This is a genomic window from Pseudomonas sp. MWU12-3088, from assembly GCF_023242405.1.
Classification (GTDB): Bacteria; Pseudomonadota; Gammaproteobacteria; order Pseudomonadales; family Pseudomonadaceae; genus Aquipseudomonas; species Aquipseudomonas kribbensis.
Map to the genome: position 1 here is coordinate 57014 of NZ_JALJEA010000006.1, position 57671 is coordinate 114684.

The following is a 57671-nucleotide window of genomic DNA, read 5'->3' on the forward strand; positions in this document are numbered from 1 at the left end:
CATGATGATCAACTGGCCGAAAATTAGCGGTCGCCGCGCCTCTTTCGCCGCCGCAAACACTTCATGGAAACGCTCGGATCGGGTCAACAGACGCCCATGATGCTGCTGCGCATGGGCCAGTCGCCGCAGGGTGTTTTCGACGATCACCACTGCACCGTCGACGATGATCCCGAAGTCCAGCGCACCAAGGCTCATCAGGTTGGCGCTGACCTTGTTGCTGAACATGCCGGTGAAAGTGAACAGCATCGACAGCGGAATCACCATCGCGGTAATCAGCGCGGCGCGGATGTTGCCGAGGAACAAGAAGAGGATCGCGATGACCAGAATCGCGCCTTCGACGAGGTTCTTCTTTACCGTGGCGATGGCCTTGTCGACCAGATGCGTGCGGTCGTACACCGGCACCGCGATCACGCCAGCGGGCAAGGATTTGTTGATCTGTTCGAGCTTGGCGGCGACGGCCTGGGAGACCGTACGGCTGTTCTCGCCGATCAGCATGAACACCGTGCCGAGCACCACTTCACGACCATTTTCCGTGGCGGCGCCAGAGCGCAGTTCGCGGCCAATATCTACGGTGGCGACGTTCTTGATTCGGATCGGCGTGCCGTCGACGTTGGCCATGACGATGTTGGCGATATCCTCGGTGCTCGCCACTTGCCCCGGTGCGCGGATCAGCAATTGCTCGCCGCTGCGTTCTATGTAGCCGGCGCCGACGTTGGCGTTGTTGCGCTCCAGCGCCGTCACCAGATCGGTGAGGGTAAGCTTGTAGGCCGCGAGTTTTTTCGGATCGGGGGCAATCTGGTACTCCTTGGCAAAGCCGCCGATGGTGTTGATCTCGGCCACGCCGGGGACGTTGCGCAATTGCGGCTTGATGATCCAGTCCTGGATCACCCGCAGATCGGTCGGCGTGTAGGGCGTGCCGTCATCTTTCAGCGCGCCCTCCTTGGTCTCGACCGTCCACAAAAAGATCTCGCCGAGCCCGGTGGAGATCGGCCCCATCACCGCCTCAACGCCCTCGGGCAATTGCTCCTTGGCGGACTGCAACCGCTCGTTGACCAATTGCCGGGCAAAGAACAGATCAGTGCCGTCCTTGAAGATCACCGTGACCTGAGACAACCCCGAACGCGACAGCGAACGGGTCTGTTCCAGCGCCGGCAGGCCGGCCATCGCGGTTTCAATCGGGAACGTAATGCGCTGTTCGGTTTCCAGCGGCGAAAAACCGGCCGCGCCGGTGTTGATCTGCACCTGGACGTTGGTGATATCGGGCACGGCGTCGATCGGCAGCTTCTGATAACTGGCGATACCGAGGCCGGCCATGAGCAGAACGGCGAGCAGCACGATGATGCGCTGCTCGATGGCAAACTGGATCAGGCGTTCGAACATGGGAGTCTTCCGCGATTAATGACTGTGCTCGGCCGAGGCTTTGCCCAGCTCCGATTTGAGGACGAAGCTGCCGGCGCTGGCGACTTGCACGCCCGGTTCCAGCCCGGCGATGACTTCCACCTGCCCCGCCGCGCGACTGCCCAGTTCCACCGCTTGCGCCTTGAAGCCGTCGTCGGTGCGCACGAATACCGTGGGTTTGTCCTCGACGGTCTGGATCGCGGTTTCCGGTACGGCGACCTTGGCCTGACGGCTGTCTGTCGCGACCAGCGCGGTGACAAACAGGCCGGGGCGCCATGAGCCTTGCGGGTTTTCCAGGGTGACGCGCACGGTCGCGGTACGGGTCTGTTCGCCGAGCAGGCTGCCGACGTAAGCCACGGTGCCGCTGACTTCAGCATTCAGTTCCGCCGCGCTGACGGTGACGGGTTTGCCGACTTGCACCTTGTTCAAGTCCTTCGGTGACACGCCGAAGGTGACCCACACCCGCGACAAGTCCGAGAGTGTGAAGGCCGCCGTGGTTTCATCAACCACCTCCCCCGGCGTCAGGTGTTTTTCCACCACCACACCGTCAAACGGCGCCCGTAGTTCATAGCGATTGCCGCCAGTGGCGACCACGCTGCCGCTGAGCACGCTGATCTTTTGCCGGGCGTTGCTCACGGCGATCTCGGCTTCTTCCAGGGCTTGGCGGGCCTGGAGGAAATCCTGCTCGGCGGAGATCTTGTCCTGCCACAGTTTCTTCTCGCGCTCGAACGTCGTGCGCGCCAGGGCCAGACGGCGTTGTGCGGCCGCCTGTTCGCTGCGCTGATCGGAGATCTGCTGACTGGCAATCACCGCCAGCAACTGCCCCTTCTTCACCGACTGCCCGAGATTGACCGACACCGACTCGACCACACCCGGTACGCGCGGCACCACATGGGCGGTGCGGTCCTCGTCGAAGCGCACTTCGCCGGGGAACGGCAAGCCAAGACTGATGCGCTGCGCTCGCGCTTCGGCCAGTTGAATCCCCGCCGCCGTGATCTGTTCGGCCGTCAATTCGATGTGTCCTTCTTCGCCATGCTCGCCTTCGGCGGCTGCGCCTTCTTCAGCGTGATCCGCATGCTCGGAGGCTTCATCGGCATGCGCATCGATGCCCGAGTTGCCCGCCCACATCGCGCCGATACCAATCCCCAACGCCAAGGTCGCCGCAGCGACCACGATCAGTTTTTTATCCATGGAAACTCCTCTGCGCCGTGCCATCGCGCAGTGATCAGAAAATTGAAATTCAACGGTTGACGCCGAGGTCGCCGAAAATGCGTTCGATGCGGACCCGGGCGTCGGTGGCCTCGCTCACCGCCTGGATGTATTGGCTGCGGGCGCTGATCAGCGTGCGCTGGGCGTCAAGTACGTCGAGGAAGCCGAACTTGCCCATTTCGAAACCACGAGTGGCGCTGTCGACCGCACTTTGCGCGGCGGGAAGGATGGTCTGATTGAACGCCTGGATTTCGCCGTTGGCGGTCTGCCATTGCTCAAGGGTGGTCTGGATTTCCGTGCGCAGGCGCAGCTCGGTAGCGTTGCGCAGATCCCGTGCCTGATCGGCACGCCGCGCCGCCGCGAGTACGTTGCCCTGATTGCGGTTGAACAGCGGAATCGGCATCGACAGCCCGACCACGTTGACCCGCTCGCGCTCGGTTTCGCTGTACTGACTGCCGATGCTGACGGTGAGATCGGGAATCCGCTGGGACTTCTCCAGTCCCAGCGATGCCTCGCGTTGATCGATCTGCAACTTGGCCAGGCGCAGCTCCGCCGTTTCATTCAGACGCTCGAGCAAACGGGTGGGTGGCGGTACGCCGGGCAGGCTTTGAGCAGCGCTTTGCACCGTAGTCGAAGTCGGCAACGGTGCGCCCATGACCTGCGCCAGTTGCTGGTACGCATTGGCCTGATCACGCTCGGCGCGGCTCAGCTCCAGGCGCACTTCCGAAAGCTGTACTTGGGCGCGAGTGCCTTCCACCGGCGACGACTTGCCCGCCTCGATCCGCCCTTGGGCCACACGCACACCGTGTTCGGCGAGTTGCAGCGACTGACGGCTCAGTTGCAAACGTTGCTGCGCAGTTTGCGCGCCGTTGAACGCTTGAATGACATCGGCGCGCAACGCGTTGCGCTTGCGCTCCAGCTCGAGGCCGGCGGCATCCTGCGCACGGCTCGCCACATCGATCCGCGCGCCACGCTTGCCGCCCAGTTCGATCGGCTGGCTGAGCATCACCGTGGTGGTGCGCGACTGGCGCCGGGTGTCTTCGGCCTCCCACGAAACCTCGGGATTGGGGATCAGGCCCGCCTGTTTGCGGTCACCTTCGGCAATGCCGATTTCCCACTGCGCGGCCGCCAGATCCGGGTTACCCGCGAAAGCGGTTTGCAGGGCCTGATCCAGGGTGAGGGTCGATGCACTGGCAAGACCTGTACAGGCCAGCAACAAGAGGCCGCTGGCGGTTTTTTTCAGGCGTGAGCGCGCCGTCCGTTCTATTAAACCGGGCAATGGAAGACTTCCTTTAATCAAGAATTTTTGATTGCGCCACGGTAGGGTTTTGAACTTATCGACAAGGTGACTGGAAAATTACAAATCCGTTATCAACAGTTCATCGAAGTTGTTTTGCTCTAGGATTCCGGATTCGAATGGCGCTGTAGCAACACATGGAAACAAATACTGGTTAGTTATCTGCCGAACAGCACTTGCCGAAATCGAAGTGATGAAAAAACCGCTCCATTGCTGCGACAGGCTGTCGCGGATAGCCGTTTTAAAGGGCTTACACGTTGACTCTGTAGCCACTACAGCCTTTACCTTGCACGCCATCCAGCAACAGAAACCGTCCGGAAGACCTTACAAAAACAACAACTTTCCTGGCCACCTTAATTAAATATCCATTGAATAAAAGTGGTGAAAGATCATGCGAATCCTTGTCGTCGAGGACGAGCTTAAAGCTGCCGAATACTTGCATCAAGGTCTGACCGAAAGTGGTTATATCGTTGATCATGCCGTTAACGGCGCCGACGGTTTGCACTTGGCGCAACAACAGGTTTATGACCTGATCATTCTGGATGTGAATCTGCCGGAACTCGACGGCTGGAGCGTGCTTGAACAACTGCGTCGTACTCATTCCACCCGGGTGATGATGCTGACCGCACGCGGGCGCCTGGCAGACAAGATCCGGGGACTGGATCTGGGCGCCGACGACTATCTGGTCAAGCCGTTCGAGTTTCCGGAACTGCTGGCGCGAGTACGCACCCTGATGCGCCGCAGCGAAAACATCCCGGTACCGCAGGTGCTCAAAGTGGCTGATCTGGAACTCGATCCGGGCCGTCACCGGGCGTTTCGCGGCAGTCAGCGCATCGACCTGACCACCAAGGAATTTGCCCTGCTGCATCTGCTGATGCGCCAGTCCGGCGAAGTGCTGACCCGCACCCAGATCATCTCGCTGGTGTGGGACATGAATTTCGACTGCGACACCAACGTGGTCGAGGTCTCGATCCGCCGCTTGCGAGCGAAGATCGACGACCCGTTCGACAGCAAGCTGATCCACACCCTGCGCGGTGTCGGTTATGTGCTGGAGGCACGGGAATGAAGCCGGCCAGCCTGTCGCTGCGACTGGGGCTGACCGTCAGCATTCTCGGTGCGTTGCTGGTGGTGTTCCTGGCGATCCTCGCGTATTTCGCCCTGACCCATGAACTGAACGCGTTGTCCCGTGACAGCCTGGAAAAGAAGATGGCGCAGGTCGAGCACAGCCTGTCGCTGTACGTCGATGCCAATGAAGTCAGTGGCAAACCGCACATTCTGCTCGATCAGGTCATGGGGCATGACAACCTGACGCTGACGATTTATGACCGGGGCAATATGCGCTCGCCGTTGCTCAAGTCCGGAACAGGATTGACGGACCCACGGATTGAATTGAAAGCGGTGCGGGCGACGACCGATCAGTTGTCGTACACCGACAGCGCCGATGCTGAAGGCGCGAAGTTTCTCACCGCCTCGAAGCTGATTCGCCTGAAGGACGGCAGCAACGTGCCGGTGCTGTTGTCGATTGATAACGCCCACGACCAGGCCCTGCTCAGCGCCTATTTGCGCTCGACGCTGATGGCCTTGCCGTTGCTGCTGGTGTTCATCGGCCTGACCGCCTGGGGCGCGGTACAGCGCGGACTGGCGCCGCTGCGGGAGTTTCGCAAGGTGGCGGCGAGAGTGACCACCCAGGACCTCGACCATCGGCTTTCGGTGGTGAACATGCCTCAGGAACTCAGCGAACTGGCGCAAGGCATCAACGTCATGCTCGATCGCCTGGACAGCGGCGTGCAGCAGTTGTCGCAATTCTCCGATGATCTGGCCCACGAGCTGCGCACGCCGATCAACAACCTGATGGGCAAGGCTCAGGTCACGCTCTCGCGCAAGCGTACGGTCGAGGAATACACGGACGTGTTGGTGTCGTGCACCGAAGAGCTCGAACGCGTCGCGCGAATTGTCTCGGACATGCTGTTTCTGGCCCAGGCCAGTCAGCCGATGGCGCACGCGTCGTTCGAACCGATTGCACTGGAAGATGAGGCGTTCAGGGTGGCCGACCTGTTTTCCCTGTCGGCGCAGGAAAAGCAGATTCATCTGAAGGTGGTCGGCAGCGCCCGGGTGTCGGGCGACCGTTTGATGATCCAGCGGGCGATATCGAACCTGCTGTCCAATGCCCTGCGCCATTGCCCCGCCGGCAAAACCGTTTCGCTGTTCATCGAACAGGCGCCGACACAGGTGGCGCTGCGGGTGAGCAATCCCGGCGCAGGTATCGAAGCGCAGCACTTGCCACATCTGTTCGACCGTTTCTACCGGGTCGACAGCAGCCGCACCCGCTCACAGGGCAGCACCGGACTGGGGCTGGCCATCGTGCGCTCGATCATGTGCCTGCATTCGGGCACCGCGCAGGTACAGAGCCGTCCGGGGGCGATGACGGTTTTCAGTCTGGTGTTTCCCGTGGTTGCGGAAAAGCACTAAAACCTTCAAGCAGATTTGTGCGGTGTTTTCTCAATCTCCATCGGAAAAATCACCGCGCACATCCGCCATAAATCTTCGCAAGCCTTTCAGTGCGAATTTGCGTCGACCTAGCGATGAAACGTCTTACGAAGGTATGAAACAAAATTTTGTTGAAAACTAATGCATCGTCGCTTCGCTCGCGTTCAGCCACCCCGTACTACCCCACTAAAACAAGCCTTTGTGTCGGTCGTGGCGTGTCCAATCACGATTTGTCAGTACGTATTTCGGTGCCCCCGAAAACCGCGGATGGAAACCTCCGGACATCTTTGACCTCATCATCGCTGTGCTTCTAGATTCGGCTCCTGCTTGAAACCGTTCACTCACCAGACAACCAGGAAGCACACACCATGAGCGCCATTGGATGCATGAACACAAATCCGATCCATAAACCCGTTATCACCTGACGGCCGACTCAGCATGACCTTTTCCCTGCAAGGCAGAGGCTTTTACCCAACCGACGACGGTCATCAACTCTATTGGGAACGGCATGGGGTCACCGGAGGCGAACCGGTGTTTTTCCTGCATGGAGGTCCCGGCGGGCGCATCAGTCGCCATCACCTGGAATTCTTCGACCTGCGCCGTTTCGACATCATCCTGTTTGACCAGCGCGGTTGCGGGCGCTCGACGCCTTACGGCGAATTGCGCGACAACACTACGGGCCTGTGTGTCGAAGACATCGACGCTCTGCGCCAGCATTTCGGCTTCGAAAAGATCAGTGTGCTCGGTGTTTCGTGGGGCAGTTGGCTGGCGATCCAGTACCAGCAGCGCTATCCGCAGCACCTGCTGAAAACCACGCTGGTTTCGGTTTTCGTACCATTTACAGCCAATGTCCGGGCGTACGACCGGGCACTCAATGAGGGGCCGGCACAACTGCCGCAAACCGCATCAGGCCATCGCGCCAGGGACATCTTCCGGATACTCGGCGAAGGCTGCCCCTTGCAACAGCGCGTCGCCGCCATCGAATGGCTGAATGCTGTTCTGCGTCGCACGGGCCAGACGGTTTGTCCCGGCACACTGGAGAGCTTCGTCGATCAGGAAGCGGTACTCGCCATCCGTCTGGAATTGCATTACCACCTTCAAGGCTATTTCTTCCAGCCAAGGGACCAGAAGCTGACCCTCGACGACAACACCCTGCTGATCCAGGGCATTCGCGATACCTTCGGCATGGCCAGCGTGCACTGGCTCAGGCAACGCATGAACATTCACTGTCGTTTGCTGCATGCCGGGCACAACGCCTTCGAAAGCGCCATCCTCAAAACCGTGCGCCGGGCGGTGAAACGTGAAATCGAGGGCTGAAAAAAACGGCACCCGAAGGTGCCGTCCCGTCCCGCTTGAACCCTTACTTGCGCGCCGCCTCCCACGACTTGAGCAGTTCGTTGTAGCTCACGGTCTCGCCTTTCGGTTTCTCGTTGGCCAGTTTCGGCTTCGGTGCACCCGGTTGGTCGAACCAGTATTGCGCGTCGCGCTCGGGGTTCATTTTCGGCGCGCAGGTGGCCTGGGCCTTGGAGCGTTCCAGACGGGTCATGATCGCGTCCTGATCCTTGGCCAGGCCGTCGAGCGCCTGTTGCGGCGTCTTGTCGCCACTGGCGGCTTCGGCGATGTGGCTCCACCACAGTTGTGCCAGACGTGGGTAGTCCGGCACATTGGTGCCGGTCGGCGTCCATTGCACGCGGGCCGGGCTGCGGTAGAACTCGACCAGGCCACCGAGTTTCGGTGCCAGGTCGGTCATGGCTTGCGAGTTGATGTCCGACTCGCGGATCGGCGTCAGGCCGACGATGGTTTTCTTCAGCGACACGGTTTTCGAGGTCACGAACTGCGCGTACAGCCAGGCCGCGAGTTTCTGTTTCTCAGGCGTGGATTTCATGAAGGTCCAGGACCCTACGTCCTGATAACCCAGCTTCATGCCCTCTTCCCAGTACGGTCCGCGTGGCGACGGGGCCATCCGCCATTTCGGCGTGCCGTCGGCGTTGACCACGGGCAGGCCCGGTTTGGTCATGTCAGCGGTGAACGCGGTGTACCAGAAGATCTGCTGGGCAATGTTGCCCTGAGACGGTACCGGGCCGGACTCGGAGAAGGTCATGCCTGCCGCTTCCGGTGGCGCGTAGGCCTTGAGCCAGTCCACATACTTGGTCGTGGCGAACACCGCCGCCGGGCCGTTGGTATCGCCACCGCGGGTCACGCTGGAACCCACCGGGTGGCAGTCTTCGACGCGGATGCCCCACTCGTCCACCGGCAAGCCGTTGGGCAGGCCCTTGTCGCCGCCACCAGCCATGGAGAACCAGGCGTCGGTGAAGCGCCAGCCCAGGGACGGGTCTTTCTTGCCGTAGTCCATGTGCCCGTAGATGCGCTTGCCGTCGATTTCCTTGACGTCTTCGCTGAAGAATTTGGCGATATCTTCATAAGCGGACCAGTTCACCGGTACGCCCAGGTCATAGCCGTATTTTTCCTTGAACTTGGCCTTCAGGTCGGCGCGTTCGAACCAGTCGGCACGGAACCAGTACAGGTTGGCGAACTGCTGGTCGGGCAATTGATAGATCTTGCCGTCCGGCGCGGTGGTGAAGGAAATGCCGATGAAGTCCTTGATGTCGAGGGTCGGCGAAGTGAAGTTCTTGCCCTCATTGGCCATCAGATCGGTGATCGACTCGGTCTTGCCGTAGCGAAAGTGTGTACCGATCAGGTCCGAGTCGTTGACCCAGCCGTCATAGATGTTCTTGTCCGACTGCATCACCGTCTGCATTTTTTCCACGACGTCGCCTTCCTGCAGCAGGTCGTGGGTGAGCTTGATCCCGGTGATTTCGCTGAAGGCCTTGGCCAGCACCTTGGATTCATATTCGTGGGTGGTCAGGGTTTCCGAGACGACCTTGATGTCCATCCCGCGAAACGGCTCGGCGGCCTTGATGAACCACTTCAGTTCTTCAAGTTGCTGCTCGGGCGTCAGGGTCGACGGCTTGAACTCGCTGCCGATCCATTTCTTTGCCGCGTCCTCGTAGGCATCGGCCCAGGCGGATGCGCTCAAACCGCTGAGTGCCAGCATGGCTGCCAATGAAATGCTATGTCGCAGCTTATTGTTTTTGTCGAACATAGAGACCTCCTGTTTAAGTTCTGGAGCAACATTGCCGAGCGATTCGACTAGCCCCAACGCATCACAGCCAACAGCCACACCAGGGACAACGCGGACGCTACCCAGATGCTCCAGTCGGTTACGCCGATCACCAACAGATGCAGGTAGGCGCTGCCGAGAAGACCGATGAACAAGCGATCGCCACGGGTGGTGGCAATCGGCAGAAACCCTCGCCGCAGGATGCTCGGCGAGCGCAGTTCCCAGGTGGTCATGCCCACCAGAATCAAGCCAATCACGATGAAAAACGCCGCCGTCGGGACGGTCCAGCTCATCCATTCCATCATCAGTTCCTCAGACCCGGCCCAGGGCAAAGCCCTTGGCCACATGGTTGCGAACAAACCAGATCACCAGCATGCCCGGCAGGATGGTCAGCACCCCCGCCGCCGCCAGCACGCCCCAGTCGATGCCGGACGCCGATACCGTGCGCGTCATCACCGCCGCGATCGGCTTGGCATTCACTGAAGTCAGCGTGCGCGCCAGCAGCAGTTCGACCCAGGAAAACATGAAGCAGAAAAACGCTGTCACCCCGATGCCGGAGCCGATCAGCGGGATGAAAATCTTCACGAAGAACTTGGGAAAGCTGTAGCCGTCGATGTAGGCGGTTTCGTCGATTTCCTTGGGCACGCCGGACATGAATCCTTCGAGAATCCACACCGCCAGCGGCACGTTGAACAGGCAATGCGCCAGCGCCACCGCGATGTGGGTGTCGAACAGACCAATCGACGAATACAGCTGAAAGAACGGCAGCAGAAACACTGCCGGCGGCGCCATGCGGTTGGTCAGCAGCCAGAAGAACAGGTGCTTGTCACCAAGAAAGCGGTAACGGGAAAACGCATAGGCCGCCGGCAATGCCACGCTCAGGGAAATCACCGTGTTCAGGCTCACGTAGTACAGCGAGTTGAGATAACCGGTGTACCAGCTCGGATCGGTAAAAATCACCTTGTAGTTGTGCAGCGTGAAGTCCTGGGGAAACAGCGTCAGGCCGCCGAGAATTTCGGTGTTGCTCTTGAACGACATGTTCAGCAGCCAGTAGATCGGCACCAGCAGGAACAGGATGTAGAGCAGCAGCGGAACAAGCTTTCTTTTGCTCATGGCCGGGCCTCAGCGGTTGGCGTCGCTGTGGGTCATGGCGGTATAGAACAGCCAGGACACCAGCAGGATGATCAGGAAGTACACCAGCGAAAAGGCTGCCGCCGGCCCCAGGTCGAATTGGCCTACAGCCATCTGGGTCAGGGTCTGACTCAAGAAGGTCGTGGCATTGCCCGGCCCGCCGCCGGTGAGCACGAACGGCTCGGTGTAGATCATGAAGCTGTCCATGAAGCGCAGCATCACCGCGATCAGCAGCACGCTCTTCAGTTTGGGCAACTGGATGTGACGGAACACCGCCCAGGCCGAAGCCCGGTCGATCCGCGCCGCCTGGTAATACACATCGGGAATCGCCCGCAGCCCCGAGAAACACAGCAGCGCCACCAGCGACGTCCAGTGCCACACGTCCATCACCAGCACCGTGACCCAGGCGTCCATGGTGTTGGCCGCGTAGTTGTAGCTGATGCCCATGGCATTGAGGCTCGATCCCATCAGGCCAATGTCGGCGCGGCCGAAGATCTGCCAGATGGTGCCGACCACGTTCCATGGAATCAGCAGCGGAATCGCCAGCACGATCAGCACCACCGATGACCAGCGGCCCTTGGTCGGCATGGTCAGCGCAATGGCAATTCCCAACGGAATTTCGATCAGCAGCACACACGCCGAATAGATGAACTGGCGCAGCAACGAGTCATGCAGACGCGGATCAAGCAGCACCTGCTTGTACCAGTCGGCGCCGACGAAGTAGCGGCTGGACTGATCAAAGATGTCCTGCACCGAGTAATTGACCACGGTCATCATCGGGATCACCGCACTGAAGGCCACCAGCAGGAACACCGGCAACACCAGCCACCAGGCCTTGTTGTTCTGCACCTTGTTCATGGCTGCACCTCTTCGCTGGCTTCAAGCAGGAATTCATCGGCGTAGACCATCAGCCACTGCGCCGGAAAACTGATGTACGCCGTGCCCTGGGGCACCGGTTTGTCTTCGGCCAGACGCACTTTCAGCGGTGTGCCGTCCAGATCCAGGGTCATGATCTTGTAGGTGCCGAGGTCTTCGACGTGTACGACCCGCGCCTGCATCGCGTCATCGAACGGCTCGTCCCACACATGAATGAACTCGGGGCGGATGCCGACCTTCAGGTTTTTCCATTGGCCGTGTTCGATATGCCGTTGCAAGGCGTCGGACAGCGGCAGATGGGTCGAGTTGAAACCCACCCCGCCCGGTTGCGGCTGCACCTCGATCAGGTTCATTCCCGGGCTGCCGATGAAGTAGCCGACAAAGGTGTGGCTCGGGCGCTCGAACAATTCCCGGGGTGTGCCGAACTGCACGATTTGGCCGCCGTACATCACCGCAATCTTGTCGGCGAAGGTCGAGGCCTCCAGCTGATCGTGGGTGACGTAGACCATGGTGATGTTGAACTGCTCGTGGATCTGCTTGAGCTTGCGCCGCAGCTTCCATTTCAGGTGCGGGTCGATCACCGTCAGCGGCTCGTCGAAGAGGATCGCCGAAACGTCGTCGCGCACCAGACCACGGCCCATGGAGACTTTCTGTTTTTCGTCAGCGGTGAGGTTGCGCGCCTTTTTGCTCAACAGGTTTTGCAGGTCGAGGACTTCGGCGATTTCCTGCACTTTGCTGTGGACTTTGGCCTCGGCCAGGCCCTGATTTCTCAAGGGAAAGGCCAGGTTGTCGAACACGGTCATGGTGTCGTACACCACCGGAAACTGGAAAACCTGGGCGATGTTGCGCTTCTCCGGGGTCAGGTCGTTGACCGCTTTGCCGTCGAACAGCACATGACCCTGAGACGGGCTGAGCAGGCCGGAAATGATGTTGAGCAAGGTTGACTTGCCGCAACCCGACGGCCCGAGCAAGGCATAGGCACCGCCCTGCTCCCAGATGTGGTCCATCTCGCGGATGGCGTAGTCTTCCGGCCCGCCCGGGGTTTTGCTGTAACTGTGGGCGAGGTGTTGCAAACGGATTTCGGCCATCAGGCAACCCTCGCGACACGCCGGCCCGGTGCCTGCACCAGACGGCCCTGCGCATCGAATACAAACAGTTTATGGGTCGGGATATAGATGCGGATCGGCGCATCGACGTCGTATTCGTGTACACCCGGCAAGTGCAGCACCAGCAGGAAGTGCTCGTTGCGCACGTGGAGGAAGGTTTCCGAACCGCTGATCTCCGCCACCTCGACGGTCACGGCCAATTCGAGGTCGTCATCGTTGCTCGGCACCAGCGAGATATGGCTCGGACGCACGCCAAAACGGAACTCGCCCTCGCCCACCGGACGCAGGTCGACGTTCAACGGGAAGTGCACGAAGTTGGCGAAGCTCACTTCGTTGCCGGCGATCCGCCCCGGCATCAGGTTGATCGGCGGCTCGGAGAACAATTCCGCCGCCAGCACCGTTTGTGGCTGGTGATAGACCTCGGTCGACGGACCGCTCTGGATCACCCGGCCTTCGTGAAGAATGGTGGTGGTGCCGCCCAAGGCCAGCGCTTCGTTGGGTTCGGTGGTGGCGTAGATGGCGATGGTGTGGCGGGCCTTGAACAGCTCGCGCATTTCCTGGCGCAGTTCTTCGCGCAGTTTGTAGTCGAGGTTGACCAGTGGCTCATCGAACAGGATCAGCTCGGCATCCTTGACCAGTGCCCGGGCCATCGCCGTGCGCTGTTGCTGGCCGCCGGACAGCTCCAGCGGATAGCGCTTCAAGAACTTCTCGATGCGCAGCATCTTCGCGGTTTCCTGCACCTTGCTCTGGATCTGCTCGTTGGAGATCCCGGCCTGGCGCAACGGCGAGGCGATGTTTTCGAACACCGTCATGGTCGGGTAGTTGATGAACTGCTGATAGACCATCGACACATTGCGCAGACGCACCGGGCGTTGGGTGACATCGACGCCGTTCATCAGGATGCGGCCGCTGTCGGGCTTGTCCAGACCGGCCATCAGGCGCATGAGGCTGGTCTTGCCGGACAGCGTGCGCCCGAGCAGGACGTTGAAGGATCCGGCTTCGAATTTCAGGTTTGCATCGTCGATCCAGGTCTGGCCCTCGACGGTGCGGCTGACGTGCTCCAGGGTGAGTGACATGGCTCGGCCTTTTTATTATTGGAGTCAAGCGACGTGTGCAACAGAGCGACATTCGTGCCAGAAATCCCAAGCCGTTGATTCGCCGCGAAAATCGCCGAAAACGCGAGCAAACCACCTTCATTGCTGAACACATTTGAACAGTTCAACGATTGACAATGAACAATAGTGAACAACACTCTATCGATGCTTTTCAGGTCCCGACGGGCCTCATAACAATAATAAAAACGCTGCTTTCAGAGGCTGACTGCCATGTCCGCACCTGCCCCGCCGCTTTCCCACGAAGCCATCGTCCAGGACTCCTGGTCCCGTTGCCGCGCCTTCGGTCTCAAGCATCAAAGTGCACCGGCGTTCGACCAGTTGCCCCCCGCCGGTATCGCGCAGTTGCTCGACAGTCACCATTCGCTGGTGCAGACCACCCATCAGGAAGTGCTGCCGTACTACGAGAACATCCTGAGCAATTCCAATTGCCTGATCATGCTGGCCGACAATCAGGGCCAGGTGCTGACATCCTGGGGCACCCAGCGCTTTATCGAGCCGAATCTGGCGCGGGGTTTTCAGGCCGGGGCAAGCTGGATGGAACATGCCAGCGGCACCAATGCCATCGGCACGGCGCTGGCTTGCGAACAGGCAGTGCACATCGAGCACGATGAACACTTCCTCAAGGCCAACCGTTTCATGACCGGTTCCGCCGCGCCGATTTTCAACGCCGAACGCAAGGTCATCGCCGTGCTCGATGTGTCGAGCGACAGCTACCTGCCGCCCTCCCATACCCTCGGCATGGTCAAGATGATGAGCCAGACCGTGGAGAACCGGCTGATCCTCAACCTGTTCCACGGCCAGCACTTTCAACTGACCTTCAACACCGGGTTGAACAACCTCGACAGCCAATGGGCGGGTTTGCTGATTTTCGATGAGAGCGGTCAGGTGCTGTCGGCCAACCGCCGGGCTGACAATCTGTTGGGCGTGCGGTTGTCGCGGGTGAGTGTCGAGAGCCTGTTCAAGGTGTCGTTGCTGGAGTTGCTCAATCAGCCGGACGGTTTGCCGTTTTCCTTGCAGACCTCGGGGCGCAATCGATTCCAGTGTCTGTTGAAGCGGCCTAAACAGGCACCGATTCAGGCGCGGGTGTTTGCGGAAACCGGAGCCACCGAACCGAAAGCCGCCGCACCGACGGGAATCAGCCTGAGCACCCTGCACTTCGGCGACAGCCGCGTGGAAAAAGCCGTGCGCCAGGCCGAGCGACTGCTGGAAAAAGACATTCCGCTGTTGATCCACGGAGAAACCGGGGTCGGCAAGGAAGTCTTCGTCAAAGCCCTGCACCAGGCCAGCTCTCGCAGCAAACAGGCGTTCATCGCCGTGAACTGCGCAGCGATCCCCGCCGAACTAGTGGAGTCCGAGCTGTTCGGCTACGAGAAAGGCGCGTTCACCGGCGCCAACCAGAAAGGCAGCATCGGCCTGATCCGCAAGGCCGACAAGGGCACGCTGTTCCTCGACGAGATCGGCGACATGCCGCTGCCGACCCAGGCCCGCCTGCTGCGGGTGTTGCAGGAGCGTTGCGTGCAACCGGTGGGCAGCAGCGAGTTGTTTCCGGTGGATCTGCGGATCATCTCTGCCACCAACCGCTCGTTGCGCGAACAGGTGCAACTGGGGCGCTTTCGCGAGGATTTGTACTACCGCATCGGCGGCCTGACCCTGGAATTGCCGCCGCTGCGCGAACGCAGTGACAGGCAAGCGCTGTTCAAACGTTTGTGGGAACAGCATCGCGAACCCACGCAATGGGCGGGATTGAGTCGCGACGTATTGGAGCTGTTCGATCGTCATCCGTGGCCGGGCAATCTGCGTCAGGTCAGCAGCGTGATGCAGGTCGCGCTGGCCATGGCCGAAGAGCAACCGGTAAGGCCTGAACATCTGCCGGATGATTTTTTTGTCGATCTGGAGATGGAGCCGCTGGAAACACCAGAGCCTTTGGGGATCGATCTGAATGACAGTGAGGCGTTGAATCGGGAACTGCAGGCGGCCGGGGGCAATATTTCCCATCTGGCGCGGCGGTTGGGGGTGAGCCGCAATACCCTTTATAAGCGCTTGCGCCAGGCTGAAGGCTGACTCCCGCTCGGGAAGGCGTCAGCCCGATCACCCTAAAAAACCCTTCACTGCACCCATTGACCGTACCGGCTAGACTGTGACGAAATGTTTCAGATTTTCGCCCCCTCTTCCTGATCCTCACAGGGTAAGTTCTTTGACCAATATCTGTTCTACCGGCCTTGATATCGGCTTCGCCTCGCTGGATTACCTGCAAATCGGCATCCTCGGCGTCATTCAAGGCATCACCGAGTTGTTGCCCGTTTCCTCCACCGCCCACATGCGCATCGTTCCGGCCCTGCTCGGCTGGCCGGATCCCGGCTCGGCGTTTTCCGCCGCCATGCAACTGGCCGCACTGGCGGCGGTGGTCAGTTATTTCTGGCGCGATGTGAGACAGGTCGCGACCGGTAGTCTGGAGGCGGTGCGACAACGGGACTTCAACAATCAGTGGTTCATTCTCGCAGTGGCCATCGTGCTGGCGACCATCCCCATCGGTATTGCCGGCATCGCCTTGTCCTCGACGCTCAACGCCTGCAACTCGCCGTTGCGCGGTTTGATGGTGATCGGGATTTCCTGCGTGGTGATGGCGGTGCTGCTGGCCATCGCCGAACTCACCTGTCGCCATCGCCGCACCGTCGGCGAAATGCGTCTGCGCGATGCGCTGATCGTGGGTATCGCTCAGATCGGGGCGCTGATTCCCGGCGTTTCACGCTCCGGGTCGACGCTGACGGCGGCGCTGTTCCTCAACTTCAAACGTGAGGAAGCGGCACGCTTCTCCTTCCTGCTCGGGCTGCCGGCCATCGCGCTGGCGGGGTTGAAGGAGTTGTGGGTGTTGTTCCATGCGCAACTGCCGGCGCAAGCCTGGGCGCACCTGATTTTCGGTCTGGTGATTGCCAGTATCTCGGCGTTTTTTGCGATCTGGGGCCTGATGCGCTTTCTGGAGAAATTCTCCACCTGGCCATTCGTGATTTACCGCGCAGTGCTGGGGATTTTCCTGATCGTCGCGGTCAGCACCGGGCTCTTGAGTTAAGGTCCACCGCAATAAACAAAACCCGCCTGGAGCGGGTTTTGTTTTTTGTGCCTTCGTACAACGCAGGTTACTGGCAGGTCGGCTCAACACTCGTTGATACGGCACCCAAGGTACGCAGCCCGGCCAGCACCACTATCAGCATCCCCAGCCCGGCGAAAATGGCGACGCCGAAACCGGCCCGAGCGCCATAGGCATCAATGATCAGACCCGAGAGCAATCCACCCAGGGCGACGCCGATGCTGATGCCGGTGGTCATCCATGTCAGCCCTTCGGTGATCCTCGATGGCGGGATGATGATCGTCCCCAGCTTCATGACCACGACCATGGTTGGCGCAAACGATATGCCGGCGATAAACAGCATCGCCGAGAGGACATAAACGTCCGGGGAGAACAAAGGCAAAACGCCTGTGATGGCCGTGACCAGGATTCCGATAAAGAACTGTTTTTCTATCGGCAGGGAAACCCTCAAGGCACCAAACGTCAGGCCCGCCACCAGCGAGCCGAACGCATAGGCGGCGAGGATGAAGGTCGCTGAGGCAGGCCAGCCTTGCGCATTGGCGAAGGCGACAACGGCGACATCAATCGAGCCTCCGATTGCCCCCATCGCCAACAGCGCCAGCACGATGGTGGGAACGCCGGGAATCAGCAGGGTTGAACCCGTATGCCTCGTTTGACCCACAACAACCTTGGGTTCGGTCTGACGTTGCAGGACAAACGCCGTCACCCCGACGGCCAGCAGCCCGACCGCGACCAGCGGCCCGGCTTCGGCAAAAAGGCTCACGCTCAAACCGATCGCCAAGGGTGGGCCGATGATGTAAGCGAGTTCGGTCAGCACCGTATCCAGAGAGAACGCCGTGTGCAGCTGCGGCTTGCCCCGGAACAGTTGCGTCCAGCGGGCACGGATCATCGACGGCATGCTCGGCATGGTGCCCGCCAATGCAGCCAGCACAAAAAGCAATGCCGCCGGCGCCCTCATATAAACGGCAAAGATCAGCGCCAGCAACATGCCGATGCTGAAAGTCGTCACGACGGGCAACACACGGCTCTGGCCACGCTGATCGACGAGTTTCGAGATGTATGGGCCGATCAGTGCATTGGCGAAGGTGAACGTACCGGCGACTGCACCGGCCAGCCAGTAGATACCGGTTTGCTCCACCAACATGGTAATGATGCCAATGCCGATCATCGCTTGCGGTAATCGTGCGATAGCGCTCGCGAGCACCAACCCCGTTGCACCGGGGGTTGTCAGGAGTTCGCGATAGTGGTTTGCCATAATGTCTCCATTCCATAAACGTCGCCGACCAGCATCCCGCTACAAGGGCTGCAGCCCATGTTGGTCGCGTCAGACATCAAGACCTACGCGCAGAGCAAAAGCAACCACCACCTGAACAGCAGAAAAACAAAAACCCGCACAAGGCGGGTTTTGTTTTGAAGCCAGTCACAGCAATCAGTCAGCCAGACGCCAGGTCGTGCCGCCCTTTCCGTCTTCCAGCACCACGCCCATGGCAGTGAGCTGGTCGCGGATGCGGTCGGATTCGGCCCAGTCCTTGCCGGCACGTGCCGCCAGACGAGCAGCGATCAGCGCTTCGACTTCAGCTGCATCGACACGCCCTTCGGCGCCGGCCTGCAGGAAGTCATCGGCTTCGAGCTGCAACACACCCAGCACGCTGGCCAGTTCTTTCAGGCGCGCCGCCAGACCGGCCGCCGCATCGAGATCGCTCTCGCGCAGACGGTTGATCTCACGCACCATCTCGAACAGCACCGCACAGGCTTCCGGCGTGCCAAAGTCGTCGTTCATCACCGTGGTGAAACGCTCGACGAACGCTTCGCCGCCAGCCGGCGCCACGTTCGGCAGGCCTTTCAACGCGTGGTAGAAACGCTCCAGGGCGCCCTTGGCGTCCTTGAGGTTGTCTTCCGAGTAGTTGATCGCGCTGCGGTAGTGGCTCGACACCAGCAGGTAACGCACGACTTCCGGGTGGTACTTGTCGAGCACGTCGCGAATGGTGAAGAAGTTGTTCAAGGACTTGGACATCTTCTCGCCATTGATACGGATCATGCCGCAATGCATCCACGCGTTGGCGTAGGTCTTGCCGGTGGCCGCTTCGCTCTGGGCGATTTCGTTTTCGTGGTGCGGGAACTCGAGGTCGCTGCCGCCGCCATGAATATCGAAGGTCTCACCGAGGCAGCAGGTGGACATCACCGAGCACTCGATGTGCCAGCCCGGACGCCCGGCGCCCCACGGCGATTCCCAGCTCGGCTCGCCCGGTTTGACGCCTTTCCACAGCACGAAGTCCAACGGATCTTCCTTGGCTTCGTCGACCTCGATCCGCGCACCGATGCGCAGGTCTTCGATCTTCTTGCGCGAGAGCTTGCCGTAGCCCATGAACTTGCCGACGCGGTAGTACACGTCGCCATTGCCCGGGGCGTAGGCGAAACCCTTGTCGATCAGGGTCTGGATCATCGCGTGCATGCCAGGGATGTGATCCGTGGCGCGCGGCTCCATGTCCGGCTTCTTGATGTTCAGGCGCGCTTCGTCTTCGTGCATCGCGGCGATCATGCGCTCGGTCAACGCTTCGAACGACTCGCCGTTCTCGTTGGCACGGTTGATGATCTTGTCGTCGATGTCGGTGATGTTGCGCACGTAGGTCAGGTCATAACCGCTGAACCGCAACCAGCGGGTCACCAGGTCGAACGCGACCATGCTGCGGCCGTGGCCCAGGTGGCAGTAGTCGTACACGGTCATCCCGCAGACGTACATGCGCACCTTGTTGCCATCCAGCGGCTTGAAGACTTCTTTGCTCTTGGTGAGCGTGTTGTAGATCGAAAGCACGATGGTTCCTTAAGACTTGATCACTGGCCCCACGAATCACGCAGGGTCACGGTACGGTTGAATACCGGCTGACCTGGTTTCGAGTCCTTGATATCCGCGACGAAGTAACCTTCGCGCTCGAACTGGAAACGGTCTTCCGGCTGTGCATTGCCCAGCGAGGGTTCAGCACGACAACCGGTCAGCACTTGCAGTGAGTCAGGGTTGATGTTGTCCAGGAAACTCGCGCTGTCTTCGGCCTTCTCCGGGTTCGGAGAACGGAACAGGCGATCGTACAGACGCACTTCGCACTCGACGCTGGCAGCGGCCGGCACCCAGTGGATCACGCCTTTGACTTTACGGCCTTCAGGGTTCTTGCCCAGGGTGTCCGGATCGTAGGAGCAACGCAGCTCGACGATGTTGCCGTCGGCGTCCTTGATCGCTTCGTCGGCACGGATCACGTAGCTGCCGCGCAGACGCACTTCGCCGTTCGGCTCCAGGCGCTTGTAGCCCTTTGGCGGCTCTTCCATGAAGTCATCGCGGTCGATGTAGATTTCACGGGCGAACGGCAGTTGGCGCACGCCGAGTTCTTCTTTCTGCGGATGACGCGGCAGTTCGAGGTTCTCGACCTTGTCTTCCGGATAGTTGGTGATCACGACCTTCAACGGACGCAGCACGCACATGGCGCGCGGAGCGTTGGCGTCCAGGTCCTGACGGATGCTGAACTCGAGCATGCCGAAATCGACCACACCGTCGGAACGGTTGGTGCCGATCATGTCGCAGAAGCTGCGGATCGACGCCGGGGTGTAGCCACGGCGGCGGAAGCCCGACAGCGTGGACATGCGCGGATCGTCCCAGCCATTGACGTGTTTCTCGTCAACCAGTTGCTTGAGCTTGCGCTTGCTGGTGATGGTGTAGTTGAGGTTCAGACGGCTGAACTCGTACTGACGCGGGTGCGCCGGCACTGGCAGTGCGTCGAGGAACCACTCGTACAGCGGACGATGGCTTTCGAACTCCAGGGTGCAGATCGAGTGGGTAATGCCTTCGATGGCGTCCGACTGACCGTGGGTGAAGTCGTAGTTCGGGTAGATGCACCACTTGTCACCGGTCTGGTGGTGATGGGCGTGGCGGATGCGGTACATGATCGGGTCGCGCAGGTTCATGTTCGGCGAGGCCATGTCGATCTTGGCGCGCAGCACGCGGGCACCGTCCGGGAACTCACCGGCGCGCATGCGGGCGAACCAGTCCAGGTTCTCTTCCACCGAACGGTCGCGGAACGGGCTGTTCTTGCCCGGCTCGGTAAGGCTGCCGCGGTATTCCTTGGCCTGCTCAGGCGTCAGGTCGTCGACGTAGGCCTTGCCGGCCTTGATCAGCTCGACGGCCCAGTCGTGCAACTGGTCGAAGTATTGCGAGGCGTAGCGCACTTCGCCGGACCATTCGAAACCCAGCCATTTGACGTCGCTTTCGATCGCGTCGATGTATTCCTGGTCTTCCTTGGCCGGGTTGGTGTCGTCGAAACGCAGGTGCGTGACGCCGCCGAACTCCTGGGCCAGGCCGAAGTTCACGCAGATCGACTTGGCATGGCCGATGTGCAGGTAGCCGTTGGGCTCAGGCGGGAAACGGGTGACGATCTGGGTGTGCTTGCCCGAGTCCAGGTCTGCCTGGATGATCGGCCGCAGGAAATTGACCGGCACGGCAGGGCCGGACTTGGCATTCGAGGTAGGGTCGACAGTGGGCTTGCTCATAGGATCCTTGACTTACATGTGCGCGGCCGCAAAGGGGGCCAGACAAAACAAAGCCGCTATCATAGCCGATGCTGTCAAGGGCCTGACAGAGCACACTCTTATAAAGGCGCGCATTTAATCGCCGGCAATTGAAAAACCGCCTCGAAATTCGCGCCTGTCACGCTAAACTGCGCTCCTTGGCCGAATCAGGCTGAACCGGTTGCGGGGCTTTAGGCTCCAAGACCACGAATTCTTTATAAAACGCTTCATTGAAAAAGAGCAGCGACCATGACCCAAGTCAAACTGACAACAAACCATGGCGACATCGTCATCGAACTGAACGCTGAAAAAGCCCCGATCACCGTGGCCAACTTCATCGAGTACGTCAAAGCCGGTCACTACGAAAACACCGTTTTCCACCGTGTCATCGGTAACTTCATGATCCAGGGCGGCGGTTTCGAGCCAGGCATGAAGGAAAAGAAAGACAAGCGTCCAAGCATCCAGAACGAAGCCGACAACGGTCTTTCCAACGACAAGTACACCATCGCCATGGCCCGCACCATGGAGCCGCATTCGGCTTCCGCGCAGTTCTTCATCAACGTGGCCGACAACAGCTTCCTGAACCACAGCGGCAAGAACGTTCAAGGCTGGGGCTACGCCGTATTCGGTAAAGTGACCGCCGGTACTGAAGTGGTCGACAGCATCAAGAAAGTCTCGACCGGCTCCAAGGCTGGCCACCAGGACGTACCAAGCGACGACGTGATCATCGAGAAAGCCGAGATCATCGAAGCGTGATATTGCTGATTTCAGACTTGCATCTGGAAGAGGAGCGCCCGGACATCACCCGGGCGTTTCTGGATTTGCTCGCCGGACGCGCCCGCTCGGCGAGTGCGCTGTACATTCTGGGCGACTTTTTCGAGGCGTGGATCGGCGACGATGCCATGACCCCTTTCCAGCGTTCCATCTGCCAGGCCCTGCGCGAATTGAGCGACAGCGGCACGGCCATTTTTCTGATGCACGGCAATCGCGACTTCCTGCTCGGCAAGGCTTTCTGCAAAGAGGCCGGCTGTACGCTGTTGAAGGATCCGAGTGTCGTGCAGCTCGCAGGCGAGCCAGTGCTGCTGATGCACGGCGACAGCCTCTGCACCCGCGACGAAGCCTATATGAAGCTGCGTCGTTACCTGCGTAATCCGGTCACCCTGTTCATCCTGCGGCACCTGCCGTTGAGCACCCGGCATAAACTGGCGCGCAAGCTGCGCAGTGAGAGCCGGGCGCAGACACGGATGAAGGCCAATGACATCGTCGATGTCACGCCGGAGGAAATCCCGCGGATCATGCAGGAATACGGCGTGAAAACCCTGGTTCACGGGCACACCCACCGCCCGGCCATCCACAAGTTGCAGATCGGCGATCAGGCGGCGAAACGGATTGTGCTGGGGGACTGGGATCGTCAGGGCTGGGCGTTGCAGGTGGATGAGAACGGGTTTGCGTTGGCGCCGTTTGATTTTGCGCCGCCACCACAGCTGGCAGCACCCGCCAACTGACTGAGTACAGGTCCAATTGTGGGAGCGAGCCTGCTCGCGATTGCGGTATTACATTCAGCATTTCTGTTGACTGATTCATCGCTATCGCGAGCAGGCTCGCTCCCACATTTGATCGGATTGCAGATCAGTGACCGCTGGCCGCCGGGCCTGCCTTGGCAGCAAACGGCGGCTTGGCCAGCCAAACAATCAATATCAACCCCATAAACCCCCACCCCAACAGCGTGAAGTAATCCACGGTCGAAAGCATGTACGCCTGACTCGTCAGCACATGATCAAGCTGCGCATACGCCGGATTACCCGCCCCGCCCAGATTGTTCAGCGCTTCCCGGGTTGCCGGCTCATAGGTGCTGATGCTTTCACTCATGTAGGCATGATGCTGGTCCGCCCGACGAATCCAGATCCAGGTGGTCAGCGACGCCGCAAAGCTGCCGCCCAAGGTCCGCAGGAACGTCGCCAGACCGGCGCCGTCGGCAATCTGGCTCGGTGGCAGGTCCGACATCAGGATGCTCAGGGTCGGCATGAAGAACAGCGCCACACCGATGCCCATGAACAGTTGCACCAGGGCGATGTGCTGGAAGTCCACTTCGTTGGTGAACTCGGCACGCATGAAGCAGCTCAGGCCGATCGCCAGGAACGCCAGCCCGGCCAGCAGGCGCAGGTCGAACTTGTGCGCGTACTTGCCGACAAACGGTGAAAGCACCACCGGCAGAATGCCGATCGGTGCCACCGCCAGCCCGGCCCAGGTCGCGGTGTAGCCCATCTGGGTCTGCAGCCACTGCGGCAGGATCAGGTTGATGCCGAAGAACCCGGCGTAACCCAACACCAGCACCAGCGTGCCGATGCGGAAGTTGCGGTGGGCGAACAGACGCAGATTGACCACCGGATGCTGGTCGGTCATTTCCCAGATCACGAACACCGCCAAGGCAATCACCGAAATCGCCGCACCGATGATGATGAAGTTCGATTCGAACCAGTCCAGGTCATTGCCCTTGTCGAGGATCACCTGCAACGCACCGACGCCGATGATCAGCGTGATCAACCCGACGTAGTCCATTGGCTGACGACTGGTGACCACCGGACGCTTGGCCAGTTGCGAACGCACCACCATCACCGCGAACACGCCAATCGGTACGTTGATAAAGAAAATCCATGGCCAGCTGTAACTGTCGGTGATCCAGCCGCCGAGAATCGGGCCGGCAATCGGCGCCACCACCGTGACCATCGCCAATAACGCCAGGGCCATGCCGCGCCTGGCGGGCGGATACACCGCGATCAGCAGCGTCTGGGTCATCGGGTACAGCGGCCCGGCCACCAGCCCTTGCAGGACCCGGAAACCGATCAGCTCGGGCATCGAGGTGGAAATACCGCAGAGGAACGAGGCCAGCACGAACAGCATGGTGGCCCAGAGAAACAGCTTCACCTCACCGAAACGCCGGCTCAACCAGCCGGTGAGCGGCAGCGCGATGGCGTTGCTCACGGCGAACGAGGTGATGACCCAGGTGCCCTGCTCCGAACTCACACCGAGGTTGCCGGAGATGGTCGGCAGCGCCACGTTGGCGATGGTGGTGTCGAGCACTTGCATGAAGGTCGCCAGCGATAGGCCGATGGTGCTGAGCAACAGGCTGGGCGGCGAAAAAGAGGCGTTATTGCTCATCGCGAATCCTTTGGAGCCGAATTTTCTGGAGCGGAGACGGACGCCGCGCCCGTTACGGGGCGCGGCGAAGGGATTGGCGAATCAGCGTTGCGCGGTCTTGCTGACTGCAGCGCTGTTGTCGTGGATCAGTTGCGCGATCATCGCGTCGGCTTCACCCAGTTGACGGTCGTAGACGCTGGTGCTGAACGAGGCCTGTTGCGGCGGTTGCTGTGCCAGTACCGGGCCGCTCTGGTCGTGCAGGTTGACCTCGACATTGGTCGACAGTCCGACACGCAGCGGATGCTTGGCCAGTTCTTCGGCGTTGATATGGATCCGCACCGGTACACGCTGCACGATCTTGATCCAGTTACCGGTGGCGTTCTGCGCCGGCAACAGGGCGAACGCGCTGCCGGTGCCCGCACCGAGGCTGTCGACTGTGCCGCTGAATTTCACGTCGCTGCCGTAGATGTCGGATTCGATGTCCACCGGTTGGCCGATGCGCATGTCGCGCAGCTGGGTTTCCTTGAAGTTGGCGTCGATCCACAGCTGATCCAGCGGGATCACCGCCATCAGCGCGGTGCCCGGCTGCACGCGCTGGCCGAGTTGCACGGTGCGCTTGGCGACGTAACCGGTAACCGGCGCGATCAGCGTGCTGCGAGCGTTGGTCAGGTAGGCCTGGCGCAGATCGGCAGCGGCCGACATCACGTCCGGGTGCGACGACACCACGGTGTCATCCACCAGCGCGCTGGTGGTCTTCAGTTGTTGCTGAGCGTTGGCCAGGGCGTTTTGTGCCGAGGTCAGGTCATCGCGAGCGTGGGACAGTTCTTCCTGGGAAATCGCGCCGCCGGCGGCGAGGTTTTTCCGGCGGTTGTAGTTGTCCTGGGCTTTCTGCACGTTCGCCTGTTGCGCATTGACCTGGGCTTTCATGCCGTCGACGTTGCTGTACAAGCCGCGAACCTGACGCACGGTACGCGCCAGTTTGGCCTGGGCACTTTGCAGGCCGACTTCGGCGTCGTTCGGGTCGAAGTTGACCAATACCTGACCTTCGTGAACCAGATCACCATCGTCGGCGCCGATGCTGACCACGGTGCCGGTGACCAGCGGGGTGATTTCCACGACGTTGCCGTTGACGTAGGCGTCGTCGGTGCTTTCGTTCCAGCGACCGATGAATTCGTGATACGCCCAGACGCCGGCACCGGCGAGGGCAACCACGACGGCCAGCACCAGCAGCATCACTTTGCGTTTGCGCGGATTGCCGGTGTCGGGGGTGTTGTCTTGAGCTTGAGTGTTTTCGGCAGTGGCCATGACAAATACCTTGAATTAGTTGTGCGTGGTGGCTGGGCTGGCGTTGGCGGCGGTCAGGGTCTGCCCCTGAAAGCCGCCACCCAGCGCTTGCATCAGTTGAATCGACAGGTCGATCTGCTCGGCATTCAGGGTCGCCAGCTGACGCTGGGCCTGGAGCAATTGCTGCTCGATGCTGAGCACGTCCAGGTAGTTGCCGATTCCGGAACCGTAACGCTGGACCACGGTGTTGTAAGAATCCTGGGCAATCTCGGTCGCGTGCTGCTGGGCGCCGATCTGCCGGCCGATGTCACGCAACTGGTTGATGGTGTCGCCGACATCGCCCAGGGCTTTCACCAGGCTTTTGTTGTACTGCGCCACGGCCAGGTCGTAATCGGCATCGCGAGCGTCGAGGTTGGCGCGCAGGCGTCCGCCATCGAAGATCGGCAGCGAAAGGGTCGGGGCGATGTTGAAGAAGCGACTGGCGGACCCGAACATCGCGTCACCCAATAACGATTCGGCACCAGCGGAGGCCGACAGGTTCAAGTTGGGATAGAAGCGGGTCTTGGCCGAGTCGATGTCCTTGCTCGCGGCCTCGACACGCCAGCGCGCGGCGACCAGATCCGGGCGACGGCCCAGCAATTCTGCCGGCAGTACCGAGGGCACAGCGACGGCACTGGCCTGCAGGACTTTCGGCCGGGCGATTTCGTTGCCGCGGTCCGGGCCTTTGCCGAGCAATACCGCCAGAGCGATTTTCGCGCTGTTCAGGCGCTTTTCGGCGTCGATCAGGCTGGCTTCGGAGCTGGCTTCCAGACTTTGGGTCTGCTGGAACTGGTACTGGCTGTCGATCCCGGAACTCAGGCGACGCTGGCTCAGGTCGAGCATCTGCTTGGTGCGCTTCAAATCTTCGTTGGCCAGGTCATAAACGATATGGGCCTGACCCAGATCGCTGTAGGCCCGGGCCACGTCGGCGGCGAGGGTCAGTTGTGCGGCCTGACGGTCGACTTCGGCAGCGCGGGCCTGACCAAGTGCGGCTTCCCAGGCGTCACGCTGACCGCCCCAGAGGTCGAAGTTGTAATTGAAGCCGGCGCTGATGTTGCGCACGGTGGCGTAGGCATCGCCCTGCCCTCGCGGGTCCTGATCCTTGGCCAGACGCGAACGGGTAATGCCGGCGCTGGCGTCGAGGGTCGGATAACGCTCGGCATCGGCGGCATACGCAGCGGCGCTGGCCTGATGGGCGCGGGCGTCGGCGATCTGCATGTCCGGGCTGTCGTGCAGGGCTTCGCGGATCAGGCCGTCGAGCTGCGGATCGCCGAGGCTGGTCCACCAGTCGCTCTTCGGCCACGCGGCCGGCGACAGCGTTACGCCGTTGAGGGACTGGCCGACCTTGAGGTCTTTCGCATCAAGGTTTTTGCCATGGGTATCGAGGCCACTGTAGTTGGCGCAACCGGCGAGAATCATCGCCGACAGCACCAGTGTCAGGCTGCTGCGCAAGGTTTTACCGCTCATTGTGTTCACCTAACCGCTGGATGGTGATGGGGTCACCGGCCGCCAGCAAAATTTTCTTGAGTATGTATTCCAGGGTTTTCAACTCATCCGGAGTAATGCCGCCGGCCAACTCGTTCATGGCGTCGGCACCGATGTGCGGCAGACGATCGGCCAGCGCCTGACCTTGCCCGGTGAGCTTCAACTGCACCTGACGGCGATCGCCTTCGCTGCGCTGGCGCACCAGGAAGTCTTTCTGCTCCAGACGGTCGAGCATGCGGGTCATCGAACCGCTGTCCAGCGACAGGTGGCGGCACAGCTCGGCCGGGGTGTCGACGCCGTACTGGGCCATGATGATCAACACCTTGAACTGCGCGGCGGTGATGCCGTGGGGTTCCATGTGGGTGTCGATGATCCTGTCCTTGAGCAAGGCTGCACGGCCGAGCAACAGGCCGAGATGGCAATGCTTGAATTCGTCCGGGGTGAAATGCTTCATGTGCGCACCTAATAACTGCCTAGGCAGTGAATGTATGTCGAGATGTTACTGCCTAGGCAGCGAATGTCAACGTAATAGTTAGGTTGCTTTGTAATTAGTTGACCAGCGGACTGGGTTTTTCTGTTGACCGTGCAGACGCCATCGCGAGCAGGCTCGCTCCCACAGTGATCTCATGCATGTGGGAGCGAGCCTGCTCGCGATGGCAGCGACTCGGAGTAGAGCCAGTCAGGATTTGTCGGAGGGATGATTCATCGGTGGCGGGTGAAGTGGATGGACTTCCCGCCCACGCAAAGCCGTTGCCGCATAACCACAGGCGCGTTTGGCTACCGCATAAATGCTGTGCCAGCCTGGCGGCGTCGGCTCGATGGCAGCATGCAGCGCCCACACGTAATCAAGCAGCAACCCCGGCGTCCAGGCCATGGCTTCGGCGCGCTTGCGCACCTGGGCCGCGACCCAGAACTCGGGGCTGATGATGACCCGGGCAAAATCCAGCATGCTCGAATGGCCTCGGTTCATCGCGCCTTCAAGGGCAGCCTCAAGGCTGTGCGCAACGGCACTCGAGCAATTGCGGCTGGTGAGGTTGTAGGTGGTGTTCTGCCGATAGTCCGCCCAGAACGCCTGAAGCCGTGCGGCATCGTAGTGCCCGAAGCTGACCTGAACCGACGACGGGCACCAGTCGGCGACTTCGCTCGCATAGTCCTGCAGAAACCTGCCTGGGACATCGTTGTTCGGCGTAGCCCGCAGCAACCGCACGAAATCCCCCGCCGAGCGATCGATGTCGTCCAGCGGGTAATGGCTGATGTAGAGGTCCGGCCCACATTCCAGTGCCGCATGACCGGCGGAGATAACGCCGTTGATATCGACCGCCGCGATATAACGGTTGAGCAACCGGTTGCGCACCAGGGTGTCGTCAACCGTACCGCTGGGTGTCCAGACATGGATCACCAACGCGCCACCGTTTGCCGGTGCGTACACCGGGGACGGTGTGACCGGCGAATGCCCGTTCCTGAAGCGCAAGGCCTGCTGCAACAAGGCGCAGCCCGAGAGAAAAATGCTCATGCCAATGCAGAACGGCACCGTCCCTTTGTAAAGCGTCGGGTACGGTTCGAGGATGAACAGCGCGAAGCCGATCTCGAACAACCCCGCCAGCAATGACATTTGCCAACCGACGAAGCGCACCACCACCGCAGCCGCCAGTCGAAAACCGCCGTCGAGCAGAAAAGCCGCACCGAACAGCACCGCGAGAATCAGGCCGGCAGCATGTTGCCGGTCGACGATCAGCAGCCCCAACAGCAGAAAAGCCAGGCCCCGCGCCTTGCGCAACGCCGCCGCCGTGCCGGTTTGCGGGGCCGGCACCAGCAGAATGATCAGGGCTTCGAGCAACAACAGATAGCCGAACACATGCAGCGGGAAGTACAGAACGCCGTCCAACGCATCGATGAAGATCGCCACCCCGGCCGCGCCCCAGACAACGCCGGTCAACGCCAGTGCTGACCAGCGTCGGCGAACAAAGTCGTTACCGAGCAAGACCATACTCAAACGGACCATAGGGCGCCCCCGGGACGTTTCGGGCAGTCGCAATCTGCAGCCTTTCAGCTGAGGTCAGTCTAATACATCAAAAAAAAGCCGGATCGTGGTGACACGATCCGGCTCTGTGGGAGCGAGGCCTAGAAGTCCCGCTTGTAGAAGATGTCCAGCGAACTGGCCACGCCGCTGGCGGCTTCGAGGTAGACCTTTTTGCTCAGCTTGTAGCGCAAGGCGATGGTGTTGGCCGGTTCGAACACGCCGACGCCATAACGCAGGCTGAGCTTCTCGGAGATATTGCCGCTGGCCACCACGCTGGTGGTGTTGCCGCTGCCCTGGGTATCGAGCTGGAAATCCTGGATCCCCAGATCCTTGGCCAGGTTGCTGGTCACCCCGGAGCTGCCCATCAGGCCCAAACCCAGCGCTGCTTGCGCGAGCATGTTGTTGTCTTCGCCGTTGCTGCTCAGTGGGCGCCCCAGCACCAGATAGGACAAGGCCTGCTCCTGGCTCATCGCCGGCTCGGAGAAGATCTGCGTGGTCGGCTGCTCGGCGCTGCCGCTCAGGCGGATGCCGGCGATCACGTCATCGGTCTGGCGGATCGCCTCGATGTCGAGATACGGCTGGTCGATCGGCCCGGCAAACAACAGACGCGCACGGCGCACCGTCAGGCGCTGGCCGTAGGCGCGGTAGCGCCCGTCGTTGAGCCACAGCTCGCCACGGGTATCCATGTTGTCGCCGATATGCACGTGACCTTGCAGATTGGCGGTCAGGCCGAACCCGGCGAAGCTCAGTTTGTCCTCGCCGACCACCACGTCGATGTCCATCTTCATGGCCATCGGTGGTTTGCCCTCTTCGGTCTGCGCGCCGACGATAATCGTGTCCTCGGAGACTTTCACTGTCGATGGCGGCAATTCGCGCACGGTGATTTCGCCTCGGGGCACCAGCACTTTGCCGGCAATCGCCAGCTCGTCGCCGGCCATGGAGATCTTCAGATCCGGCGCCACTTCAAGCTTGGCGTAAGGTTCAACGGTGACCGGCAGTTGCGTGCCCTTGAGCGCCAGATCCACCATCAGCGCCTGACCCCAGGCAACGTTGCCGCTGAGGCTGCCCTGCCCGGTCTTGCCGCTTTTCCAGCCGCCGTCCAGGCGCACCGATTCGCCGGCGATCACCGCTTGCAGTCGCAGATCCTGCAACTGCAACGGCAGTTCCGGGCCGGAGACCTCACCGTCACTGAGTTGCACGGTGCCGTTGACCAGCGGCGCGAGCAGCCCGCCGGAAATCGTGCCGCTGCCGTTCAGGCGTCCGGTGAGTTTCTCGACCATCGGCACGAACGGCCGGGCCACCGACAGATCCAGCCCGCTGAGACGGAACGAGCCATTCAGCGGTTTGTTCTTCGGCAGCGGATTGAGCTGCGCCTGCACCATCAGTTCACCGAGTTTGCCACCGACGAAGTTGAGGTCGGTGTCGATGCGTTTCGGCGTGAGTTTGCTGGTGAGCTTGAGGGTCTGGTACGGGAAGTCCAGCCACTGGTCCTTTTCCTTCATGCGCAAAGTGCCGCCGCTGGCATCGACGCTGATCTGGCCGTTCGGTCCGCTGGCCGGCAGGTCCAGTTGCAGGTCGGCATTGAGCTTGCCCTGCCAGGCGAAATCCTTGGGCAGCCATTGCGCCAGGCTTTCGATCGGGAACTGCTTGAGGTGGTAGCGCAGCTTTGGTTCCGGCATCAAGCGCTGGTCTTCGCCGCACAGGCTGGCACTGCCGGACATCCAGCAATGGGCGCCGAAGTTGATCTTGCCGTCGGCCAGACGCTCAAGTTTCGCCGGGGTTTGCAGCTTCCAGTCCTGACCGCCGGCCTGAATGTCACCGCTGGCCAGACGTCCGCGCCAGTTGCCTTTGTCCAGATTGCCGTCCAGGCCCAGCGCGAGTTTCAGCTTCGGACCGAGCAGGTCGAGATTGAGCTTCTGATTTTTGATATCGCCCTGCGCGCTGACGGTCAGCACACCCAGATTCGTGTCGCCAGCCTGGATGCCGCTGCCCTTCAGATCGATTTTCGCCCGCTGCGCGCTGTCGAGCGTGGCGTCGAGGTTGAGGCTTTGCAGGCGATTGTCCTGGAACACCAGTTGCGAACCTTGCAGGTCGAGCTTGCCTTGCGGGGCTTTCAGCGTACCGGCAACATCGACCCGCCCGTTGATCTGCCCGCGCAACTGCGGCCAGAGCTGGGCCAGACGCGGCAGCTTGATATCGATCTGCCCGGCGAGCTTCTGTTGCAGGCTGCCCTTGCCGTTGATGCTGTTGTCGCCGAGGCGGATTTGCAGCGCATTCAGATTCCACTGTTCGCCGGCGCCGTCAGCCTTGGCTTGCAACACCGCCGGTTGCCCGCGCAGTTTGCCTTTGAGATCGAGGTCGGCGTTGAGGCTCAGGCGTTCATTCTTCATTTCGCCCGTGCTTTTCAGCGGCCCGGCCAGTGTGCCCGGCAACTCCGCCATCCAGTACGCCGGGTTGAGCGCAGACAGTTCCAGCGCCGTGTCCCACGCAATACCGTCGGCGAACTGCACGTTCACATGCCCTTCGGCCTTGCCCTGCCCCGCTTCGAGTTTGAATTGCGGCAGGAAGATTTGCTTGAGGTTGCCGCTGAACGGACTGCTCAGGCTGAACGCCCCCGCCGGGCCATCCAGCGCGGCGGCGAAATTGCCGAGGTATTGGCCGTCGGTGTAGGAGACATCGCCAGTGAACGTGCGCAAGGCGACTTGCGGCTCGTCGATCTCGGAATAGAGCCGATGCCACGGAAAGTCCTGCCAGTTGATGTTGGCCTGGGCGCTGAGGCCTTTGCTCCAGTCCACGTTGCCGGTGAGCTTGAGGCTTTGTTTGTCGTTGGCGGTCAGGTCGAGGCCGGCGATCTGCGCGCCCTTGGCATCGACCTTGCCCTTGAGCAACAGCGCTACCGGACCTTTATCCGCAGGCAACGTCGCATTGCCGAGCAATTGGTAGCCGTTTTTCAGGTCGCCTTCGCCGGTCAATACCAGTTGATTGAGTTGCAGGGTGTCCGGCAGGTCGACGCTCGGTTTGAACGCCTCCGAGGTGATGCGCACCTTGGCCGGCAGGTTTTCCGCCAGCGGTTGCAACTCGCCGCTCAACTGGCCGTCGAGGTAGCCACGGCTGTCGGCGTGCAGATTGAGAGTCTTGAGCAGATCGCCATCGACTTTGAGCGCCAGCGTCCATGGGTCGGTGCCCGGCGACGGCAGGGCCAGATCACCAGCGATGTTCAACGGCCAGTTGCCGGTCGGTTGCAACAGGCCGGAGAGATTCAGGCTTAGGTCGTCGCGTTGCAGTTTCACGCTGTCGATCTGCATGCCCTTGGCAGTCCAGTGCGCCGCCAGCTGCAGGCCTTTGAGCTGTTCGCTTCCGTTGAACAGCAGGCTGCCGACCTGCACGTCACCCAGTTCGATGGCCACCGGCAATTGCAGGTCCGGCAGTTTGATCGGACCGCTTTCGGAGGTTTCTTCGCCGGGCGGGAATTGCAGAATGACCTGATCGGCCTTGAGCTGTTCGATGCACAGCGTCATGCGTGTCAGGCACAGCGGCGACCATTCGAAGATCGGCTTGTTGAGTTCGACGCGACTGCTGTCCTGCTGCCAGAGCAAGTGATCGGCGCTCCACTGTCCACCGAGGCGACCCTGGAAATTGTCGACGCTCAATCCCGGAACCAGACCCAGCACCCAACGGCTGCCAGCCTGGGTGCCGAGCACGGCGGCAATGCTCAATAGAATCAGCAGCACCAGCGACAACAACGCCAGCGCCGAAATTTTCAAACCACGCTTCACAGCTCAGGCCCCATGGAAAAGTGCAGCCGGATGCCGCCATCGTCGTCCAGCGCATGGGCCAGGTCGAGGCGGATCGGCCCCACCGGCGAGACCCAGCGCACACCGATACCGACCCCGGTCTTGAGGTTCGGCAGTTCGAGTTTGTTGAAAGAGTTGCCCTGGTCGACGAAGGTCGCGACCCGCCATTTCTCGGCAATCGAGTATTGATACTCGACGCTGCCGGCCACCATGTAGCGCCCGCCGATGCGGTCGCCTTTGGAGTTTTCCGGGGACAGGCTCTGATAGTCGTAACCGCGCACACTCTGGTCGCCACCGGCGAAGAACCGCAGCGATGGCGGCACCGAGCTGTAACCGTTGGTGGCACTGCCACCGACCTGGACACGTCCGAGGAACCGGTGGTTGTCGAACACCGTGGTCAGGCCTTTGATCAGCGCCGTGCCGTACAACAGGTTGTTGTCCGAGCCGAGGCCTTCTTTCGCTACCTTGCTTTCGAAGGTCAGGCGATAACCGTTGTGCGGGTCGATGCGATTGTCGCTTTTCAGGTAGGAATAACTGATGCCGGGCATCAGCAGGGTACTCAGGCCCGAGTCGTCACCGAGCTGGTATTCCTCACGCTGCCATTTCAGCGAGATCACCCGCTGCCAGCCGCTGGGCAACTTGCTGTGCCATTCCGGGCCGAAGGTCAGCAATTTGCTCAAGGTGTCGGAGCCATCGATGTCTTCGTACTGATAACCGCCGGCCCAACGCAGTTTGTCGGTCAGCGGCGGATCCAGCGGAATGTCGTAGAACAGACCGACGTTCTGCCGCGGCGCCGACAATTCGGCCTCCCAGCCGTAACTGTCGCCCTGCGGATTGACCCAGTGGCGGGTCCAGTTGGCCTTGATCCGCGGCCCGACGTCGGTGGAGTAACCGAGACCGAGGCCCATGGTGCGCGGCTTGCGGGTGTCGAGTTTGACCGCGACCGGGATCACGTCGTCCTTGGCAGCAGTCGGCGCAGCGTCGACCCGCACGCCTTCGAAGTAGCCGCTCGATTGCAGGTCGCGGTTGAGTTCGGCGATCAGCTCGGAGTCGTAAGGCTCGCCCGATTTGAACGGCACCATGCGTTGCAACAGGTCTTCGTCGAACGGCGTGTCGCCTTCGAAACTGACTTTGCCCAGCGCATAACGCGGGCCGCTTTCATAGATCAACTCGACATCGGCCACCCCGGCGCGGGGATCGACCATCAGTTTCTGGCTGGTGAAATGACCACTGAAGAAACCGAAGCGTGAGGCCTGATTCTGGATCAGGCGCTTGGCGTCTTCGTAGCGGCCATGGTTGAGCACCGCGCCGGGCTTGAGCACGTCGCTTTTCGGTACACGAAAGGATTTGAGGGCGGCAGCGGGTCCGTCGACCCGTACGGTGACATTGCGCAGGCGAATCGGCTCGCCGGGATCGATCTTCAGCACCAGACGCGGTTTTTCACCGCCCTTCACTTCGCTGTCGATCTGCGGCTGGTAGTAGCCCAAAGCCTGGGCGGCCTTGCGCGCCTGCTCTTCGGCACCGCGACTGAAGCGCTGCAAGGCTTCTTCGTCACGATCGCCGAGGCTGCCGATATAGCCTTCTATATTGGCCTTGAGTTCATCGTTGGACGGTTTGACCCGCACATCCAATTCACTTTGCGCCAGCGCCGCGCAGCTGGTTAACAGCATGAGCACGCCACTGGTAAATCTTCCTGGAAACTTCATAGGGGCGGATGCTATCACGTGCTTGGGAGCGTGATAGAACCAGACTTTTCTGAAAAAGTTCGATGGTTATGCCGTTGCAGTTTGTAACACCTGTGGATTGGCGTGGAAAAACACGTGCTCACGTACCGGGCCCACGGCGACTTCGCCGATCTCCTCATAACCCTGACGTTTGTAAAATTCCAGGTAACGCGGGTTGCCGGTATCGAGGATCACGCCCTGAGAGGTTTCATCCACTGCACACCAGTTGTGCACCGCTTGCAGCAGTTGTTCGCCGAAGTGTTTGCCCTGAAATTGTGGGTGAACCCCCAGCAGCGGCAGCATGTGCACCGAGTCGGTCGGCACGCAGGCCTCAACGGCGGCGTGATATTCCAGATAGCGCCGGGTGCAGCGGAAGCCAGTGCTCAACACCATGCGCAAACGCCAGGCCCAACTTTCGGTGACACCCAGACGCCGTTGCGGCGGCGCGATCAGGGCGATGCCGATCAAGCGATCATTGACCAACAGGCCAATGGCCGGCAGATCCTGCAGGAAATGCTGTTTGACCAGTTCCCGCACCGTGGCGCGCACCCGTTGTTCGTAACCCGGGCGTTCGGCCTCGAACAGGTAAGCGAAGGTCGGCTCGTGACGATAGGCCTGATACAGCAGGGATCGCGCTTCACGGGAATAGCCGCGGTCGAGCATGTGGATGTCGGCGATGGCGGTCGAGGTTTCAGGCATGACGGTGATTCTCCCCGGGGCGTGCTCGGATGGCGGCGCTCTTGTTGGTACGAACCTTTTGGTGATGGCACAGTTCCCCACAGGTATAGACCAATCGTGGATCTTCATCGACCAGACGGGCCCCATCGCGAGCAGGCTCGCTCCCACATTTCGATCGCGCTCCCCTGTGGGAGCGAGCCTGCTCGCGAAGAGGCGAGAACAGGCGCCACACATCTGACAGGCCAAAATGTTTTCTCCCACCCCACACTGGCCCCCACCCTACATGTCAGCTAGCATCGCCCTTTTGCCAGGACTGCCGACCATGAAGATCGTTTCCTTCAACATCAACGGACTGCGGGCCCGCCCGCATCAGCTGGCGGCGCTGATCGAAAAGCATCAGCCGGACGTCATCGGCCTGCAGGAAACCAAGGTCCACGACGACCAGTTCCCGCTGGAAGAAGTGCGTGCCCTGGGTTATCACGTGTATTTCCACGGCCAGAAAGGCCATTACGGCGTTGCCCTGCTCTCGCGCCAGGAGCCGATTGCCGTGCACAAAGGCTTCGCCACCGATGAAGAAGACGCTCAGCGGCGCTTTATCTGGGGCACGTTCGCCGACGCCAACGGCGTGCCGGTGACGATCATGAACGGCTATTTCCCACAGGGCGAAAGCCGCGACCATCCGACCAAATTCCCGGCCAAGCAGCGCTTCTACAGCGATCTGCAAACACTGCTGGAAAGCCAGTTCAACAATGAACAGCCGCTGGTGGTGATGGGCGACGTGAACATTTCCCCGGAAGACTGCGACATCGGCATCGGCCCGGACAACATGAAGCGCTGGCTGAAAACCGGCAAATGCAGCTTCCTGCCGGAAGAGCGCGAGTGGATGGCCCGCCTGAAAAACTGGGGCCTGACCGACAGCTTCCGTCACCTGAACCCGGACGTGGCTGACGTCTTCAGCTGGTTCGACTACCGCAGCCGTGGTTTTGAAGACGAGCCGAAGCGTGGTCTGCGGATCGACGTGATCCTGGCTTCCCACGGTTTGCTGCCACGGGTGAAAGCCGCCGGTGTCGACTATGAACTGCGCGGGATGGAAAAGCCTTCGGACCATGCGCCGATCTGGCTTGAATTGAGCTGATAGCGCAATCACCTCAGATCACTGTGGGAGTTCGCTCCCACAGCCTGAACACTGTCATCTTTCAGAAACGTCCCTGACTTAATCTCCCCGGCAATCCCCTTGGCTGCATTCGGTGCCGGCATGACCCTGCGCGTTCTGTTCGTCTTTCTCCTGAGTGCCTGGCTGCAGGTTTCGGCCGCTGCATTGCCCATTCCCGAGAACGGCCCGGTCCTGCGCATCCAGGGCTCCAACACCATTGGCGCAGCCCTCGGCCCGGCGCTGGTTGAGGGACTGCTGGAAGAACAGGGGCTGGTGAAAGTCCACAGCGAAACCCCGGACACCGCTAACGAGCAACGGGTCGTCGGCCTCACGGCTCAAGGCAAACGGGTCGTGGTGGAAATCGCCGCCCATGGTTCCAGCACCGGTTTCTCCGCGCTCAAAAACAACAGCGCCGATCTCGCTGCGTCTTCGCGCCCGATCAAGGACAGCGAGCTCGCCAGCCTTGTTTCACTTGGCGATCTGAAAAGCCCCGGCGCCGAGCAGGTCATCGCCATCGATGGCCTGGCGATCATCCTTCACCCCGACAATCCACTGAATCAACTGAACACCGAGCAACTGGCGCGGATCTTCAGCGGCGAGGCCAAGACGTGGGAAGAACTCGGCGGCAAGGGTGGGACGATTCATCTGTATGCGCGGGATGATCAGTCCGGCACCTACGACACGTTCAAGGAACTGGTCCTCAGCCGTCGTGGGAAAACCCTGAATAATTCAGCGAAACGTTTCGAGTCGAGCGAGCAACTGTCCGACGCGGTCAGTGCCGATCCGCAGGGCATCGGTTTTATCGGCCTGCCTTACGTGCGCCAGGCAAAAGCCGTGGCCATCGTCGACGGGCAATCCCAGGCCATGCTGCCACTGGCCAGCCTGATCGCCACCGAAGACTATCCACTGTCCCGTCGGCTGTTCTTCTATTTGCCACCCGACAATCAAAATCCATGGGCCGCAGCCTTGGCGGACTTTGCGCAAAGCCGTCAGGGCCAGGCGATTGTCGCGGCCAACGGTTTTATCGCCCAGACCGTGCACGCCATCTCGGTCACGCCGAATGCGCTGATGCCCGAGGGTTATCAATCCCTCAGCCGGCATGCCCAGCGTCTGACCGTGAATTTCCGCTTCGAAGAAGGCAGCGCCAGCCTCGACAACAAGGCCCGCCAGGATCTGGCCCGGGTGTTCGACTATATAAAGCACCACGACAAGACCGACCGCGCGGTAACGTTGGTGGGATTCGGCGACGCCAAGGACGACCCGGCCCGGGCGGATCTGCTGTCGAAGCTGCGGGCGATGGCGGTACGCCGGGAACTGGTGAAGAACGGCGTGGTGTTGCGCGAAGTGCGCGGGTTTGGCGCGTTGATGCCGGTGGCGACCAACAGCGGGGATGAAGGGCGGATCAAGAATCGGCGGGTTGAGGTTTGGGTTTACTGAATCTGATGTTGATGCGTTGCAGGTACTGACGCCATCGTCGGATCGCCGCCCGGACCAAGCCCGCTCCCACAGGGATCTTCGGTGAACACAAATGGTGTGAGCACCAGCAGACTTGTGGGAGCTGGCTTGCCAGCGATGAACGATAACGCGGCTTTGGATCAGCGCTCGCTACGCAGCATTTCCTTCGGCACGTACTTGCCGATCTCGAACTTGCCGATCGCCGCGCGGTGCACTTCGTCCGGGCCGTCGGCCAGGCGCAGGGTGCGTTGCATCGCGTACATATAGGCCAGCGGGAAATCGTTCGACACCCCTGCCCCGCCATGGATCTGGATCGCCCGGTCGATCACCCGCAACGCGACGTTTGGCGCGACGACCTTGATCTGCGCGATTTCGCTCTTGGCGACCTTGTTGCCCACGGTGTCCATCATGTACGCCGCTTTCAGGGTCAGCAGACGCGCCATGTCGATTTCCATCCGCGAGTCGGCGATCTTGTCGACGTTACCGCCCAGACGTGCCAGCGGTTTGCCGAACGCAGTGCGGCTTACCGAACGTTTGCACATCAGTTCCAGTGCACGCTCGGCCATGCCGATCGAACGCATGCAGTGGTGAATCCGGCCCGGGCCAAGGCGACCTTGAGCGATTTCGAAGCCGCGTCCTTCACCGAGCAGGACGTTTTCGTAAGGCACCCGCACGTTGTCGAACAGCACTTCGGCGTGACCGTGGGGTGCGTCGTCGTAACCGAACACCGGCAACGGACGGACGATCTTCACACCGGGGGTGTCGACCGGCACCAGGATCATCGAGTGCTGGGCGTGGCGCGGGGCGTCGGGGTTGCTCAGGCCCATGAAGATCAGGATCTTGCAGCGCGGATCGCAGGCGCCGGAGGTCCACCATTTCTTGCCGTTGATCACCCACTCGTCACCATCCCGCACGGCACGGGCGGCCATGTTGGTGGCGTCGGAGGACGCAACGTCCGGCTCGGTCATGGCGAACGCCGAACGGATCTCGCCACGCAGCAGCGGTTCGAGCCAGCGCTGTTTCTGTTCTTCGTTGGCGTAACGCACCAGCACTTCCATGTTGCCGGTGTCCGGCGCCGAACAGTTGAACGGCTCGGGACCGAGCAGCGAACGGCCCATGATTTCCGCCAATGGCGCGTATTCGAGGTTGGTCAGGCCGGCGCCCAGTTCCGACTCAGGCAGAAACAAATTCCACAGCCCTTCGGCCTTGGCCTTGGCCTTGAGCTCTTCCATGATTGCGGTCGGCTGCCAGCGGTCACCCTCGGCAACCTGCCGTTCGAACACGGCTTCGGCCGGGTAAACGTAAGTGTCCATGAACGCGGTCACGCGCTCACGCAGTTCCTGAACCTTGGGCGAATAAGCGAAATCCATGAGCAATTACCTTCTGTGGCAGAGGTTGTTTAGGTCATGCAATCGATGCTAGAACAGCGCTGATAATTTACCTAGCCTATTCTCGGCGTGTATAAACATTCATCACCGATATATGATTGGTTGATTTTCCTGGCCGCCCTGACCCGCGCCATCCACCTATAAAAAGAGAGCCGCGTAATGAATCTGAGCAAGGTCGACCTCAACCTTTTCATCGTCTTCGACGCGATCTACACCGAAGCCAACCTGACCCGCGCCGGGCAGATCGTCGGCATCACCCAGCCAGCGGTGTCCAACGCATTGGCGCGGTTGCGCGAGACCTTCAACGACCCGCTCTTCGTACGCACGGCCCAGGGCATGGTGCCAACGCCCATGGCGCAGAACATCATCGGCCCGGTGCGCAACGCACTGTCGTTGCTGCGGGTATCGGTTCAGGAAAGCCGCATTTTCAACCCCTCGCAAGCGGTGAAGACCTACCGCATCAGCATGACCGACCTGACCGAAGCGGTGATTCTGCCGCCGCTGTTTCAGCGTCTGCGTCGTTTGGCGCCGACGGTGATCATCGAGAGCTTCCTGTCCAAACGCCGGGAAACCACCAAGGAACTGGCCGCCGGGCGCCTCGACTTTGCCGTGGATGCGCCGCTCAACACCGATCCGCAGGTGCGCCACGTCAAGCTGATGGAAGACCGTTACGTCTGCGCGATGCGCAAGGGCCATCCGCTGGCGACCAAGGAAAAATTCACCCTCGACGATTACCTGTCGCTGACCCACATTCATATTTCCAGCCGCCGCAGTGGCCTGGGCCATGTCGATCTGGCGCTGGGCAAGATGGGCATCCAGCGCAAGATTGCCCTGCGCTCGCAGCACTATCTGATGGCGTCCCAGGTGTTGCAGCAGACCGACATGGTGATGACCGTGCCGGAGCGTTTCGCCCGTCGCCATGACCTGCATGCGTTCAATCTGCCGGTCAACGATGTGCCGCCGGTGGAAACTCATTTGTACTGGCACGAAAGCACCGACCAGGACCCGGCCAACCGCTGGATGCGCGAGCAGATGATCGAGCTGTGCCAGCAAGTGACGGCGCACGAGAAGAAGCTCGACAAGCTGCAGGCGCCCACCACTTGACGTAAACGTCAACCTGCCATTAGCTTAGCGCCAAGACCTTATTTCGAGCGCTTTCATGAGCAGCCAGACCTACAGCATTTCCGACCTCGCCCGCGAGCTGGACATCACCACCCGGGCGATCCGCTTCTATGAAGAACAAGGCCTGCTCAGCCCCGAGCGCCGAGGCCAGGAACGCATCTATTCGCCGCGCGACAAGGTCAGCCTGAAGCTGATTCTGCGGGGCAAGCGCATCGGTTTTTCCCTGGCCGAGTGCCGCGAGCTGATCGAGCTCTACGACCCCTCCAGCGGTAACACCAAACAACTCAACAGCATGCTGGCGAAAATCAGCGAGCGCCGCGAACAGCTCGAGCAGCAATTGCTGGACATCGAACAGATGAAGCTGGAGCTCGACACCGCCGAAGAACGCTGCGTGCAGGCGCTGGAGCAGACGCTCAAGAGTCAGCAAGTCGCGCAGTAGCCTCCCGACAATTACAACAGGTCAACGCCATGTCCCTCCCCTCCCAAGTACGCCTGATCGAAGTCGGCCCCCGTGACGGCCTGCAGAACGAAGCCCAGCCCATCAGCGTCGCCGACAAGGTGCAACTGGTCGACGCGTTGAGCGCTGCCGGCCTTGGCTATATAGAAGTCGGCAGTTTCGTCTCGCCCAAGTGGGTACCGCAGATGGCCGGTTCCGCCGACGTGTTCGCGCAAATCCAGCGCAAGCCCGGCGTGACCTATGGCGCACTGGCGCCGAACCTGCGCGGTTTTGAAGATGCGCTGGCGGCCGGGGTCAAGGAAGTCGCGGTGTTTGCGGCTGCGTCCGAAGCATTCTCGCAGCGCAACATCAATTGCTCGATCAGCGAAAGCCTCGCGCGGTTCGCGCCGATCATGGAGTCCGCGAAACAGCATGGCGTTACCGTGCGCGGTTACGTGTCCTGCGTGCTCGGCTGCCCTTATGAAGGCGAGGTCGCGCCGGAACAAGTGGCCATGGTCGCCCGCGAGCTGTACGCGATGGGCTGCTACGAAGTGTCGCTGGGCGACACCATCGGCACCGGCACCGCGGGCGCCACCCGCCGGCTGTTCGAAGTAGTCTCGAAGCAAGTGCCTCGCGAGAAACTCGCCGGCCACTTCCACGACACCTATGGCCAGGCCATGGCCAACATCTACGCCAGCCTGCTGGAAGGCATCGCAGTGTTCGACAGCTCCATCGCCGGCCTCGGCGGCTGCCCGTATGCCAAGGGCGCCAGCGGTAACGTCGCCACCGAAGACGTGGTGTACCTGCTCAACGGCCTGGGCATCGAGACCGGTATCAACCTCGACGCCTTGATTGCCGCCGGCCAGCAGATCAGTGCCGTGCTGGGTCGCCCGACCGGTTCGCGCGTGGCCAAGGCTCGTAGCGCACAGTGAGGGCGAAGGTGTTACCGCTGTGTCCGAAACGTGGGCATAGGCGAGTAACACGGAAACAAATTGTCTGGTTTTGCCTGAAGGAAAAATCCTTCAAAAATCTCAAACCCTTGATTTACAAGGGTTTTTAAAAGTTGGCACGGCTTCTGCTATCTCTATGGCATAACAAGAATAAAAAGCAGCAAACCAATAAAAATAAGACGTACCGACTCTGACATAACAAAAACAACACGGCAGAGACGCAGCTAACAGATTTTTTTGGAGAAGGTGTGCTTTTCAGGGTGTTCCTCGGAATGACCCGCAACCGGGCAGAGAACAATAAAACTACCTTCAGGTAGCTCCCGAATCGGTTGGATCGCTAGACGAGAAAGCAGATCAGCGCTCAAAAAAATACGTTTGCTCTTGACCCCGGATGGGGGTCGCCAAAAACAGCGGTAAAGGGCCACGGTTGCCAAAAACAACAACAGACCGCCCCTCAATAATAAAAAAGAGCACGCGACGACAAAATTAAAGGGGAGCTTCGGCTCCCCTTTGTGCTGTCTGGCGTTCTGAAATTGTCCGCGACCAATCTCCTCCCCTATCTCGATTTTCCTGCAAGTGCTCACTCGGCAAGATCTCAGTGAGGCAATTGATCCCGTGCCTCAACATCCAGCCCCACACATCCAAGCAATCCCAACAAAAACACGTAGGGTTCACGGCTTTCGCTGTGTGTAACCGCGACGGCGCACGGGCGTTTAAAGTACACGAACCGTTACGCCATAAGGGCTACAACACCTTGCGTCGTTGCCTACGCGTACGCCAGAATCCGCCGGCTTACGCGGCTATGGGACGGGCTATATCGTTTCCCTGTCACTGAAAAACAGTGATCGGGTTTGGTAGCCCGTCTGTAATAGCTGTATGGCAACACCGTATGCAGTCCCTTTTTGGGGCTCTGTTTTATGGTGGTCATGCGTGGGGCTCATTCGTGAGCGCCGGGTTCCTATTGCAGCCGGTCTACCAACCCGCGTATGGCCGCCACCCATCGTTTGGTAGCGTGGGTGATGGCTCCTTGAAGTCTGCGATAGGAGTTACACGTATGTTCAAAGCCACACCCAACCCGCCAGAAACCGATTCAATCCCCTACGACGCCGCACTCGAAGCCGAAAACATAAAAACGGCCACCGAGCGGGCGATCAATCATTACCTCGATCCTGGGGCGCAGAAGACGTCCAAGCCATCGCGCAAGCCCGGCAGGATCTATCTGGTCAATCCAACGGTGGATGACGAAACGCTGCTGGTCGAAGCGTGCGAAACGCTGTCGTCGGCCAGTGACATGGCCCGGGATATCGGCAACACCGTCGATCCGTCGCAGCGCAAGGCGATGCAGATACTGCAGCAGGTCATCATGCTGAGTGAGCTGCTGGTCAATCGTGTGCTGGACAACCATCACGTCTCGCGATAGTTGCCGCCTCGGTGAGGGGCGTGTCCCCTCACTGTTTGGCAGCCATCTACACAAATCCTCAAGCGACTCTTTTTCGGAGTTCCAGCTGATGTCCCAGACCGTCATTCCACCGTTAGAAGATCCGGTGTCCCCTTACGAATTTCCCGATTCAAGAAAACTTCACGACGCCGCCGAACGCGCCCTCGACTATTACCTGACACCCGCAGCCCGGATCATGGCCACGCCCTACACCCCCAACGACATGTTCATGGTCAACCCGCAAACCGACACGGAATCCTTGCTGGCCAACGCCTGCGAGTCCCTCGCGTCAGCCACGGTCATGCTCGGTGACTTTGCCGGCCTGCTGGAAGGGCCGAACCGCAAGACCCTGCTGGGCATTGCGCAAGTCGTGATGTTGGGGGAATTGGCGGTGAATCAGGCGTTGGAAAATGTAGAAGTAAAGTAATAAGCGCTGCTTTCGAAGCCAGGGTCCGCGCCCTGGCTTCGAAGGCTCTGATCGATATAGAACGTTGAAACTGTGTCAGCCCTCGTTACCGCGCAACTCTTCGATACTGATCTCACGCATCCGGAATTTCTGGATCTTGCCCGTCACCGTCATCGGAAACTCCTCGACGAATTTGAAGTGCCGCGGCGTCTTGAAGTGGGCGATGCGTTCCTTGCACCACGCTTGCAGCTCTTGTTCGGTGGCGCTGTGGCCGGGATGGAATTTGATCCAGGCGACGATTTCTTCACCGTAACGCGAGCAGGGAATGCCGATTACCTGCACGTCCGCCACCGCCGGGTGAGTGAAGAAGAACTCTTCCAGTTCACGCGGGTAAATGTTCTCGCCGCCACGGATGATCATGTCCTTGTTACGGCCGGCGATGCACACGTAACCCTCGTCGTTCATGCTCGCCAGGTCGCCGGTGTGCATCCAGCCTGCCGCGTCGATGGCTTCGGCGGTGGCACTCGGGTTGTTCCAGTAGCCGAGCATCACGCTGTAGCCACGGGTGCACAGTTCGCCGATGGTGCCGCGCGGTACCGGGTTGCCGGCCTCGTCGATGATTTTGCTTTCGAGCTGTGGCTGGGTGCGGCCGACGGTGGTCACGCGCAGTTCCAGTTCGTCGGATGGGCCGGTCTGCAGGGACACGGGGCTGGTTTCGGTCATGCCGTAGGCGATCTGCACTTCGCTCATGTGCATTTCGTTGATGACCCGGCGCATCACTTCGATCGGACAAGTCGCGCCGGCCATGATCCCGGTGCGCAGGGTCGACAGGTCGAACTCGGCACGCTGAGGCTGATCGAGCATGGCGATGAACATGGTCGGCACGCCATACAGCGCGGTGGCCTTTTCTTCGGCGACGGTGTTCAGGGTCAGCAGCGGATCGAAGGCATCGTTGGGATAAATCATCGTGCTGCCGTGGGTGACGCAGCCGAGGTTGCCCATGACCATGCCGAAGCAGTGATACAGCGGCACCGGGATCACCAGACGATCGGCAGCGGTCAGGCCGAGGCTTTCGCCGACCATGTAACCATTGTTGAGGATGTTGTAGTGACTGAGGGTCGCGCCCTTGGGGAAACCGGTGGTGCCGGAGGTGTACTGGATGTTGACGGGCTGATCGAAGTGCAGGCTGTCGCTGCGTTCACGCAATTGTTCTGGAGAGACACTGGCGGCCAGATCTGCCAGTTGCGACCACGGGAGAAAACCCGAAGGCGGTTGCGGATCGAGGCTGATCAGACCGCGCAGTTCCGGCAGGCGCTCGCTGCGCAGTTCGCCGATGGATTGCTCGGCCAGCTCCGGCAGCAAGCCTTGCAGCATGCCGTGGTAGTTCGAAGATTTGAAGGCACCGGCGCAGACCAGCCATTGGCAACCGGATTGCTTGAGTACGTACTCCAATTCGGAGCTGCGGTAGGCCGGGTTGATGTTGACCAGAATCACGCCGATCTTCGCAGTGGCGAACTGAGTGATGCACCACTGCGCGCAGTTCGGCGCCCAGATACCGAGCCGGTCGCCGGCCTGCAAACCCAACGCCAGCAACGCTCTGGCATGCACGTCCACCGCGTCGGCCAGTTGCCGCCAGGTGTAACGCTGCTGCTGATGGCGCACTACCAGCGCCTCGCCGTCCGGGTACTGCGCGACGGTCTCGTCGAACTTCTGCCCGATGGTCATCGCCAGCAAGGCTTTGTCCTGGGAACCACGGGTGTAGCTGCGCTGCGGGTTTGCACTGGGTTGATCCATGACGACCCCTATTGTCTTTATTAGTGGGTGTTGGACCGGAGCCATATGAGCTCCGACCATTCAGAACTGGCCCTACTCTCGCTCAAGTTGACGTTAACGTAAAGGGTGATTGACAGCCATTCGTCACAGGCTTACGTTAACGTAAAGGTGAGAGCCAAACCGCCGCCCTCCCCGCCCTACAAAAAAGCCAAAAGGTGACCCATGAGCTACCCATCCCTGAACTTTGCCCTCGGCGAAACCATCGACATGCTGCGCGATCAGGTTCAGTCCTTTGTCGCCAAGGAGATCGCCCCGCGTGCCGCGCAGATCGACAGCGACAACCTGTTCCCCGCCGATCTGTGGCGCAAGTTCGGTGACATGGGCCTGCTCGGCATCACCGTTCCGGAAGAGTACGGCGGCGCTGGTCTGGGTTACCTGGCGCACGTCGTGGCGATGGAAGAAATTAGCCGTGGCTCGGCTTCCGTGGCGTTGTCCTACGGCGCCCACTCCAACCTCTGCGTGAACCAGATCAACCGCAACGGCAACCACGAACAGAAAGCCAAATACCTGCCGAAGCTGATCAGCGGCGAACACGTTGGCGCCCTCGCGATGAGCGAGCCGAACGCCGGTTCCGATGTGGTTTCGATGAAACTGCGCGCCGATAAACGCGGCGACCGTTTCGTGCTCAACGGCAGCAAGACCTGGATCACCAACGGCCCCGACGCCAACACCTACGTGATCTACGCCAAGACCGATCTGGAAAAAGGCCCACACGGCATCACCGCGTTCATCGTCGAACGCGACTGGAAAGGCTTCAGCCGCAGCAACAAGTTCGACAAGCTCGGCATGCGCGGCTCCAACACCTGCGAGCTGTTCTTTGATGACGTCGAAGTCCCGGAAGAAAACATCCTCGGCGTGCTCAACGGCGGCGTGAAAGTGCTGATGAGCGGCCTCGATTACGAGCGCGTCGTGCTGTCCGGTGGCCCGACCGGGATCATGCAGTCGTGCATGGACCTGATCGTGCCGTACATCCACGACCGCAAGCAGTTCGGCCAGAGCATCGGCGAATTCCAGCTGATCCAGGGCAAAGTCGCCGACATGTACACCCAGCTCAACGCCAGCCGCGCCTACCTCTACGCCGTGGCCCAGGCCTGCGAGCGCAACGAAACCACGCGCAAGGACGCCGCCGGCGTGATCCTCTACACCGCCGAACGCGCCACGCAAATGGCCCTGGACGCGATCCAGATTCTCGGCGGCAACGGCTACATCAACGAATTCCCCGCCGGCCGTCTGCTGCGTGACGCCAAGCTGTACGAAATCGGCGCCGGCACCAGTGAGATCCGTCGCATGCTGATCGGTCGCGAACTGTTCAACGAAACCCGCTAACGGAGCTGTCCATGGCTATCCTGCATACCCAGCTCAACTCCCGTTCAGCGGAGTTCGCCGCCAACAGCGCGGCGATGCTTCAACAGGTCGATGCCCTGCACACCCTGCTCGCCCAAGTGGCACAGGGCGGTGGCGCGAAAGCTCAGGAACGGCACACCTCGCGGGGCAAACTGCTGCCGCGTGAGCGGATCAACCGCTTGCTCGATCCGGGCTCGCCGTTTCTGGAAATCAGCCAGTTGGCCGCTCACGCCGTTTATGGCGAAGACGTGCCGGCCGCCGGCGTGATTGCCGGGATCGGCCGCGTGGAAGGCGTCGAGTGCATGATCGTCGCCAACGACGCGACGGTGAAAGGTGGCTCGTACTACCCGCTGACCGTGAAGAAACACCTGCGCGCCCAGACCATCGCCCAGCAAAACCGCCTGCCGTGCATCTATCTGGTGGACTCGGGTGGCGCCAACCTGCCGCGTCAGGACGAAGTGTTCCCGGACCGCGAGCACTTCGGGCGAATCTTCTTCAACCAGGCCAACATGAGCGCCATGGGCATTCCGCAGATTGCCGTGGTCATGGGCTCGTGCACCGCTGGCGGCGCGTATGTACCGGCGATGGCTGACGAAGCGATCATGGTGCGCAATCAGGCGACGATTTTCCTCGCTGGTCCGCCGCTGGTGAAAGCCGCGACCGGTGAAGTGGTCAGCGCCGAAGACCTCGGCGGGGCCGATGTGCATTGCAAGATTTCCGGGGTCGCCGATCACTACGCCGAAAGCGACGAGCACGCACTCGCCCTCGCCCGCCGCAGCGTTGCCAACCTCAACTGGCGCAAGCTCGGGGAAGTGCAGCAGCGCGCGCCGATTGCGCCGCTGTACGCCAGCGACGAGTTGTACGGAGTGGTGTCGGCGGACGCCAAGCAGCCGTTCGATGTGCGCGAAGTGATTGCGCGGCTGGTCGATGGTTCGGTGTTCGATGAATTCAAAGCCTTGTTCGGCACGACGCTGGTGTGCGGTTTCGCTCATCTGCATGGCTACCCGATCGCAATCCTCGCCAACAACGGCATCCTGTTCGCCGAAGCGGCGCAAAAAGGCGCGCACTTCATCGAACTCGCCTGTCAGCGCGGCATCCCGCTGCTGTTTCTGCAGAACATCACCGGCTTCATGGTCGGCCAGAAATACGAGGCCGGCGGCATCGCCAAACACGGCGCGAAACTGGTGACCGCCGTGGCGTGCGCCAAGGTGCCGAAATTCACCGTGATCATCGGCGGCAGCTTCGGCGCCGGTAACTACGGCATGTGCGGGCGGGCCTACGATCCACGCTTCCTGTGGATGTGGCCGAATGCGCGGATTGGCGTGATGGGCGCCGAACAGGCAGCCGGCGTATTGGTTCAGGTAAAGCGCGAGCAGGCCGAACGCAGCGGTCAGACGTTCAGTGCCGAGCAGGAAAGCGAGATCAAGCAACCGATTCTCGACCAGTACGAAGAGCAGGGTCACCCCTACTACTCCAGCGCACGGCTGTGGGATGACGGCGTCATCGACCCAGCGCAGACCCGCGATGTACTGGCCCTAGCCTTGTCCGCGTCGTTGAACGCGCCTATCGAACCGAGCCGCTTCGGCGTGTTCCGGATGTGATCGGGAGAACCTCATGAGCGACTTCAACACCCTCGAATTGCAGAGCGATCCACGGGGTTTCGCGACCCTGTGGCTGAGCCGCGAAGAAAAGAACAACGCATTCAACGCCGAGATGATCCGCGAATTGATCCTGGCGCTGGACAAGGTCGCCAGCGACGCCAGCCTGCGTTTCCTGCTGGTGCGTGGACGCGGCAAACACTTCAGCGCCGGCGCGGATCTGGCCTGGATGCAGCAATCGGCCGAACTCGATTACCACACCAACCTCGACGACGCCCGGGAACTGGCGGAGCTGATGTACAACCTCGCCAAACTGAAAATCCCGACCGTGGCCGTGGTGCAAGGCGCGGCGTTCGGTGGCGCGCTGGGGCTGATCAGTTGCTGCGACATGGCGATTGGCGCGGACGACGCGCAGTTCTGCCTGTCGGAAGTGCGCATTGGCTTGGCACCAGCGGTGATCAGTCCGTTCGTGGTGCAAGCCATCGGCGAGCGCGCGGCGCGGCGTTATGCGCTGACGGCCGAGCGTTTCGGCGGTCAGCGGGCGCGGGAAATCGGTTTGTTGTCCGAAAGCTATCCAGCGACCGAGCTTGAACAGAAAGTCGAGCAATGGATCGACAACCTGCTACTCAACAGCCCCGCCGCCATGCGCGCCAGCAAGGATCTGCTGCGTGAAGTCGGCAACGGCGCACTGACTCCAGCCCTGCGCCGCTATACCGAAAATGCCATCGCCCGCATCCGCGTCAGCCCGGAAGGCCAGGAAGGTCTGCGGGCCTTTCTGCAGAAACGTCCACCGAGCTGGCAAGCCGCAACCACCACCAAGGAGCCGCGTTGATGAGCGCACCTGTTCTCACCACCCTGCTGGTGGCCAACCGTGGCGAAATCGCTTGCCGGGTCATGCGCACCGCCAAGGCGCTGGGCCTGACCACCGTGGCCGTGCACAGCGCCACCGACCGTGAAGCGCGGCACAGCCGTGAAGCGGATATCCGCGTCGATCTGGGCGGCAGCAAAGCGGCCGACAGCTACCTGCAGATCGACAAACTTATCGCAGCGGCCAAGGCCAGCGGCGCTCAGGCGATTCATCCGGGTTATGGCTTTCTGTCGGAGAACGCCGGGTTTGCCCGTGCCATTGATGCGGCCGGCCTGATTTTCCTCGGCCCGCCGGCCTCGGCCATCGATGCGATGGGCAGCAAGTCCGCCGCCAAGGCGTTGATGGAAACTGCTGGTGTGCCGCTGGTGCCGGGCTATCACGGCGAGGCACAGGATCTTGATACCTTCCGCGATGCTTGCGAACGCATCGGCTACCCGGTGCTGCTCAAGGCCACTGCCGGCGGTGGCGGTAAAGGCATGAAGGTCGTTGAAGACGTGAGTCAATTGGCTGAAGCGTTGGCCTCCGCCCAGCGTGAAGCGCAGTCGTCGTTCGGCGATTCGCGGATGCTGGTGGAGAAATACCTGCTGAAGCCGCGCCACGTGGAAATCCAGGTGTTTGCTGATCAGCATGGCAATTGCCTGTATTTGAATGAGCGCGACTGCTCGATTCAGCGTCGGCACCAGAAAGTCGTCGAAGAGGCGCCGGCACCGGGCTTGAGTCCGGAACTGCGTCGGGCGATGGGCGAAGCGGCAGTGCGTTCGGCGCAGGCCATCGGTTACGTCGGCGCCGGTACGGTGGAGTTTCTGCTGGACGATCGTGGCGAGTTCTTCTTCATGGAGATGAACACGCGGTTGCAGGTCGAGCATCCGGTCACCGAGGCCATTACCGGGCTTGATCTGGTGGCCTGGCAGATTCGCGTCGCCCGTGGTGAAGCGCTGCCGATCACTCAGGATCAGGTGCCGCTGAACGGGCATGCGATTGAAGTGCGGTTGTATGCGGAAGATCCTTCGAATGACTTCCTGCCGGCCACCGGGCGTCTGGAGCTGTATCGCGATTCCGCTGCAGGGCCGGGACGGCGCGTAGACGCAGGCGTTGAGGAAGGTGATGAGATCTCGCCGTTCTACGACCCGATGCTCGGCAAGCTGATTGCCTGGGGCGAGGATCGTGAGCAGGCGCGTTTGCGGCTGCTGAGCATGCTCGATGAGTTTGCGATCGGCGGGTTGAAGACCAACATCAACTTCCTGCGGCGGATCATCGGTCATCCGGCGTTCGCGGCGGCGGAACTGGATACCGGGTTCATTCCGCGCTATCAGGAACAGTTGCTGCCAGCGCCTGCTGCGCTGAGCGATGAGTTCTGGGATGCGGCGGCGCAGGCTTTTGCGCAGAGCTTGCCGGGGACGGCTCGGGCGGATGATCCGGCTTCGCCTTGGGCGCTTCACAGCGGTTTGCGTGCTGGCCTGCCACGTGAAATCACTTTGCATTTGAGTTGCGAGGGGCAGGATCGGGCGTTGACGCTCGGTGCTGGCGGCAGTGCAAAACTGGTCGGCGAGCAATTGGTGATCGAGCGTGATGGTTTACGTCGACAGCTGCGGGCGATTCGTCGTGGAGAGGTGTTGTATCTGCAATGGGACGGCGAGTTGCGGCGCGTTGAAACCTACGACCCGATCAGCGCTGTCGAAGCCAGTCACAGCCATCAGGGCGGCCTGACCGCGCCGATGAACGGCAGCATCGTGCGGGTTCTGGTGGAGGCCGGACAATCGGTTGAAGCCGGCGCACAACTGGTGGTGCTGGAAGCGATGAAGATGGAGCACAGCATCCGTGCACCCCATGCCGGCGTGATCAAGGCGCTGTATTGCCAGGAAGGCGAAATGGTCAGCGAAGGCAGTGCATTGGTCGAACTGGAAGAGGTGTGAAAGGTGGATCGATCCTACGCATGGCGAGGATCGATCTGATTAGTACTTGGCCGATGCCTGAACCACGACGCCGATAATTCGGCACTCGTCGGTGAACAAAGCTTTCGGCCAAGTCGGATTGAGCGGCATCAGGTAACGCTGGCCGCCCTCTTCGATCAGCTTGCGGAAAATCGCTTCATCGCTGTCCGGCCATTGGACGATCACCAGTTTTCCGGGTTCTGCCTCCAGCGCCGGGTCCACCAGGATCATCATCCCCTCGCCGATGCTCTGCCCGGTAGGTGCGGTCATCGAGTTGCCCACCACGGTGAGCCAGAACGCCGGGCCACGGGCGTGGTAATCCGTCAGTTCGAAACGTCGCTTGTCCTTGCCGCTCGAATACGCCGGTTGGGCTTCACGGGCCTCGATCGGGGTTTTCCAGTCGCTGACCGGGTAGCGGAAATAAGGGTTGTACTTCTGCGCCAGCGGCATTTCGTCGTCCTTGTCGACTTGCGGTTCGCGGATCACCACCGCGACTTCGAGATACTCCATGCCCAGCGCTTTCAGCACGCGGTTCATCTGCGTGATGCCGGGCTCACGGCGCTTGTTCAGCCAATGGCCGATACCGCCCTGAGACATGCCGACGCGCTCGCCGAGCTCGACTTGAGTGACGTTGAGTTCACTCATTTTGGCCTTGACCAACTCAATCCATTTATCCATGTGCGGCACCATACGTGCCCGCCTTCGGCCGGCAAAACACATATTGTAGTATTTAAATTCTGGTCACAAATACTCTAGGTACTATTCTTGGGTCACGGATTTGAATCGACCAAGGAGTGACCTTTCACCATGAATATCACCAGCAACGACCTGCCCGACCTTCAAATGGATACCACCTTCAAGTCTCCACAGGGTTGCGCTGCCGCGCAGCGGGCATTGGACTATTACTTGAAACCGGCTGTGTCAGAACAGGGAGTGGAAGAACGTTTTTTCGGCGTGAACAGTAATTTGAGTGGCGAAGAATCCCTGGTCCACGCCTCGGATTTGCTGCGGTGTGCGGCGGCCACGGCGTTCAAGGCTGCAGACGGCTTGCAAGGCGTCAGTCGGGATCTGGCGTTTTCGGTCGTGCACATGGTGGACATGGCACGGGCGATGGTCGATCACTCGCTCGATGGCGGTGTTCGCTGAAGACGGACAGGAAAGAATTTTCCAATCGCGCAGATAAAAACGTTTGACTTGCAAATGATAATGATTATTATTGCAAGCAACTGGTCGCGAGATCAGTCGATGGACCAGAGACCTTAGGTCGGTCTTCTGGACTATCTCCTCATCAGGCTAATCACGGTTTTTGACCCGGCTTTTTGCCGGGTCTTTTTTTTGCCAGTTTTCTGGCTTGTGGCTTCAGGCTAATGAAGTCTTTGGGTGCTGCAAATTCGGTGGCGCGGATAATATCAAAAGAATATCGCTTGGCAAGGGAACCCCGTCCGCATTGGGGAAAAGTAATGCCAATTAGCACTTGAGAATCAATCGCACAGCTACTAAGCTGCACCCGCGTCATGGAAGACGCCCCCCGCCACACCCCGCAATTTCCCTCGGTTTCACCCCTGTCTTGCGTGTAAAGTAGCCGCCATAAAAATCATATTCAGGAACCGATTATGACCGTGGCCAAATCTTCGTTCGACATCAGCGCCAACTTCGACAGCGGCAACATCCAAGTCATCGACATCAGCAACCCGCTCAACCCGGTTCTGGCAATTCGGCCAGATACCCGCAGCGCTCATTTCCAGTGGTTCCACTTCAAGGCCAGCGGCCTGCATGTTCATCAGGAACACTGGTTCCGCCTGGTCAACGCCAGCCAGTCCTCCTACAACAAGGCCTGGACCGGCTATCAGGCCGTCGCTTCCTACGACCACGTCAACTGGTTCCGCATTCCGACCCAATTCGAAGGCGACAGCCTGCGCTTCTGCCTTGAAGCCGAGCAGACCCACGCCTGGTTCGCCTACTTCGAACCTTACAGCCGTGGCCGTCATGACTGGCTGATCGAACAAGCGCTGACCAAGGCCGGCACCGAACTGCTGGCCACTGGCAAAAGCGTCGAAGGCCGCGACATCCAGCTGCTGCGCAAAGGCACCGGCGCCGAAGGCCGACGCAAGATCTGGATCATCGCCCAGCAGCATCCCGGCGAACACATGGCTGAATGGTTCATGGAAGGCGTGATCGAACGTCTGGAACATCACAACGATCCAGTGTTGAACAAACTGCTGGAAAGTGCCGATCTGTACCTAGTGCCGAACATGAACCCGGACGGTGCCTTCCACGGCCATCTGCGCACCAACGCCATGGGCCAGGACCTGAACCGCGCCTGGCAGAACGCCAGTCAGGAAGTCAGCCCGGAAGTCCTTTTCGTACAGCAGCAGATGGAAAAGTACGGCGTCGATCTGTTCCTCGACGTACACGGCGACGAAGAAATTCCCCACGTATTCACCGCCGGTTGCGAAGGCAATCCGGGCTATACGCCACGGATCGAGAAACTCGAAGAGCACTTCCGCAGCCATCTGAAACACACCACCAAAGACTTCCAGACCAAGTACGGCTACACCCGTGACGAACCAGGTCAGGCCAACATGACCCTGGCCTGCAACAGCGTCGGTCAGAAATTCGACTGCCTGTCGTTGACCCTGGAAATGCCGTTCAAGGATCACGATGACGCGCCGAACCCGCTCACCGGTTGGTCGGGCCAACGCTCGAAACAATTGGGCAAAGACGTGTTGACCACCATCGCCGACATGGTCGACACCCTGCGCTGATCCCCCCTGTTTCTTGCCCCATGAAAGATCGCAGCCCTGTCTGCGATCTTTTTTTTGCGCCGCACTTTTACCCAATCAGGTTGCAAAACAAAACCAGATTATCTACCGTCATTCCAGTTTCCATTTGAAACCAGAAAAGGAATCAGGACATGAACGCGCAAAATCTCGGCAGTGGCGTCGTACTGCTGTTCGCCATTGCCTGCGGCCTGGCCGTGGGCAACGTGTATTACGCTCAACCGTTGCTGGACGCCATGGCCGACACCTTCAACCTGTCGCCTGCGAGCATCGGCATCGTCATCACGCTGACCCAGGTCGGCTATGGCATCGGGCTGGTTCTGCTCGTGCCGCTCGGTGATCTGCTCAACCGCCGACGTTTGATTGTCACGCAAACCCTGCTGTCGGCCGCAGCCTTGCTGATGATCGCCTTGGCAACCAACAGCATCTGGCTGCTGATCGGTATGACCCTGACCGGCCTGCTCGCCGTCGTCACTCAGGTACTGGTGGCCTATGCCGCGACCTTGGCCGTCCCGGCGCAACGCGGGCAAGTTGTCGGCGTGATCACCAGCGGCATCGTGGTCGGCATCTTGCTCGCACGCACCGTGGCCGGCGGGATGGCGGATCTGGCCGGTTGGCGGGCGATTTATCTGTTGTCGGCGGGGCTGACACTGGTCATGGCGCTGTTGTTGTTTCGCGTGCTGCCCAAGGACGAGAGCCCGCAACCGGCAACCTCCTACGCCGCGTTGATTACCTCGGTGTTCAGCCTGTTTCGAGAGGAACCAGTGTTGCGGCAACGGGCGATTCTGGCCCTTCTGACCTTTGCCAGTGCCATGGTCCTGTGGACGCCGATGGTTTTGCCGTTGGCCGCCCCGCCGCTTTCACTTTCCCACAGCGAAATCGGACTGTTCGGACTGGCCGGTGCGGCTGGCGCGTTGGCCGCCGCAAGAGCCGGACACCTGGCGGATAGAGGTCTCGGGCAATGGGTCAGCGGCCTGTCCCTGCTGCTGATGCTCGGCTCCTGGCTGCCGATTGCATTCACCCAATCCTCGTTATGGGCGCTGTTGCTCGGCGTGATCACTCTGGATCTGGGCTTGCAGGCCGTGCATGTCACCAGCCAGAGCATGATCTACAGCGTCCGCCCAGAGGCACAGAGCCGACTGACCGCCGGCTACATGCTGTTTTACTCGATTGGCAGCGCCCTGGGCTCAATCGCCTCGACGGCCATGTATGCCTGGGCAGGATGGCCGGGTGTCTGCTGGCTCGGTGCTGGAATCAACATCGTCGCGCTGCTGTACTGGTGGCAAACGCTGGCTCCGCAAAAACGTGGCGAGCAAATGTGCTCCCTCGCCACGCCGGATTAACGTCTGCAGTCAGTTGCGATTGCGTCCCCGCAGCATGCTGTCGAGCACCTCGTCGCGGCGCACCCAACCATGGAACAGCGCCGCCGCCAGGTGCAGCAGCACGGTCAGAAACAGCAGATACGCCAGATAACCGTGGGCCTTGCGCAACAGCGCAAACACCTGGGCATCCGCCGGCAGGATCGACGGTAATTGCAACGAATGGCCAAGCATCACCGGATCCCCCGCAGCACTGATCATCGCCCACCCCAGCAGCGGCAACACCAGCATCAAGGCGTACAGCAACAGGTGCGACGCCTTGGCTGCCATCACCTGCCAGCCCGGCAGATCCTCCGGCAGCGGCGGCTGACGCGTACCCAGTCGCACCAGAATGCGCACGATCACCAGCAACAGGATCGCGATACCCAGCGGTTTGTGCAGGTTGATCAGCCATTCATGCCGCGCCGACACCGAGGTGACCATGCCGGCCCCAATGAACAACATGGCAATGATCATGACTGCCATCAGCCAGTGCAGCAGCCGCGCCAGCGGATTGAAATGCGTCGGTGGCGTTCTCATGGGCGTGCCTCCTGTTTGCCTGTGGGCAGTTGACTGACTTCGCTGGTGCGGCGCAGGTAGGAATCGGCGTAGCCGGCTGAACGAGCGGCAAGCAACGGGTCGTCGGAACCTTCAATCCCGGCGGGCAGGACCAGTGGGTCGTAGTTGATGTCGCGGCATTCGCCACTGAGTTGCGGCTGGGTCTTTTCCAGCACAAGGGTGCCAGCGTTCAGCATTTTGCGACCGGCAGGCCAGACCTTGCTCGCGTCGTTCACCGGATCGTCAGCGTTGGCCAACGTAATGTTCAACTGAAAGCGCAGCGGCCCCTCGGCCAGGCGTTGAACCAGGTCCTTTTCGAGAAAGTCGCTACCTTCCGGAGCCGTAGCGCCCGCTGCATCCTGTACCAACGGCGCCATGCTCCAGCGCACGGCCTGCTTCTTGCCGCTCGCGTCGACCAGATAGAACGCGTTGACACTGTTGTAAGTCTCGGTCACGTAGCTGGCCGAAGGTTTGGCCGTCTTCACCCAGGTCAGGAACGGTACGGCTTCCGGGTGTGAGGCAAAGAACGCCGGGACCTTGGTCGGATCCGGTTTGCCCGTTGCCGGATCCGGCGACTGGGCCTGCTGCAGCTGATAGAACGCCTCCGGGGTGCCCACCGGGAACACCGGCATGCTGTTCATCCCGGTACGCCATTGCTGGCCGTTGGCCTGGGTGAAACGCAGCGCCAGGCTACGAATCGGTACAGCGCTGTCTGGTGCATAAGGATTACCCGCCGGCAGCGCGAACCGCCCGACTACCGGAGTGCGTGGCTCATTGAACACTTGTGCGACAGAGTAAGGACGCGCCTCACCACTGCTTTCGAAATGGCCGATGACGCAAACACCCTTGGCGTGATTGCGACGAAACCCCGGATGCACGCCGTTGTTCTTTTCCAGCACATCGACCAACGCCTTGGGCGTCAGTCGTTGTGGGTCAAAATTGCCATGAACGTAGGCAAACGCCCCGGCCACGGCTGCGACCACGACGGCGATCCCGCCGAGACGCAACACCAGGCTCGCGGTACTTAGAGGCGGGCGTTGTGGCCCGCCGGGCGGTGAGCTGCGATCAACCATGAAAGACTCCAGGGCCATCGGCCACAAGTAGGAAGAATCAGCAAGACGCACGCCATCAGGATTTATTCCACGGCCCGGTATTTATTTTTCCGAACGTGGAATAACCTCGAATGCCGGGCGTCTTCCTAGTCCACAGCGTAGTGACTAGCAGAACTTCATGAGCGAATTCGACGAACAACTGAGAGAAATCATTCCCAGATTGCGGCGCTTTGCCGTGTCGTTGACGCGCAACGCCAGCAGCGCCGACGACCTGGTCCAGGCCAGCCTTGAACGTGCCCTCTCCAGTTGGGGTGACAAGCGCGCCGAGGGCGATCTGCGCGCGTGGCTGTTTTCGATCCTGTACCGCCAGTTCCTCGATGCGCACCGGCGTTCCCGGCGCTACGCCCGAATGCTCGAATTCTTCACCGGCCGCGATGACGTCGAGCCCTCGGTGGAACGCACC

48 protein-coding genes (2 of these 48 running past the window's edge) are annotated in these 57671 nt (G+C 60.6%); 22 read left to right on the forward strand and 26 right to left on the reverse strand.

Features of this window, described 5'->3' with window-relative positions:
* The 3 genes in view from M5B98_RS15790 to M5B98_RS15800 are tightly spaced (at most 49 nt apart) and all read right to left on the reverse strand, a layout consistent with a single transcriptional unit that may run on beyond the window.
* Positions 1-1380, reverse strand: the start of a protein-coding gene (locus M5B98_RS15790; RefSeq protein WP_248743192.1) for a CusA/CzcA family heavy metal efflux RND transporter. Its footprint begins 1773 nt before the window's first position; only the first 1380 of its 3153 coding nucleotides appear in the window; it begins with the start codon at positions 1378-1380; its stop codon lies off the left edge, out of view.
* Between the two features lie 15 nt (positions 1381-1395).
* Positions 1396-2589 (reverse strand): efflux RND transporter periplasmic adaptor subunit, encoded by a 1194-nt coding sequence (locus M5B98_RS15795; RefSeq protein WP_248743193.1) that lies wholly within the window; start codon positions 2587-2589, stop codon positions 1396-1398.
* A gap of 49 nt (positions 2590-2638) precedes the next feature.
* The gene (locus M5B98_RS15800; RefSeq protein WP_248743194.1) at positions 2639-3886 is read right to left on the reverse strand and encodes a TolC family protein; all 1248 of its coding nucleotides are present in this window, start codon (positions 3884-3886) and stop codon (positions 2639-2641) included.
* Positions 3887-4295: 409 nt separating this feature from the next.
* On the opposite strand from M5B98_RS15800, the gene M5B98_RS15805 reads away from it, so the two are divergent.
* The 3 genes from M5B98_RS15805 to M5B98_RS15815 all read left to right on the forward strand — a co-directional run bounded on the left by M5B98_RS15805 (position 4296) and on the right by M5B98_RS15815 (position 7708).
* A complete protein-coding gene (locus M5B98_RS15805) occupies positions 4296-4970 on the forward strand; it encodes a heavy metal response regulator transcription factor (RefSeq protein WP_085745970.1) in 675 nt (224 codons plus the stop codon).
* Positions 4967-6373, forward strand: a complete 1407-nt coding sequence (locus tag M5B98_RS15810; protein WP_248743195.1) for a heavy metal sensor histidine kinase — start codon at positions 4967-4969, stop codon at positions 6371-6373. The genes M5B98_RS15805 and M5B98_RS15810 overlap by 4 nt, the downstream gene beginning before the upstream one ends.
* Positions 6374-6829: 456 nt before the next feature.
* Positions 6830-7708: an alpha/beta fold hydrolase gene (locus tag M5B98_RS15815; protein WP_248743196.1), complete on the forward strand. Its 879-nt coding sequence runs from the start codon at positions 6830-6832 to the stop codon at positions 7706-7708.
* Between the two features lie 43 nt (positions 7709-7751).
* On the opposite strand, the gene M5B98_RS15820 is transcribed toward M5B98_RS15815, so the two are convergent.
* The 6 genes from M5B98_RS15820 to M5B98_RS15845 are packed head-to-tail and all read right to left on the reverse strand — an operon-like array spanning position 7752 to position 13701.
* The gene (locus M5B98_RS15820; RefSeq protein WP_085712410.1) at positions 7752-9494 is read right to left on the reverse strand and encodes an ABC transporter substrate-binding protein; all 1743 of its coding nucleotides are present in this window, start codon (positions 9492-9494) and stop codon (positions 7752-7754) included.
* A 47-nt stretch (positions 9495-9541) separates the two neighbouring features.
* A complete protein-coding gene (locus tag M5B98_RS15825) occupies positions 9542-9814 on the reverse strand; it encodes a DUF2160 domain-containing protein (protein ID WP_039767461.1) in 273 nt (90 codons plus the stop codon).
* Between the two features lie 10 nt (positions 9815-9824).
* A complete protein-coding gene (locus M5B98_RS15830; RefSeq protein ID WP_248743197.1) occupies positions 9825-10625 on the reverse strand; it encodes a carbohydrate ABC transporter permease in 801 nt (266 codons plus the stop codon).
* A 9-nt stretch (positions 10626-10634) separates the two neighbouring features.
* Positions 10635-11501: a carbohydrate ABC transporter permease gene (locus tag M5B98_RS15835; RefSeq protein WP_085712412.1), complete on the reverse strand. Its 867-nt coding sequence runs from the start codon at positions 11499-11501 to the stop codon at positions 10635-10637.
* Entirely contained in the window at positions 11498-12607 is a 1110-nt protein-coding gene (locus M5B98_RS15840; RefSeq protein WP_248743198.1) for an ABC transporter ATP-binding protein, read from the reverse strand. The genes M5B98_RS15835 and M5B98_RS15840 overlap by 4 nt, the downstream gene beginning before the upstream one ends.
* A complete protein-coding gene (locus M5B98_RS15845) occupies positions 12607-13701 on the reverse strand; it encodes an ABC transporter ATP-binding protein (RefSeq protein ID WP_192552013.1) in 1095 nt (364 codons plus the stop codon). The genes M5B98_RS15840 and M5B98_RS15845 overlap by 1 nt, the downstream gene beginning before the upstream one ends.
* A 249-nt stretch (positions 13702-13950) precedes the next feature.
* Here M5B98_RS15845 and M5B98_RS15850 point away from each other — a divergent pair, with 249 nt between their 5' ends.
* Together M5B98_RS15850 and M5B98_RS15855 are read left to right on the forward strand one after the other, a co-directional pair.
* Positions 13951-15801, forward strand: a complete 1851-nt coding sequence (locus M5B98_RS15850) for a sigma-54-dependent Fis family transcriptional regulator (RefSeq protein ID WP_248743199.1) — start codon at positions 13951-13953, stop codon at positions 15799-15801.
* 133 nt (positions 15802-15934) lie between these two features.
* Complete coding sequence (locus tag M5B98_RS15855) at positions 15935-16807, forward strand: undecaprenyl-diphosphate phosphatase (protein WP_085712416.1); 873 nt, start codon at positions 15935-15937, stop codon at positions 16805-16807.
* 67 nt (positions 16808-16874) lie between these two features.
* Here M5B98_RS15855 and M5B98_RS15860 read toward each other — a convergent pair whose 3' ends face one another.
* The 3 genes from M5B98_RS15860 to M5B98_RS15870 all read right to left on the reverse strand — a co-directional run bounded on the left by M5B98_RS15860 (position 16875) and on the right by M5B98_RS15870 (position 21358).
* On the reverse strand, positions 16875-18080 hold the full coding sequence (locus M5B98_RS15860; RefSeq protein WP_248743200.1) for an MFS transporter: 1206 nt from the start codon (positions 18078-18080) through the stop codon (positions 16875-16877).
* 174 nt (positions 18081-18254) lie between these two features.
* On the reverse strand, positions 18255-19637 hold the full coding sequence (cysS, locus tag M5B98_RS15865; protein WP_248743201.1) for a cysteine--tRNA ligase: 1383 nt from the start codon (positions 19635-19637) through the stop codon (positions 18255-18257).
* 20 nt (positions 19638-19657) lie between these two features.
* The gene (locus M5B98_RS15870) at positions 19658-21358 is read right to left on the reverse strand and encodes a glutamine--tRNA ligase/YqeY domain fusion protein (protein WP_248743202.1); all 1701 of its coding nucleotides are present in this window, start codon (positions 21356-21358) and stop codon (positions 19658-19660) included.
* 267 nt (positions 21359-21625) lie between these two features.
* Between M5B98_RS15870 and M5B98_RS15875 the strand changes: the two genes are divergently transcribed.
* Complete coding sequence (locus M5B98_RS15875) at positions 21626-22132, forward strand: peptidylprolyl isomerase (RefSeq protein ID WP_085712420.1); 507 nt, start codon at positions 21626-21628, stop codon at positions 22130-22132.
* Entirely contained in the window at positions 22129-22881 is a 753-nt protein-coding gene (gene lpxH, locus M5B98_RS15880; RefSeq protein WP_248743203.1) for a UDP-2,3-diacylglucosamine diphosphatase, read from the forward strand. Before M5B98_RS15875 ends, lpxH begins: the two co-directional genes overlap by 4 nt.
* A 124-nt stretch (positions 22882-23005) precedes the next feature.
* Here lpxH and M5B98_RS15885 read toward each other — a convergent pair whose 3' ends face one another.
* From M5B98_RS15885 to M5B98_RS15920, 8 genes are all read right to left on the reverse strand, one after another.
* Complete coding sequence (locus M5B98_RS15885) at positions 23006-24535, reverse strand: DHA2 family efflux MFS transporter permease subunit (RefSeq protein ID WP_096822287.1); 1530 nt, start codon at positions 24533-24535, stop codon at positions 23006-23008.
* A gap of 81 nt (positions 24536-24616) precedes the next feature.
* Entirely contained in the window at positions 24617-25819 is a 1203-nt protein-coding gene (locus tag M5B98_RS15890) for an efflux RND transporter periplasmic adaptor subunit (protein WP_085712423.1), read from the reverse strand.
* Between the two features lie 15 nt (positions 25820-25834).
* On the reverse strand, positions 25835-27304 hold the full coding sequence (locus M5B98_RS15895) for an efflux transporter outer membrane subunit (RefSeq protein WP_248743204.1): 1470 nt from the start codon (positions 27302-27304) through the stop codon (positions 25835-25837).
* Positions 27294-27776, reverse strand: a complete 483-nt coding sequence (locus M5B98_RS15900) for a MarR family winged helix-turn-helix transcriptional regulator (protein ID WP_085712425.1) — start codon at positions 27774-27776, stop codon at positions 27294-27296. The genes M5B98_RS15895 and M5B98_RS15900 overlap by 11 nt, the downstream gene beginning before the upstream one ends.
* 225 nt (positions 27777-28001) lie before the next feature.
* The gene (locus M5B98_RS15905) at positions 28002-29324 is read right to left on the reverse strand and encodes a hypothetical protein (RefSeq protein ID WP_248743205.1); all 1323 of its coding nucleotides are present in this window, start codon (positions 29322-29324) and stop codon (positions 28002-28004) included.
* Between the two features lie 119 nt (positions 29325-29443).
* Positions 29444-33118, reverse strand: coding sequence for a translocation/assembly module TamB domain-containing protein (locus M5B98_RS15910; protein ID WP_248743206.1), 3675 nt, complete (start codon positions 33116-33118; stop codon positions 29444-29446).
* Positions 33115-34842: an autotransporter assembly complex protein TamA gene (locus M5B98_RS15915; protein ID WP_248743207.1), complete on the reverse strand. Its 1728-nt coding sequence runs from the start codon at positions 34840-34842 to the stop codon at positions 33115-33117. The genes M5B98_RS15910 and M5B98_RS15915 overlap by 4 nt, the downstream gene beginning before the upstream one ends.
* Positions 34843-34908: 66 nt before the next feature.
* Positions 34909-35559, reverse strand: coding sequence for a GNAT family N-acetyltransferase (locus M5B98_RS15920; RefSeq protein WP_248743208.1), 651 nt, complete (start codon positions 35557-35559; stop codon positions 34909-34911).
* 301 nt (positions 35560-35860) lie between these two features.
* Here M5B98_RS15920 and xthA point away from each other — a divergent pair, with 301 nt between their 5' ends.
* Both xthA and M5B98_RS15930 read left to right on the forward strand, forming a co-directional pair.
* On the forward strand, positions 35861-36673 hold the full coding sequence (gene xthA, locus M5B98_RS15925; RefSeq protein WP_085712430.1) for an exodeoxyribonuclease III: 813 nt from the start codon (positions 35861-35863) through the stop codon (positions 36671-36673).
* Positions 36674-36793: 120 nt separating this feature from the next.
* Positions 36794-38128, forward strand: a complete 1335-nt coding sequence (locus M5B98_RS15930) for a substrate-binding domain-containing protein (protein WP_248743381.1) — start codon at positions 36794-36796, stop codon at positions 38126-38128.
* A 158-nt stretch (positions 38129-38286) separates the two neighbouring features.
* Here M5B98_RS15930 and M5B98_RS15935 read toward each other — a convergent pair whose 3' ends face one another.
* Positions 38287-39516 (reverse strand): acyl-CoA dehydrogenase, encoded by a 1230-nt coding sequence (locus tag M5B98_RS15935; RefSeq protein ID WP_041075051.1) that lies wholly within the window; start codon positions 39514-39516, stop codon positions 38287-38289.
* Positions 39517-39693: 177 nt separating this feature from the next.
* Here M5B98_RS15935 and M5B98_RS15940 point away from each other — a divergent pair, with 177 nt between their 5' ends.
* The 5 genes from M5B98_RS15940 to M5B98_RS15960 all read left to right on the forward strand — a co-directional run bounded on the left by M5B98_RS15940 (position 39694) and on the right by M5B98_RS15960 (position 43907).
* Entirely contained in the window at positions 39694-40638 is a 945-nt protein-coding gene (locus M5B98_RS15940; protein ID WP_102621747.1) for a LysR family transcriptional regulator, read from the forward strand.
* Between the two features lie 55 nt (positions 40639-40693).
* The gene (locus M5B98_RS15945; protein WP_007951507.1) at positions 40694-41095 is read left to right on the forward strand and encodes a MerR family transcriptional regulator; all 402 of its coding nucleotides are present in this window, start codon (positions 40694-40696) and stop codon (positions 41093-41095) included.
* A 29-nt stretch (positions 41096-41124) separates the two neighbouring features.
* The gene (locus M5B98_RS15950) at positions 41125-42024 is read left to right on the forward strand and encodes a hydroxymethylglutaryl-CoA lyase (RefSeq protein ID WP_248743209.1); all 900 of its coding nucleotides are present in this window, start codon (positions 41125-41127) and stop codon (positions 42022-42024) included.
* A gap of 1072 nt (positions 42025-43096) precedes the next feature.
* Positions 43097-43462, forward strand: a complete 366-nt coding sequence (locus M5B98_RS15955) for a DUF6124 family protein (protein WP_248743210.1) — start codon at positions 43097-43099, stop codon at positions 43460-43462.
* 88 nt (positions 43463-43550) lie between these two features.
* A complete protein-coding gene (locus M5B98_RS15960; RefSeq protein WP_248743211.1) occupies positions 43551-43907 on the forward strand; it encodes a DUF6124 family protein in 357 nt (118 codons plus the stop codon).
* Between the two features lie 75 nt (positions 43908-43982).
* Here M5B98_RS15960 and M5B98_RS15965 read toward each other — a convergent pair whose 3' ends face one another.
* Positions 43983-45680, reverse strand: a complete 1698-nt coding sequence (locus tag M5B98_RS15965; RefSeq protein ID WP_248743212.1) for an AMP-binding protein — start codon at positions 45678-45680, stop codon at positions 43983-43985.
* Between the two features lie 201 nt (positions 45681-45881).
* On the opposite strand from M5B98_RS15965, the gene M5B98_RS15970 reads away from it, so the two are divergent.
* From M5B98_RS15970 to M5B98_RS15985, 4 genes are read left to right on the forward strand one after another with little or no spacing between them, the layout of a single operon-like run.
* Positions 45882-47045, forward strand: coding sequence for an isovaleryl-CoA dehydrogenase (locus tag M5B98_RS15970; protein ID WP_039767508.1), 1164 nt, complete (start codon positions 45882-45884; stop codon positions 47043-47045).
* An 11-nt stretch (positions 47046-47056) separates the two neighbouring features.
* Positions 47057-48664, forward strand: coding sequence for a carboxyl transferase domain-containing protein (locus tag M5B98_RS15975; protein ID WP_248743213.1), 1608 nt, complete (start codon positions 47057-47059; stop codon positions 48662-48664).
* A gap of 13 nt (positions 48665-48677) precedes the next feature.
* The gene (locus tag M5B98_RS15980) at positions 48678-49493 is read left to right on the forward strand and encodes a gamma-carboxygeranoyl-CoA hydratase (RefSeq protein WP_085712437.1); all 816 of its coding nucleotides are present in this window, start codon (positions 48678-48680) and stop codon (positions 49491-49493) included.
* Positions 49493-51442, forward strand: a complete 1950-nt coding sequence (locus tag M5B98_RS15985; RefSeq protein ID WP_248743214.1) for an acetyl/propionyl/methylcrotonyl-CoA carboxylase subunit alpha — start codon at positions 49493-49495, stop codon at positions 51440-51442. The genes M5B98_RS15980 and M5B98_RS15985 overlap by 1 nt, the downstream gene beginning before the upstream one ends.
* Before the next feature lie 39 nt (positions 51443-51481).
* On the opposite strand, the gene M5B98_RS15990 is transcribed toward M5B98_RS15985, so the two are convergent.
* The gene (locus M5B98_RS15990; protein WP_248743215.1) at positions 51482-52138 is read right to left on the reverse strand and encodes a LexA family protein; all 657 of its coding nucleotides are present in this window, start codon (positions 52136-52138) and stop codon (positions 51482-51484) included.
* A 129-nt stretch (positions 52139-52267) separates the two neighbouring features.
* On the opposite strand from M5B98_RS15990, the gene M5B98_RS15995 reads away from it, so the two are divergent.
* Positions 52268-52606, forward strand: a complete 339-nt coding sequence (locus tag M5B98_RS15995) for a DUF6124 family protein (RefSeq protein ID WP_085712439.1) — start codon at positions 52268-52270, stop codon at positions 52604-52606.
* Positions 52607-52757: 151 nt separating this feature from the next.
* Here the strand turns inward: M5B98_RS15995 and M5B98_RS16000 are convergent, their stop codons facing one another.
* Complete coding sequence (locus M5B98_RS16000; RefSeq protein ID WP_134827404.1) at positions 52758-52976, reverse strand: hypothetical protein; 219 nt, start codon at positions 52974-52976, stop codon at positions 52758-52760.
* Between the two features lie 97 nt (positions 52977-53073).
* On the opposite strand from M5B98_RS16000, the gene M5B98_RS16005 reads away from it, so the two are divergent.
* Together M5B98_RS16005 and M5B98_RS16010 are read left to right on the forward strand one after the other, a co-directional pair.
* Positions 53074-54225: a M14-type cytosolic carboxypeptidase gene (locus M5B98_RS16005; RefSeq protein WP_248743216.1), complete on the forward strand. Its 1152-nt coding sequence runs from the start codon at positions 53074-53076 to the stop codon at positions 54223-54225.
* 149 nt (positions 54226-54374) lie between these two features.
* On the forward strand, positions 54375-55583 hold the full coding sequence (locus M5B98_RS16010) for an MFS transporter (protein ID WP_248743217.1): 1209 nt from the start codon (positions 54375-54377) through the stop codon (positions 55581-55583).
* Between the two features lie 9 nt (positions 55584-55592).
* On the opposite strand, the gene M5B98_RS16015 is transcribed toward M5B98_RS16010, so the two are convergent.
* Positions 55593-56138 carry a cytochrome b gene (locus M5B98_RS16015; protein ID WP_119428033.1) on the reverse strand — a complete coding sequence of 182 codons (546 nt, stop codon included), beginning with the start codon at positions 56136-56138 and terminating at the stop codon, positions 55593-55595.
* On the reverse strand, positions 56135-57229 hold the full coding sequence (locus tag M5B98_RS16020; RefSeq protein ID WP_248743218.1) for a catalase family peroxidase: 1095 nt from the start codon (positions 57227-57229) through the stop codon (positions 56135-56137). The genes M5B98_RS16015 and M5B98_RS16020 overlap by 4 nt, the downstream gene beginning before the upstream one ends.
* Positions 57230-57386: 157 nt before the next feature.
* On the opposite strand from M5B98_RS16020, the gene M5B98_RS16025 reads away from it, so the two are divergent.
* Positions 57387-57671, forward strand: the 5' portion of a protein-coding gene (locus M5B98_RS16025) for an RNA polymerase sigma factor (RefSeq protein ID WP_248743219.1). It continues 222 nt past the right edge of the window; only the first 285 of its 507 coding nucleotides appear in the window; its start codon is at positions 57387-57389; its stop codon lies off the right edge, out of view.

What these genes read in the sequence shown, in the direction of transcription:
- M5B98_RS15795 (WP_248743193.1), bottom strand. Translation starts at nt 2,589, where the DNA reads ATGGATAAAAAACTGATCGTGGTCGCTGCGGCGACCTTGGCGTTGGGG.
- M5B98_RS15805 (WP_085745970.1), top strand. Translation starts at nt 4,296, where the DNA reads ATGCGAATCCTTGTCGTCGAGGACGAGCTTAAAGCTGCCGAATACTTG.
- M5B98_RS15810 (WP_248743195.1), top strand. Translation starts at nt 4,967, where the DNA reads ATGAAGCCGGCCAGCCTGTCGCTGCGACTGGGGCTGACCGTCAGCATT.
- M5B98_RS15815 (WP_248743196.1), top strand. Translation starts at nt 6,830, where the DNA reads ATGACCTTTTCCCTGCAAGGCAGAGGCTTTTACCCAACCGACGACGGT.
- M5B98_RS15820 (WP_085712410.1), bottom strand. Translation starts at nt 9,494, where the DNA reads ATGTTCGACAAAAACAATAAGCTGCGACATAGCATTTCATTGGCAGCC.
- M5B98_RS15825 (WP_039767461.1), bottom strand. Translation starts at nt 9,814, where the DNA reads ATGGAATGGATGAGCTGGACCGTCCCGACGGCGGCGTTTTTCATCGTG.
- M5B98_RS15830 (WP_248743197.1), bottom strand. Translation starts at nt 10,625, where the DNA reads ATGAGCAAAAGAAAGCTTGTTCCGCTGCTGCTCTACATCCTGTTCCTG.
- M5B98_RS15835 (WP_085712412.1), bottom strand. Translation starts at nt 11,501, where the DNA reads ATGAACAAGGTGCAGAACAACAAGGCCTGGTGGCTGGTGTTGCCGGTG.
- M5B98_RS15840 (WP_248743198.1), bottom strand. Translation starts at nt 12,607, where the DNA reads ATGGCCGAAATCCGTTTGCAACACCTCGCCCACAGTTACAGCAAAACC.
- M5B98_RS15845 (WP_192552013.1), bottom strand. Translation starts at nt 13,701, where the DNA reads ATGTCACTCACCCTGGAGCACGTCAGCCGCACCGTCGAGGGCCAGACC.
- M5B98_RS15850 (WP_248743199.1), top strand. Translation starts at nt 13,951, where the DNA reads ATGTCCGCACCTGCCCCGCCGCTTTCCCACGAAGCCATCGTCCAGGAC.
- M5B98_RS15860 (WP_248743200.1), bottom strand. Translation starts at nt 18,080, where the DNA reads ATGGCAAACCACTATCGCGAACTCCTGACAACCCCCGGTGCAACGGGG.
- M5B98_RS15870 (WP_248743202.1), bottom strand. Translation starts at nt 21,358, where the DNA reads ATGAGCAAGCCCACTGTCGACCCTACCTCGAATGCCAAGTCCGGCCCT.
- M5B98_RS15875 (WP_085712420.1), top strand. Translation starts at nt 21,626, where the DNA reads ATGACCCAAGTCAAACTGACAACAAACCATGGCGACATCGTCATCGAA.
- M5B98_RS15885 (WP_096822287.1), bottom strand. Translation starts at nt 24,535, where the DNA reads ATGAGCAATAACGCCTCTTTTTCGCCGCCCAGCCTGTTGCTCAGCACC.
- M5B98_RS15890 (WP_085712423.1), bottom strand. Translation starts at nt 25,819, where the DNA reads ATGGCCACTGCCGAAAACACTCAAGCTCAAGACAACACCCCCGACACC.
- M5B98_RS15895 (WP_248743204.1), bottom strand. Translation starts at nt 27,304, where the DNA reads ATGAGCGGTAAAACCTTGCGCAGCAGCCTGACACTGGTGCTGTCGGCG.
- M5B98_RS15900 (WP_085712425.1), bottom strand. Translation starts at nt 27,776, where the DNA reads ATGAAGCATTTCACCCCGGACGAATTCAAGCATTGCCATCTCGGCCTG.
- M5B98_RS15905 (WP_248743205.1), bottom strand. Translation starts at nt 29,324, where the DNA reads ATGGTCCGTTTGAGTATGGTCTTGCTCGGTAACGACTTTGTTCGCCGA.
- M5B98_RS15915 (WP_248743207.1), bottom strand. Translation starts at nt 34,842, where the DNA reads ATGAAGTTTCCAGGAAGATTTACCAGTGGCGTGCTCATGCTGTTAACC.
- M5B98_RS15920 (WP_248743208.1), bottom strand. Translation starts at nt 35,559, where the DNA reads ATGCCTGAAACCTCGACCGCCATCGCCGACATCCACATGCTCGACCGC.
- xthA (WP_085712430.1), top strand. Translation starts at nt 35,861, where the DNA reads ATGAAGATCGTTTCCTTCAACATCAACGGACTGCGGGCCCGCCCGCAT.
- M5B98_RS15930 (WP_248743381.1), top strand. Translation starts at nt 36,794, where the DNA reads ATGACCCTGCGCGTTCTGTTCGTCTTTCTCCTGAGTGCCTGGCTGCAG.
- M5B98_RS15935 (WP_041075051.1), bottom strand. Translation starts at nt 39,516, where the DNA reads ATGGATTTCGCTTATTCGCCCAAGGTTCAGGAACTGCGTGAGCGCGTG.
- M5B98_RS15940 (WP_102621747.1), top strand. Translation starts at nt 39,694, where the DNA reads ATGAATCTGAGCAAGGTCGACCTCAACCTTTTCATCGTCTTCGACGCG.
- M5B98_RS15945 (WP_007951507.1), top strand. Translation starts at nt 40,694, where the DNA reads ATGAGCAGCCAGACCTACAGCATTTCCGACCTCGCCCGCGAGCTGGAC.
- M5B98_RS15950 (WP_248743209.1), top strand. Translation starts at nt 41,125, where the DNA reads ATGTCCCTCCCCTCCCAAGTACGCCTGATCGAAGTCGGCCCCCGTGAC.
- M5B98_RS15955 (WP_248743210.1), top strand. Translation starts at nt 43,097, where the DNA reads ATGTTCAAAGCCACACCCAACCCGCCAGAAACCGATTCAATCCCCTAC.
- M5B98_RS15960 (WP_248743211.1), top strand. Translation starts at nt 43,551, where the DNA reads ATGTCCCAGACCGTCATTCCACCGTTAGAAGATCCGGTGTCCCCTTAC.
- M5B98_RS15965 (WP_248743212.1), bottom strand. Translation starts at nt 45,680, where the DNA reads ATGGATCAACCCAGTGCAAACCCGCAGCGCAGCTACACCCGTGGTTCC.
- M5B98_RS15970 (WP_039767508.1), top strand. Translation starts at nt 45,882, where the DNA reads ATGAGCTACCCATCCCTGAACTTTGCCCTCGGCGAAACCATCGACATG.
- M5B98_RS15975 (WP_248743213.1), top strand. Translation starts at nt 47,057, where the DNA reads ATGGCTATCCTGCATACCCAGCTCAACTCCCGTTCAGCGGAGTTCGCC.
- M5B98_RS15980 (WP_085712437.1), top strand. Translation starts at nt 48,678, where the DNA reads ATGAGCGACTTCAACACCCTCGAATTGCAGAGCGATCCACGGGGTTTC.
- M5B98_RS15985 (WP_248743214.1), top strand. Translation starts at nt 49,493, where the DNA reads ATGAGCGCACCTGTTCTCACCACCCTGCTGGTGGCCAACCGTGGCGAA.
- M5B98_RS15990 (WP_248743215.1), bottom strand. Translation starts at nt 52,138, where the DNA reads ATGGATAAATGGATTGAGTTGGTCAAGGCCAAAATGAGTGAACTCAAC.
- M5B98_RS15995 (WP_085712439.1), top strand. Translation starts at nt 52,268, where the DNA reads ATGAATATCACCAGCAACGACCTGCCCGACCTTCAAATGGATACCACC.
- M5B98_RS16000 (WP_134827404.1), bottom strand. Translation starts at nt 52,976, where the DNA reads ATGACGCGGGTGCAGCTTAGTAGCTGTGCGATTGATTCTCAAGTGCTA.
- M5B98_RS16005 (WP_248743216.1), top strand. Translation starts at nt 53,074, where the DNA reads ATGACCGTGGCCAAATCTTCGTTCGACATCAGCGCCAACTTCGACAGC.
- M5B98_RS16010 (WP_248743217.1), top strand. Translation starts at nt 54,375, where the DNA reads ATGAACGCGCAAAATCTCGGCAGTGGCGTCGTACTGCTGTTCGCCATT.
- M5B98_RS16015 (WP_119428033.1), bottom strand. Translation starts at nt 56,138, where the DNA reads ATGAGAACGCCACCGACGCATTTCAATCCGCTGGCGCGGCTGCTGCAC.
- M5B98_RS16020 (WP_248743218.1), bottom strand. Translation starts at nt 57,229, where the DNA reads ATGGTTGATCGCAGCTCACCGCCCGGCGGGCCACAACGCCCGCCTCTA.